Annotated in this window: 47 protein-coding genes and 1 riboswitch (2 of these 48 only partly in view); of the genes, 19 read left to right on the top strand and 28 right to left on the bottom strand. The window is 56.7% G+C overall.

The annotated features are described in order from the left end of the window. Together BN4575_RS03965 and BN4575_RS03960 are read right to left on the bottom strand one after the other, a co-directional pair. On the bottom strand, positions 1-69 hold the 5' portion of the coding sequence (locus BN4575_RS03965; protein ID WP_068977288.1) for a TetR/AcrR family transcriptional regulator. Its footprint begins 546 nt before the window's first position; 69 of the gene's 615 nt are visible here — the first part of the coding sequence; the start codon lies at positions 67-69; its stop codon lies beyond the left edge, outside the window. Between the two features lie 41 nt (positions 70-110). Next, the gene (locus tag BN4575_RS03960) at positions 111-1556 is read right to left on the bottom strand and encodes a coniferyl aldehyde dehydrogenase (protein WP_068977231.1); all 1446 of its coding nucleotides are present in this window, start codon (positions 1554-1556) and stop codon (positions 111-113) included. A 212-nt stretch (positions 1557-1768) separates the two neighbouring features. On the opposite strand from BN4575_RS03960, the gene BN4575_RS03955 reads away from it, so the two are divergent. From BN4575_RS03955 to BN4575_RS03945, 3 genes are all read left to right on the top strand, one after another. Then, positions 1769-2062 carry a hypothetical protein gene (locus BN4575_RS03955; protein WP_068977287.1) on the top strand — a complete coding sequence of 98 codons (294 nt, stop codon included), beginning with the start codon at positions 1769-1771 and terminating at the stop codon, positions 2060-2062. A gap of 219 nt (positions 2063-2281) precedes the next feature. Next, on the top strand, positions 2282-3250 hold the full coding sequence (locus BN4575_RS03950; RefSeq protein ID WP_068977230.1) for a nucleoside hydrolase: 969 nt from the start codon (positions 2282-2284) through the stop codon (positions 3248-3250). A 105-nt stretch (positions 3251-3355) separates the two neighbouring features. Next, entirely contained in the window at positions 3356-3691 is a 336-nt protein-coding gene (locus BN4575_RS03945) for a DUF3634 family protein (protein WP_068977229.1), read from the top strand. A gap of 88 nt (positions 3692-3779) precedes the next feature. Here the strand turns inward: BN4575_RS03945 and BN4575_RS03940 are convergent, their stop codons facing one another. Beyond that, complete coding sequence (locus tag BN4575_RS03940; RefSeq protein ID WP_068977228.1) at positions 3780-4985, bottom strand: cytochrome c; 1206 nt, start codon at positions 4983-4985, stop codon at positions 3780-3782. After that, on the bottom strand, positions 4982-6907 hold the full coding sequence (locus BN4575_RS03935) for an NAD(P)-binding protein (protein WP_068977227.1): 1926 nt from the start codon (positions 6905-6907) through the stop codon (positions 4982-4984). The genes BN4575_RS03940 and BN4575_RS03935 overlap by 4 nt, the downstream gene beginning before the upstream one ends. A 367-nt stretch (positions 6908-7274) precedes the next feature. Between BN4575_RS03935 and BN4575_RS03930 the strand changes: the two genes are divergently transcribed. After that, positions 7275-7649, top strand: coding sequence for a DUF805 domain-containing protein (locus tag BN4575_RS03930; RefSeq protein ID WP_068977226.1), 375 nt, complete (start codon positions 7275-7277; stop codon positions 7647-7649). Between the two features lie 71 nt (positions 7650-7720). Here BN4575_RS03930 and BN4575_RS03925 read toward each other — a convergent pair whose 3' ends face one another. The 8 genes from BN4575_RS03925 to manA form a co-directional block, all read right to left on the bottom strand. Further along, positions 7721-8824 (bottom strand): YdcF family protein, encoded by a 1104-nt coding sequence (locus BN4575_RS03925; protein WP_068977225.1) that lies wholly within the window; start codon positions 8822-8824, stop codon positions 7721-7723. Positions 8825-9140: 316 nt separating this feature from the next. Then, a complete protein-coding gene (locus BN4575_RS03920) occupies positions 9141-9893 on the bottom strand; it encodes a DNA/RNA non-specific endonuclease (protein ID WP_068977224.1) in 753 nt (250 codons plus the stop codon). 235 nt (positions 9894-10128) lie between these two features. After that, positions 10129-12021: a PTS fructose transporter subunit EIIC gene (locus BN4575_RS03915; RefSeq protein WP_068977223.1), complete on the bottom strand. Its 1893-nt coding sequence runs from the start codon at positions 12019-12021 to the stop codon at positions 10129-10131. A 423-nt stretch (positions 12022-12444) separates the two neighbouring features. Then, complete coding sequence (locus BN4575_RS03910) at positions 12445-14883, bottom strand: GH92 family glycosyl hydrolase (protein WP_068977222.1); 2439 nt, start codon at positions 14881-14883, stop codon at positions 12445-12447. 306 nt (positions 14884-15189) lie between these two features. Beyond that, complete coding sequence (locus BN4575_RS03905) at positions 15190-17715, bottom strand: GH92 family glycosyl hydrolase (RefSeq protein WP_068977221.1); 2526 nt, start codon at positions 17713-17715, stop codon at positions 15190-15192. A 62-nt stretch (positions 17716-17777) separates the two neighbouring features. Continuing rightward, entirely contained in the window at positions 17778-20180 is a 2403-nt protein-coding gene (locus tag BN4575_RS03900; protein WP_068977220.1) for a GH92 family glycosyl hydrolase, read from the bottom strand. A 56-nt stretch (positions 20181-20236) separates the two neighbouring features. Further along, on the bottom strand, positions 20237-22933 hold the full coding sequence (locus tag BN4575_RS03895; protein ID WP_068977219.1) for a GH92 family glycosyl hydrolase: 2697 nt from the start codon (positions 22931-22933) through the stop codon (positions 20237-20239). A gap of 639 nt (positions 22934-23572) precedes the next feature. Beyond that, positions 23573-24763 (bottom strand): mannose-6-phosphate isomerase, class I, encoded by a 1191-nt coding sequence (manA, locus tag BN4575_RS03890; protein WP_068977218.1) that lies wholly within the window; start codon positions 24761-24763, stop codon positions 23573-23575. Between the two features lie 116 nt (positions 24764-24879). Here manA and BN4575_RS03885 point away from each other — a divergent pair, with 116 nt between their 5' ends. Beyond that, positions 24880-25755, top strand: a complete 876-nt coding sequence (locus BN4575_RS03885; protein ID WP_068977217.1) for an AraC family transcriptional regulator — start codon at positions 24880-24882, stop codon at positions 25753-25755. Positions 25756-25911: 156 nt separating this feature from the next. Continuing rightward, positions 25912-27165, top strand: a complete 1254-nt coding sequence (icd, locus tag BN4575_RS03880) for an NADP-dependent isocitrate dehydrogenase (protein WP_068977216.1) — start codon at positions 25912-25914, stop codon at positions 27163-27165. A gap of 225 nt (positions 27166-27390) precedes the next feature. Here icd and mgtE read toward each other — a convergent pair whose 3' ends face one another. From mgtE to BN4575_RS03835, 9 genes are all read right to left on the bottom strand, one after another. Beyond that, positions 27391-28734 (bottom strand): magnesium transporter, encoded by a 1344-nt coding sequence (gene mgtE / locus BN4575_RS03875; protein ID WP_068977215.1) that lies wholly within the window; start codon positions 28732-28734, stop codon positions 27391-27393. Between the two features lie 122 nt (positions 28735-28856). Then, a riboswitch (M-box (ykoK) riboswitch) is annotated at positions 28857-29026 on the bottom strand. A gap of 179 nt (positions 29027-29205) precedes the next feature. Continuing rightward, positions 29206-30414, bottom strand: a complete 1209-nt coding sequence (gene flgL, locus BN4575_RS03870) for a flagellar hook-associated protein FlgL (protein ID WP_068977214.1) — start codon at positions 30412-30414, stop codon at positions 29206-29208. Positions 30415-30418: 4 nt separating this feature from the next. Continuing rightward, on the bottom strand, positions 30419-32416 hold the full coding sequence (locus BN4575_RS03865) for a FlgK family flagellar hook-associated protein (protein WP_068977213.1): 1998 nt from the start codon (positions 32414-32416) through the stop codon (positions 30419-30421). A 3-nt stretch (positions 32417-32419) separates the two neighbouring features. Continuing rightward, a complete protein-coding gene (flgJ, locus tag BN4575_RS03860; RefSeq protein ID WP_068977286.1) occupies positions 32420-33481 on the bottom strand; it encodes a flagellar assembly peptidoglycan hydrolase FlgJ in 1062 nt (353 codons plus the stop codon). Between the two features lie 43 nt (positions 33482-33524). Then, positions 33525-34622 carry a flagellar basal body P-ring protein FlgI gene (locus tag BN4575_RS03855; RefSeq protein ID WP_042022020.1) on the bottom strand — a complete coding sequence of 366 codons (1098 nt, stop codon included), beginning with the start codon at positions 34620-34622 and terminating at the stop codon, positions 33525-33527. Positions 34623-34630: 8 nt separating this feature from the next. Continuing rightward, positions 34631-35302, bottom strand: a complete 672-nt coding sequence (gene flgH / locus BN4575_RS03850) for a flagellar basal body L-ring protein FlgH (protein WP_068977212.1) — start codon at positions 35300-35302, stop codon at positions 34631-34633. 14 nt (positions 35303-35316) lie between these two features. Beyond that, a complete protein-coding gene (flgG, locus tag BN4575_RS03845) occupies positions 35317-36105 on the bottom strand; it encodes a flagellar basal-body rod protein FlgG (RefSeq protein WP_068977211.1) in 789 nt (262 codons plus the stop codon). Positions 36106-36120: 15 nt separating this feature from the next. Further along, positions 36121-36867, bottom strand: a complete 747-nt coding sequence (gene flgF, locus BN4575_RS03840) for a flagellar basal-body rod protein FlgF (RefSeq protein ID WP_042022025.1) — start codon at positions 36865-36867, stop codon at positions 36121-36123. Positions 36868-37303: 436 nt separating this feature from the next. Beyond that, positions 37304-38503 carry an HD-GYP domain-containing protein gene (locus tag BN4575_RS03835; protein ID WP_068977210.1) on the bottom strand — a complete coding sequence of 400 codons (1200 nt, stop codon included), beginning with the start codon at positions 38501-38503 and terminating at the stop codon, positions 37304-37306. Between the two features lie 167 nt (positions 38504-38670). On the opposite strand from BN4575_RS03835, the gene rsuA reads away from it, so the two are divergent. Next, positions 38671-39363: a 16S rRNA pseudouridine(516) synthase RsuA gene (gene rsuA, locus BN4575_RS03830; protein ID WP_068977209.1), complete on the top strand. Its 693-nt coding sequence runs from the start codon at positions 38671-38673 to the stop codon at positions 39361-39363. Positions 39364-39384: 21 nt separating this feature from the next. Here the strand turns inward: rsuA and BN4575_RS03825 are convergent, their stop codons facing one another. Next, complete coding sequence (locus BN4575_RS03825; RefSeq protein WP_068977208.1) at positions 39385-40284, bottom strand: DMT family transporter; 900 nt, start codon at positions 40282-40284, stop codon at positions 39385-39387. A gap of 156 nt (positions 40285-40440) precedes the next feature. On the opposite strand from BN4575_RS03825, the gene BN4575_RS03820 reads away from it, so the two are divergent. Further along, positions 40441-42078: a peptide ABC transporter substrate-binding protein gene (locus BN4575_RS03820; protein WP_068977207.1), complete on the top strand. Its 1638-nt coding sequence runs from the start codon at positions 40441-40443 to the stop codon at positions 42076-42078. Positions 42079-42088: 10 nt separating this feature from the next. Beyond that, positions 42089-42631 (top strand): phosphodiesterase, encoded by a 543-nt coding sequence (gene yfcE, locus BN4575_RS03815; RefSeq protein ID WP_068977206.1) that lies wholly within the window; start codon positions 42089-42091, stop codon positions 42629-42631. A 37-nt stretch (positions 42632-42668) separates the two neighbouring features. Here yfcE and BN4575_RS03810 read toward each other — a convergent pair whose 3' ends face one another. From BN4575_RS03810 to flgA, 3 genes are all read right to left on the bottom strand, one after another. Further along, complete coding sequence (locus BN4575_RS03810; RefSeq protein WP_068977205.1) at positions 42669-43085, bottom strand: flagella synthesis protein FlgN; 417 nt, start codon at positions 43083-43085, stop codon at positions 42669-42671. Next, positions 43082-43402, bottom strand: coding sequence for a flagellar biosynthesis anti-sigma factor FlgM (flgM, locus tag BN4575_RS03805; protein ID WP_068977204.1), 321 nt, complete (start codon positions 43400-43402; stop codon positions 43082-43084). The genes BN4575_RS03810 and flgM overlap by 4 nt, the downstream gene beginning before the upstream one ends. An 89-nt stretch (positions 43403-43491) precedes the next feature. After that, positions 43492-44175, bottom strand: coding sequence for a flagellar basal body P-ring formation chaperone FlgA (gene flgA / locus BN4575_RS03800; protein ID WP_082186813.1), 684 nt, complete (start codon positions 44173-44175; stop codon positions 43492-43494). 145 nt (positions 44176-44320) lie between these two features. Between flgA and BN4575_RS03795 the strand changes: the two genes are divergently transcribed. The 7 genes from BN4575_RS03795 to BN4575_RS21625 all read left to right on the top strand — a co-directional run bounded on the left by BN4575_RS03795 (position 44321) and on the right by BN4575_RS21625 (position 49979). After that, complete coding sequence (locus tag BN4575_RS03795) at positions 44321-45232, top strand: chemotaxis protein CheV (RefSeq protein ID WP_042022043.1); 912 nt, start codon at positions 44321-44323, stop codon at positions 45230-45232. Between the two features lie 17 nt (positions 45233-45249). Next, positions 45250-46074 (top strand): CheR family methyltransferase, encoded by an 825-nt coding sequence (locus BN4575_RS03790; RefSeq protein WP_042022045.1) that lies wholly within the window; start codon positions 45250-45252, stop codon positions 46072-46074. 257 nt (positions 46075-46331) lie between these two features. Beyond that, positions 46332-46730, top strand: coding sequence for a flagellar basal body rod protein FlgB (gene flgB, locus BN4575_RS03785; RefSeq protein ID WP_068977203.1), 399 nt, complete (start codon positions 46332-46334; stop codon positions 46728-46730). Further along, positions 46730-47149, top strand: a complete 420-nt coding sequence (gene flgC / locus BN4575_RS03780; RefSeq protein ID WP_068977202.1) for a flagellar basal body rod protein FlgC — start codon at positions 46730-46732, stop codon at positions 47147-47149. The genes flgB and flgC overlap by 1 nt, the downstream gene beginning before the upstream one ends. A 16-nt stretch (positions 47150-47165) precedes the next feature. After that, complete coding sequence (locus BN4575_RS03775; protein WP_083220986.1) at positions 47166-47945, top strand: flagellar hook assembly protein FlgD; 780 nt, start codon at positions 47166-47168, stop codon at positions 47943-47945. 10 nt (positions 47946-47955) lie between these two features. Further along, on the top strand, positions 47956-49323 hold the full coding sequence (gene flgE, locus BN4575_RS03770) for a flagellar hook protein FlgE (RefSeq protein ID WP_068977201.1): 1368 nt from the start codon (positions 47956-47958) through the stop codon (positions 49321-49323). 479 nt (positions 49324-49802) lie between these two features. Beyond that, entirely contained in the window at positions 49803-49979 is a 177-nt protein-coding gene (locus BN4575_RS21625) for a hypothetical protein (RefSeq protein WP_098969069.1), read from the top strand. A 261-nt stretch (positions 49980-50240) separates the two neighbouring features. On the opposite strand, the gene ppx is transcribed toward BN4575_RS21625, so the two are convergent. From ppx to BN4575_RS03755, 3 genes are all read right to left on the bottom strand, one after another. Continuing rightward, positions 50241-51731: an exopolyphosphatase gene (gene ppx / locus BN4575_RS03765; protein ID WP_068977200.1), complete on the bottom strand. Its 1491-nt coding sequence runs from the start codon at positions 51729-51731 to the stop codon at positions 50241-50243. Then, on the bottom strand, positions 51721-53790 hold the full coding sequence (gene ppk1 / locus BN4575_RS03760) for a polyphosphate kinase 1 (RefSeq protein WP_068977199.1): 2070 nt from the start codon (positions 53788-53790) through the stop codon (positions 51721-51723). The genes ppx and ppk1 overlap by 11 nt, the downstream gene beginning before the upstream one ends. A gap of 74 nt (positions 53791-53864) precedes the next feature. Next, positions 53865-54377, bottom strand: a complete 513-nt coding sequence (locus BN4575_RS03755; protein ID WP_042022066.1) for a glycine cleavage system protein R — start codon at positions 54375-54377, stop codon at positions 53865-53867. Between the two features lie 196 nt (positions 54378-54573). Here BN4575_RS03755 and BN4575_RS03750 point away from each other — a divergent pair, with 196 nt between their 5' ends. The 3 genes from BN4575_RS03750 to BN4575_RS03740 all read left to right on the top strand — a co-directional run. Next, positions 54574-55458, top strand: a complete 885-nt coding sequence (locus BN4575_RS03750; RefSeq protein WP_068977198.1) for a DUF2726 domain-containing protein — start codon at positions 54574-54576, stop codon at positions 55456-55458. A 250-nt stretch (positions 55459-55708) separates the two neighbouring features. Next, a complete protein-coding gene (locus tag BN4575_RS03745; RefSeq protein WP_068977197.1) occupies positions 55709-57130 on the top strand; it encodes a sigma-54 dependent transcriptional regulator in 1422 nt (473 codons plus the stop codon). Positions 57131-57236: 106 nt separating this feature from the next. After that, positions 57237-57671 carry the 5' portion of a sensor histidine kinase gene (locus BN4575_RS03740; RefSeq protein WP_068977196.1) on the top strand. 600 nt of this gene lie beyond the right edge of the window, so only the first 435 of its 1035 coding nucleotides appear in the window; it begins with the start codon at positions 57237-57239; the stop codon falls past the right edge of the window.

Here is a 57671-nt window from a genome sequence, read left to right as displayed (position 1 = left end):
ATCTTCGGCACACAAGGCGAGGGCGGCATCCAGGATCTGGCGACGCTTGTCGGTCATCGGCGGTGACAGCGGTTTTTGCTGCGCGGACTGACTCATGGCGTGGTTCTCCATCAGCGCAGGAAAAAGGCCATCATCAGCTTCTGGATCCAGCCTTTGTAGGGCGGATGGATCAGCGAGCCGGTGGTGAACTTACCGCGGGTCAGCACGGTTTTCGCCTTGGAGAAGGTGAGAAACCCCTCGTGGCCGTGGTAGTGGCCCATGCCGGAGGCGCCGATGCCGCCAAACGGCACATCATCGGCAGCCACCTGAAACAGACTCTCGTTGATCGCCATGCCGCCAGAGTGGGTCTCCCGGGTCACCCGTGCCTGCAGCTCGGAGTCGAAGCTCATCAGATAGAGCGCCAGCGGGCGGGGCCGCTCGGCCACATAAGCGAGCGCCTCCTCCAGGGTGTCGTAGGGAATAAGCGGCAACAGCGGGCCGAAGATCTCCTGCTGCATCACCTGGCAGCGGTCGGGTACTCCAGTGAGCAGGTGCGGGATCAGCAGGCGGCGCTGATCGTCACGGGCCGGGCTCGCACAGGGGTGGATCTGGGCCCCGGCCTGCTCGGCCTCCTCCAGCCAGCTGACGAGGCGCTGATACTGACGGTCGTTGATGATGGCGCCGTAGTCGGCACTATTGAGCCCTTGCGGGTAGAGCTTGCTGAAGTGGCTGCGATAGGCGGCGATAAAGTTATCCACCTCGCTGCGGGGCAGCAGTACATAGTCGGGGGCGACGCAGATCTGCCCGGCGTTGAGGCTCTTGCCGAAGATCATCCGCTCGACCGCGGTGGCGACCGGCATGTCGGGGGCGATGAGACAGGGGCTCTTGCCACCCAGCTCAAGGGTGAGGGGGGTGAGCTGGGGCGCGGCGGCGGCCATCACCAGCTTGCCCACCATGGTGGAGCCGGTAAAGAGCAGGTGATCAAACGGCAGCGAGCTGAACGCTGCCGCCATCTGGGCATCCCCCTCGATGATGGCGATCTCGTTTTCGTCAAATACGCTGGTGAGCAGGGTGCGCAGCACGGCATTGGTATGGGGGGTGAACTCGGAGAGTTTCAGCATCGCCCGGTTGCCCGCCGCAATGGCAGTGATGAGTGGGCCAAGGCTCAGCATCACCGGAAAGTTCCACGGCACGATAATGCCGACCACCCCGAGCGGCTGGAAGTGCACCTCCACTTTGGCGGGGGCCAGCAGCAGGCCGGTGTGGCGGCGGTGTGGCTGCATCCAGCGTTTGAGCCGCTTCTGGGTGTAGTTGATCTGCATGATGCAGGGCAGTACATCGGCGATCAGGCTGTCGTATTCACTGCGCTGGCCATAGTCCTCTGCCAGGGCTTTGCACAGCTGCCCCTTGTTGGCGAGCAGCGCCTGTTTGAGCTTGTTCAGTTGTGCTTTTCGCTCGGCCAGTGTCGGCATGGGGTGGGCCAGACTCGCACGCTTTAGCCGCGCCAGATGGTCTGGTAAGGATAATTTGATGGCGAGGATATCTTCTGGATTGTGTTGACGCTGCGCCGCACCCATGTTGTTCTCCGAATGAAAAGTGACCGACTGATTAGTCGGTCTGAATTTAGCGCTTTGTTGCAAGAATGTAAAGCTGGCAAGCTGTTTCCCGCTCACCGCGAGCTGGACGCAAGAGAGAACTGTGTGCCCCACCACATTTTTGTGGTTTGCTCATTGGTGGCTTATCCAATAAGGGGTAGGTTTTGGTTATTAACCGACAAGGAGAGATCATGATGACCAGGGAACTGAACAGCTTGTTGGCCCGGCTTGACGATGTGGTTGAGCGGATGCCGGATTGCTTCAACACCTATGAGTTTGCCCAGAAGCTGGCACTGCAATATCAGCCGGAGTTTTTTGCTGCCGGCCACTCTCTGTCCGAACACGAGGGCAAGGTGCTGCGGGTGCTGCACCAGAAGATCGCCGAGGCGCTGGCGGGCAGCGAGGTGGTCATTGAAGGGGCGCTGCTGCCCTGCGTTACCCCCTGGGGGGAGAAGGCGACCTCACCGCGCTGGCATCGCAAGCACTGAGGGCGCAGTCAGGCAGAGCAGTGCCAGATAGCAGATAACGAACAATCCTATGGCGCGGCGCTGGCAACAGGGCCGCGCTGTTTTTTGTGCTGATTGTCGCCAGAGCCCCCTCGCCGCCGAGGGCAAAGGCCCGGTCTGTGATCCCATGCCGGGATACGAGGCCGTCAGCCGGGTAGACTCTCCCTTTTATCGCTGGGCTTGTCGCCGTAGGAATTTCTCATGACCCATAAAATTATTCTCGATACCGACCCGGGTATCGACGATGCCATGGCCATCCTGTTTGCCGAGGCCCACCCCGCTATCGAGCTGCTCGCCATCACCACCGTTTTTGGCAACGCCACCATCGACAATGGCACCCATAACGCCCTCTGGCTCAAGCAGAAATATGGCATGAAGGCGGATGTGGCCAAAGGCGCTGCTGCCCCGCTGCTGCGCGAACCGGTCGGCCCCACCACCATAGTCCACGGCCCGAGCGGCTTTGGCGACATAGAGGCGGGGGAGGTGACTATCGCGCCGGATCCCCGTCCCGCCTGGCAATACATGGTCGAGGCTGTGAAAGCCGCGCCGGGAGAGATCACCATAGTCACTATCGGCCCGCTCACCAATCTGGCGCTGGCACTGCAGGAGGCGCCTGAGATCACCACTCTGGTAAAGCAGGTGGTGGTGATGGGGGGCGCCTTTGGCGTCAACGGCCATCGTGGCAACGTGACCCCCTATGCCGAGGCCAATGTTCACGATGATCCCGATGCTGCCGACCGAGTGTTTACCGCCGATTGGCCTGTGGTGATCATCGGGCTGGACGTGACCCAGCAGAGCTTCTTCAGCAGCGCCTATCTGGATGCGCTGCGCGATGACGCGGGCGAGCCGGGTCGTTTCCTGTGGGAGGTGAGCCGTTTCTACCTGCGCTTCTATTCGGAGCGCATCGGCCTGGATGGCTGCCACGTGCACGATCCCTCCGCCATCGCCTACGTGATAGATCCGACCCTCTTTACCCTGCGGGAAGGGCCGGTGCGGGTCATCAACGAGGGGCCCGCCATCGGTCATACCCTGCAAAAATTCGATGGCAGATCCCACCCCCACGACGGCTGGGCCGACTATCGTGCCCAGCAGGTCGGGGTGGCGGTGCGGGATCAGGCGCTGCTGGCGCTCTATCGCGAGACGCTGGTGGCCTGGGGCAAGGATTGCTGAGGGTGACCTTGTATCGCGCTGACGCGGGGGCTGTGATCGGCGCCAAACAATCGGGGCGCACCGCCGCTTATACTGCTTGATATCAAGACCTTGGGAGGGATGGAGATGGCCTGGATTTCCTTGATAGTGGCGATAGCCCTGATCTGGTGGTTGATGAAGCTGGGGCGTGGCGCCCTGTTCGAGATCCGCCTTGCTCCCGGCAAGGTGGTGGTCAAGCGGGGCAAAGTATCCCCTGCCTTTATTGAGCACGCCAAGCAGATCCTGCGCCACGACATGGTGCGTGGTCGCATTGTGGGGCAGCGCGATGGCGATGGCGTGAAGCTGATCTTTTCCCGCTCCATCCCCGAGCCGGTGGCTCAGCGTTTTCGCAATATCTTCCCCTATAGCGATTACCGCCAGCCGGCGGCGCCGCTGCCGGGTCCCAAATCCCGCAAGGGATAAGCACCAGAGCAAGGTTCATCAATAGCAAACGGGCCTCCAGTGGAGGCCCGTTTTTTATGGCACTTGGCCAAGAGAGAGCTGACAGCCCTTACTCCTTGCCGTGCAGCTCGCGCTGGGCCTTGACCGCCGCCGCCTTGACGGCGGTGCCTTCATTGCCCCAGGAGGCGCGCAGGGTGTTGACCAGTTCGGCGATCCGCTCGTCATCCATGGTCCAGCCATAGCCCGGCATGTGGTAACCCAGATGGCCGTGGGTGACCGGGGTCTCGGCACCGTGCAGCAGCACGTTGATCAGGCTCGACGGATCGCTCGCCAGCACGGTGCGGTTGTTGACCAGCGAGGGGATGACGTGGTCATTGCCCTGGCCGTTGACCCCGTGACAGGTGGAGCAGTACATGGCGTAGTCCGCCTTGCCGCTGGCACTGGCGTAGGCGCGGGCCCCTTTCTCCGCCACCGGTTCATCTTTCAGATCGGTCAGATAGGTGGCGATGCTGGCCAGATCGGCGTTGCTGAAATACTGGCTGCTGTGAGTGATCACTTCCCCCATGGGGCCCGCGACCGCTTCATGCTGACTGCGGCCGGTTTTCAGCAGGTCGATCAGCGCCTGCTTGCTGTAACGGCTGCCGCGAATGTCGGGGGCATACCAGCCATCCAGCGCCGCCCCGCTCAGGTAGACGGGATCCGCCTCGGTCAGCGCTTTCTCCTGCATCCCCAATCCGCGAGGGGTGTGGCAGCTGCCGCAGTGACCGGCACCCTGCACCAGATAGGCGCCGCGGTTCCACTCTTCGCTCTTGCCAGCCACCGGGGTGAAGCGGCTGTCATCGTGATAGAGCCAGTTCCAGCCCATCAGCGGCCAGCGCATGTTGAGGGGCCAGGGGATGTCGCTCTCCCTGTTGGCGATGGCCAGCGGCTGCACCTCCTTCATCAGATAGTGATAGAGATCTTCGAGATCCTTATCGCTCATCTTGGCATAGGCGGTGTAGGGCATGGCCGGATAGAGGCGATGGCCATCGCGGGCCACCCCTTCGCGCATCACCTTGATGAACTCCGGCAGGCTGTAGTTGCCGATACCGTGGGTCTTGTCCGGGGTGATGTTGGTGGCAAATACGGTGCCGATGGGGGTCGGGAACCCTTTGCCGCCCGCCAGCGGCTTGCTGGTCTCGCTGGTGTGACAGGCAGCGCAATCGCCGAGCTTGGCCACGTATTCCCCCGCCGACATGGCGGGGGCTGCGTTGGCGCCCAGAGCGGGCAGGGCCAGCAGCAGGGCGCTGGCCGTCAGTGACAGGGTGCGGCTCATTGGACACCTCCCTTGCTCATGGCCACCAGCTCATTGACGGCGCGCCACGCTTCGTCAATGGCGGCGTGGGCGTAGGGGCTCCAGCCTGCATCCGAGTTGGCGATGGTGATGTTGCCGATCGGCTGGCGACCCAGCTCAATCCATTTTTCGCACTGTGCTTCGTCATCAAACAGGGTGTTGGTGACATAGGAGTAGCCGTGAGACCAGCGGTTGACCGTGATGGCGAGGATATCCTGCTCATGGTTGAAACCGGCGCTGCCGAGCATCCCCTGCAACTGCTCGCGGATCATCTGCTCATGCTGTTCGAACGGCATGCCGAGGATCATGGCGCGCCCCTTGCGGGACTGTTCGCGGGCCGAGAGGCCGCTGCCCGGCAGGGTCGGCACATAGACCATGTGCAGGCACATCGGCTGATCCGGGCTCTTGGGATGCTCGTAGCCACCCATGCTGACCGGATAGTCGAGCTTGACCCGGCTGTAGGGTGCGGCGGGGGAGTAGACCTCGTGTACCCCCAGCTTGACGAAGGCTTGCCAGTTCTTGATCACCACCTTGGTGTAGACCAGCGGCGCTTTGGCATTCTGGCGCAGCGCCTCCTTCTGGGGCTCCGGCATCTCGGGCACCATGTAGGGGATCATCATGTTGTAGCCAGCCATGATCGACTGCTTGGCCCGCACCCGGTGCAGTTTCCCCTCCTTGATGTAGGTGACATCCACCGCCAGCTTGCCGTCGGCGAGGCGCACGTTTTTGGCCTGCAACGCCGTGCTGCCAAGGCGCAGTTGCACCTTGTGCTCAGGCAGGTCGAGTTTGCTGTAGTCAAACTTGGCCAGCACCACATCCTGCATGGTGTGGCCCGGCGCCACCTGCGGAATGAGCTTGCGCACCATCAGGCGGGTGAGACCGGCGTTGCCATCGGGGAAGTGGAAGATATACGGGTCGTCCAGCTCTGCCTGCTCCTCGGCATCCAGCGGCGTCAGATTGAGGCCGTCGAACCCCGGCAAGGCGCAGAGGCGCGCATCGGCACAGGCGGTGGCGTCGATGCCGACCGCTTGAAAGTCGTTGGTGCGCTGCTGGAAGTAAGTGATCGCCCGCTCGCTGAGGCCCACCTTATCACGCAGGAAGCTGGTGTAGCTGTTGCGGGTCACCCACTGGTCCTGCTGCTCGCGGGTCATGCCGCTCAGGTAGTCGATCTTCGATTCGTGCAGGGCCAGCAGGGCAGCCTTGTCGGCATCATCGAGGGGGAAGTCACCGATAAACTCCGCCAGCGGACGGCCGTTCAGCCGATCGCGGGGGATGTCGTCCGCCACGTTGTGACCCGGGTCCCCGCTCACTATCTTGTTGACGCCAAAGTGCTTCTCGTCGAAATAGACGCCGCGACTGAGCCCCAGAGCCGGATAGAAGGTCTGCTGGAACCCTTTGGCCAGCTCGTCGATGTTGACCTCCAGCGCCTTGAGCAGCCCCAGCGCCACCGGGCTGTAGACCGAACGCGGTGATTGCAGGGACTCACTGCCGCCGTAAGCCAGCCGCAGGCCATCGGGGGTGGTGAACTCGTTGCGCTTGGCGTGGCCGCCAAAGTCATCGTGGTTGTCGAGCAGCAGGATCTTCTTATCCGCGCCGAGCAGTTGCTGATAGAAGCAGGCGGCGGCCAGACCGCTGATCCCGGCGCCAACGATCACCAGATCGACCTCCCCCTCTAGGGGAATATTGGCGAAGTCATACTGCTTGCCGTCACGGGCGATGCTGTGGGCCGGTTCGAAAGAGCCCGGGTGGTTGCCGCGCAGACCGGTGAGGGCGGGCGGGTAGGCCAGGGTTTTATCCGCCAGCGCGCTGCCGCCTTCGGCAGCCTTGAGCAGATTGATGGGGGCGATGCCTGCCGCAATGGTGATGGCAACGCCATTGAGAAAATCTCTGCGTGTAATACTCATGGCAATCCCTGTGTTAGGAGAAGTAATGAATAAGTGGATTCATTATGGGAGGGAGACACAGATCCTGTTCAGGATTGGGCGCAGAATCTACCGTTATCCTCACGCTGAGTCCATACGATTGCTAATGGATTATTAAGCACCATTTTCCTGCTTGTGACGAGAGTGATGCGCTGATGGGGATGATTTGCCCTGTCGCAGGGGCGCAGATCTCCCGGCTTGGGCCGGTCAATGATTGCCGCAGTTGATTAGTTTTGGAGGCGTTCGGGCATCTTTGTCGACTCGGGGGAGTGATCGCGTTAAGCTTTTAACTACTTGTTTTATCGACTCTCTTTTTACTCACTGGCGTGATAGCCACTCTGGAGGCGCAATGAACTGGTATATCTCGGTCCTCAAGCAATATGCGGTATTCAACGGGCGGGCTCGCCGCACCGAATACTGGATGTTCGTGCTGTGCAACGTCATCGTCATGCTGTTGCTCAGCATGGTGGACAAGCTGATTGGCGGCGACAAGGAGCTGATCAGTTCCATCTATTCGCTGGCGGTGCTGCTGCCGTCATTGGCGGTGGCGGCCCGTCGCTTGCACGACACCGACCGTAGCGGCTGGTGGCTGCTGCTCGGGCTCATCCCCATCATCGGCACCCTGGTGCTCATCTACTTTATGGTTTGCAACGGCCAGCAGGGACCGAACCGCTTCGGTGACGATCCCAAAGCGGCCCCCTCGCAGGGCTTTATGGTCAGTTAAGGAAAGCTGCTGGGCCAATAAAAAGAGAGGGAGGCATGACGCCTCCCTCTCTTTTTTGTTTTGATGGCCGATCAACGCTCCAGCAGGGGGGCGGAGCGGTAGCTCCACATGCCGTAGGTGCGCAGGGCGTCGCGGTAGATGCCGAGCAGCTCGCTCTCACTCGGGGTGGCCAGATCCTCGAGTGGCTTGTCGGGGTAGCTGACGCTCGCTACCTTGATGTTGGCCGGGCCAATCTGGTCGCAGGCGATTTCCAGCACCGTCTGGCCGCGGCGCACATGGCTGGCGGAGCTCACCAGCACCGCATAGTCAATCTGGTGGCGGGCGAGGGCATAGGCGCTGTAGAGGGCGTTGTCCACCGTGCTGGTGGCGTAGTTCTCTTCAATCAGGCGGCTGCGGTCGATGCCGTGGTTGGCCAGCCAGTCCGCCATCAGTTTGCCCTCGGTCTGACGGTTCTGCGGCACGCCACCGGTCAGGATGAGCAGCGCCTCCGGGTCGGCCTTGGCCAGCTCCAGCGTGGTTTGCAGGCGGCCCAGCAGGATCTTGTCCATGCTGCCGTCGGGATTGAGGGCGTAGCCCAGGGTGACGATGGCGCGTTTGCCCTCCTTGGTGGCCTTGAGCTGATCCCCGGTCAGTTCGGTTTGCAGCGGGGCGGCGGTGATCCGCTGCACCCGGGCGATGATCTCCTCCAGATCGGCGGCGCGGCCGCTGTTGCGATCCGCCACTTTCGCCAGATAGCTGCGGGAGGCCTCCTTGTTGCCTTTCACCAGCTGCCAGATGGCGATATAGCTGTTGATGTCGAGATCATCGGGGGCGACGGCCTGTGCCTGCTCCAGCAAGGTGATGGCGCGGCTCAGGTTGCCGTTGTAGATCTGGGCGTTGGCCGCTGAGATCAGCAGGTCGGTGCGGTAGGGTTCCAGCTGGTAGGCGGCCAACAGCCGCTCGGTCACCAGCTCCATATTGCTCGGCATCTTGGCGGTAAAACCGGCGTGGGAGATCTTGGCTGGCGACTTGTAGATCTGCAGCGCCTCACCGAGCAGCATGTCCACCGTCTGGCGTTTGCTGACCAGGGTATTAAGGTCGCGCTCCATCTGCATCGAACTTTCTGCCGCCTGCAGGGCGAGGGGCGAGAGCGCCAGCAGGCCGCCGAGGGTCAGGGCAAGAAGGGTCTGTTTCATCAAAAGGTCCTCTGTCGGGCTGAATCGCGCCGTGGTGCGTCGGCTTGTGGGCCGATGGGATAAGGCAAAAGTGCGTCAATTCAGTCTGTTAGTGCCAAAGAGGGGGCAATATACCAGCTAACGGCGCGGCAAACTGTGAGTCGGGGCGGGTTGCCGGGTTGCCACTGTCAGGGATGTATTCCTGTGGCAACAAAGGGCCAGCAGGGATCTAAAAGGGGCAGGGGGAAGCTGCTTCCCCCTGCTGTGAGGGGCGAAGGCCTCTCTCTCGATTCAAGATAGATGGGGTGTCAATCCATCTGTTGGCGAGTGTTCGCAGTCAGTTCCACATCGGGGAGATGCGGGCTTCCAGCGTCTCTTGCTGCTCTTCGGGCATATCGCTGAAGAAGTTGAGCTGGGTCTGCTCTTCCACCTCGCGTACCGAGACCCGGTAGTCGGCGATCTGGCTGATGGGCACCTCTTCCTGCGGCATGATAAAGGCGATGGCCTGCAGTCTGGCCGGGTCCATCACGATCTTGTAGTAGGCGCTCGGGATCGCCACCCCCTGACCGATGGACTCTTCAGAGCCGGTAAAGATGGGGCCGGTGATCACCTGCACCTCCTTGCGGGTGACCGCCCACTTGTTCACCTTGTCCTCCAGCACGCGCCACGCCTTCTGGTTGAGCACCCCGATCTGCGGCGTCATATTGCTCAGCAGGAAGCTCTCTTTCATGGTGTTCTTGTTCGATTTCATGTCCCCCGCCGGGGCCTGATGGCCACGGTCATAGCCCGAACCCTTGTAGTCGGCGAGGGTGGCGCGGTAGGCAACCGGGATCTCCCTGTCCTCGGCGAAGGCATCCTTGCGCGGCACTGTGCCCTGTGCGCTCTGGGCAGTCATCCGGTAGGAGACCCAGTTCGCCACCTTGTAGTCGTAGTTGTAGCCGACGGCATACCCTTCACGGCAGAGCTTCTGATCCGATTCGGAGGGGAGGCCGAAGCGCACGTGCTCGCCGCACGCCCAGTGGGCAGCCAGCAAGGGGGTAGCAGTGAGGGTGAGGGTAACAGCCAGAACCAATTTATTGATTTTTATCATTTTTGTGATGCTCCAGTTTAGTAGGCGGAGCCATTTGACATGAGATCTGACCAGCGCTTCAATGGCTGTTTTTTTAGCGGTCACCGTTCTGTGACGGCTCGCCAATATCCGTGATGTGACTGGTTAATATGTTTTAAATCAGTGGCTTGGTCGGTGGGATGATGTGCTGTTGCTCGGCAGGCAATGAAAAGGGGCCCGTGATGGGCCCCTTGTGATGAGTCGGGTCTGGCGGTTATCAGGCGGCGTTCGCCTTGTTGCCCAGGGTGCGGGCCAGCAGACCTTCCGGATTGTGAATCGCCTCTTTGGTCTTCACATCGATGACTTCGATATCGGTGAAGCGTTCGCGGTATTTGATCGCCACATCGTGAGCGAAGATAACGTAGCGAGCGTTGGCGACATCCTTGGCGGTGATGCGGTTGATGATGCCGTTGGCGCCCTGGGTCTCGACCTTGATCTTGATCCCCTGCTTGGCAGCCGCCTTCTGCAGGCTCTTGGCGGCCAGGAAGGTGTGGGCAACACCGGACGGGCAGGCTGTGATGGCCAGCACGTCAGCTTCACCTTCGGCTTCAATGATCTCGAAACTGGTTTGGGTAGTGGTCACGTCATCTTCTTCGCTCACCGGCTTCTTCAGCAGGTTGACGATGATGGCAGTGGTCAGGGCACCGAGGATGGTACCCAGGATGTAACCCATCTTGCCTTCAACAACCGGCAGGACAATCCAGCCACCCCAGGGGGCGTGGTTGATACTGTGCATCATGAAGCCGGTGATGTTGCCGACGATACCGCCTGCGACGATGGCCGGGATAACACGCACGGGGTCAGCAGCGGCGAACGGGATGGCACCTTCACTGATACCGATCATGCCCATGATGGCGGCGGCTTTGCCAGATTCACGCTCTTCTTTCTTGTAACGCTTCGGAGACATGAAGGTGGCCAGTGCCATACCCAGTGGCGGCACACAGATGGCGATACCGACACCACCCATCAGCCAGGGCTGGGTGTTGACCTGAGTCTGGGCAAACAGGGTAGCAACCTTGTTGACCGGGCCGCCCATATCGAAGGCAGTCATACCACCCAGAATGGCACCCAACATCACTTTACCGGAGCCCGCCATGCTGGAGAGCCAGTGGTTCATCCCTTCCATCATGGCGGCGATCGGGGCACCGATCCCCCACATCACGATGCCACACACCAGGAAGGTACCGATCAGCGGATAGATGAAGATGGAGCCGAGGGAGGTCATGGAGTCAGGCAGCTTGATCCGCTTGAGCTGATTGACCACGAAACCGGCGATAAAGCCCACCAGAATGGCGCCGAGGAAACCGGTTTGATAGTGCTGAACGGCAATCCAGGAGCCGATCATGCCCGGGGCCAGGCCCGGTTTGTCAGCCAGTGAGTAGGCGATGTAGCCACCCAGCACAGCGGTAAACAGGGTCAGACCGGCGATACCCATGGTAGCCATGTCTTTGAGGAAGCCCGCTTCCGGCACGGCGCCCTTGCCGCTCAGCATCACCGACAGGGACAGCAGGACACCGCCCGCCACGATGAAGGGGATCATGTGGGAGGTACCAAACAGCAGATGCTGCTTCATGGTATTGAGGCGATCCTTGAAGGTGCGCTCTTCGGGGGCTGCCGGGGCAGTGGCTGCCGGTTTGGCGGCAGGGGCGGGTTTTTCCATTTTCGGGCCTTGTTTGAGCAGGGTCAGCGCTTGCTCAACGGTAGTGGCGGCCTTCATCTGCTCGATAAAACCGGGTTCCAGCAGACGGGTAGAGAGCTCGGCCAGTACTTCGATGTGGTGGTTGGCGCCGCCATCCGGGGAGGCGATCATGAAGATCAGCTGGGTCGGCTTGCCATCTTCGGCGCCGTACTCGATACCTTGGCGGCTGACACCGATGGCAATGGCAGGGCGGCTGACGGCCTTGCTCTTGGCATGGGGCAGGGCGACACCTTGCTCGAAGCCGGTGCAGTCCAGCTGCTCGCGGGCCCAGACATCTTTGACGAACTGCTGTTGATCAGACACAGCGCCATCGCGCGCCAGCATCTGTGCCATCTCGTCGAACAGGGCCTCCTTGCTGGTGGCCTTCAACTCAAGGCAGATGAGTCTGCCGTTGGTCATGGTGGGTAACATCTCACTCTCCTTTCCCGTCAGGGCTAAGTCATGCGTTGTGAATTGGTGTCATTATTGCCCTCTCGGGTGGGGTTGGACAGGCGATGAATGTAGCAATAACTGGATTTTTGTTGCATGGTTCTGCCGGTGTGATCCAGCTCTCAAAGTGTTGATTGGCGACTCAATAGCTGGTTGTGTTTAATTCACGGCGAGATGTGATGGTCATCAAAAGATGGCGAAAAAGAGGTTGTGTGCAGCGTTAATGCCCTTTTTATCAGCTGTTTTGTGCCATTTGGCGCAAAAAGTGCGATGGATGCCACATCCTTGAAAATGAGACGGCTCACCCCTGATTAGCAAATTGCTATTCATCCGGGGTGAGCCGTGCAGTATCACAAAGTGACATTTGTCCTATCGGGGATGGATGTCACCTTTATGCTATCGGGATCACTTCTGTGGCGGGGTATCGCTCATCACAAAGTGGAGGTTGCCCCCCGGCACAAACTCCTTGTGCTCGAAGAAGAGACCATCCTTGAGCGGTTTGCCATTGATGGTGACCGACTGGACATAGCGGTTCTTCTCACTGTTGTTATCGGCGATGATGGTGAAGGTTCCCCCCTTGACCGGGATGGTCGCTTTGGCAAACAGCGGACGGCCGATGGTGTAGACGGCATCTGCCGCATTCACCTGATAGAAGCCGAGTGATGACATCACATACCAGGCAGACATGGCGCCCACATCCTCGTTACCTATGATGCCTGCCGGGGTGTTGGTGTACATGGTGTGGAGGATGTAATCGACCTTCTCCTGGGTTTTCCACGGCTCCGCGGTCCAGTTGTAGAGGTAGGGGATATGGTGAGACGGTTCGTTGCCAAAGGCTACCTGCCCCAGCATCCCGGTCATGTCAGCGGTCTCCGATCCCTGACTCTCGGCGGCGAAGGTCGCATCCAGATTCTGCTTGAAGGCCGCTTCCCCGCCCATCGCGGTTTTCAGCCCCTTAATGTCATGGGGGACAAACCAGGTCCACTGCCAGGCGTTGCCCTCGGTATAGTTGCCGGTCTCATGTTCGGTGCCATAGGGATCAAACGGCGTCATGAAGGTGCCATCGTTCATCACCGGACGCATGAACCCGGTCACCCCGTACTGGGTATATTCGGCCGTATTGTGATCGAAGTAGCGCTGGTAGCCGTTCGAACGAGCCAGATAGCGCGCCTCTGCCGCCGGGTTGCCGGCCGCCTTGGCGATCCGGGAGATGGCCCAGTCGTAGAAGGCGTTTTCCAGACCGTAGGAGACTGACTCGAGGGTGTAGTCAGGGACGACAGGCTGACCGTTGATCCGCTGCACCGCCGGGGCAAAGCCATTCTTCTCGATGTAGTCGATGTGGTTGGTCAGGATCTTGTCCAGCACCGCCTTGTCCCACTCGGCGGCCAGCGCCGGGTAGTTGTCATAGGTGGAGGAGTCGATGGCGGCCTTGAGCGCCAGATTTTTCTCCTGCGCGGTGAAGGCATCGGGGTATTTGGTGATGGCGTCGGCAATCACCACCACCGCCGGATAGCCCACCATGGTGCCGGTCTCATCCCCCAGATGCTCCCACTTGGGCAGCAGGCCGCTCTCCTGATACTTCTGGATCAGGTTCTTGGCATATTGCACAGCGCGGGTGGGTTCGGTGATGGTCTTGAGCGGGTGCAGCGCCCGCTGGGTGTCCCACAGTGAGTAGACCGAGAAGTTGGGCTGATCTTCGCTCGCCTGACCGTAATAGATGGAGTAGCTGCCTTCCCCCTTGGCCTGCGCCCCTTTGCCCATGCCGCGGAAGCTGCCATCCACATCCTGATGGACGATGGGGGCGATCTTGGTGTGATAGAGGGCTGTGTAGAAGATCTCGTTTTGCTCCTTGCTGCCCCCCTCGATGGTGAAATTGAGGGCATTGGCCCACTTCTCGCGGGCGTTGGTGCGGGCTTCGTCAAACGACACATTACCTTCAGCCTGGTAGTTGTTCCGCGCGCCGCTGGCATCAACTGCCGAGAGGGCGACTTTGGCGTTCAGCTGGGCAGAATCCCCCTCTTCAAACTCGACGTAGGCGGTGACATCGGCTTTGGATTTGGCCTTGTGCTCGGCGCTCAACCCCTCTACCGGTACACCTCCGGCGAGGATGTAGACCCCTTTGATCTTCTTGTCGAAGGTCGCATAGAAGAAGATCTTCTGGTTTTTCGCCCAGCCGGAAAAGTGGGCGGCATCCCGTTCGCCGGTGATGGTGTAGCCATCTTCACTGACGGTGAGTTTGTTGCGAAGCGAACTCGAGCCCCAGTCGCTGTTGAGGATCGAGTTCAAGTCGATCTTCAGCCGTTGTGGTTGGCCCTGCGGATAGGTGTAGCGGTGAAAGCCCACCCGCTCGGAGGCGGTCAACTCTGCCTTGATGCCATTTTCGGCGATGCGGACCGCATAATAACCAGGCTCGGCTTGCTCGGACTTTTTGTCCATTTTGACCGAGATGGCTTTGCGGTAATCATCGTTCTGCTCGATGTATTTGGATTTATCTTCGGTAAAGGGCAGGAACAGAATATCCCCCAGCCCCCCCATGCCGGTGCCGGAGAGATGGGTGTGGGAAAAACCGAACAGGGTATCTTTGTCGAAGTGATAGCCGGAGGAGGAGTGCCACCCTATCAGTTCGGTATCCGGCGACAGTTGCACCATTCCTTCCGGTACTACAGGGCCGGGAAAGGTGTGCCCATTAAAACCAGTGCCAACGAATGGATTCACGTATTGCAACACATTGGTTGGCGTTGGCTTTTGATCGTCATTATTGGTGGTGCTGTCATCAGCATCACAGCCAGATAACATGGTGAGCGTGGTGGTCAGGGTAATGGCCAGAATACTTTTCTTGAACATATGGAACGGCTCCATCGGGTAGGGGGTGAGCAGTCATGATCTATTTTTCTGATGCCGGAGCGGTACCTGCGCAATATTAAGGCTCGGCGCGGTTAATCCCGGCGACTTCTATTATTCCCATGCCACCGGTTTCATCGACAGAGTAAAAAAGTGTCATTCACTAGACTTTTGTGACAAGGCTGTCTGTTTGTGATCCGCGTATCATGTGATACAGAACGTTATATTTTTGAGTGTTTTTGTGAGCCCAGCAAAAAAGAGGCCCAAAGGAAGCTTTGAGCCTGAACATATATTGGTAATAAATGATGGTTATTTATTATCTGAGCGGGTTGGTTTTTGCGCCGTCATGATAAATTTCAACTCACCGCCTGCCCGAATATCGCTGTGGTTGAACGTCAGGTTTTCCCCCAACGGTTTGCCATTGATGGTGACCGATTCCACATAGATATTTTTGGGGCCATTGTTTTCGGCGCTCACGGTGAATTTCCCACCATCGATATCCATCGTCACCTTGTCAAACAGCGGCCGACCTATGGTGTAGACCGGGAGCCCCGGCGTGACCTGATAGATGCCAAGCGCACTCATGATGTACCAGGCCGACATTTGCCCCACGTCCTCATTGCCAATCAGGCCGGTGGTGGTCGGGTGGAAGAAGCTGCGCACTGCCTGATCCACATACTCCTGGGTTTTCCACGGCTCCTTGGTCCAGTTATAGAGGTAGGGGACATGGTGATCCGGCTCGTTACCCATTACGAACTGCCCGATATAGCCGGTCATGTCCCCTTGCGAGGTATCGGCGTTGGAGTTGGCGGTAAAGAGGGCATCCAGATTTTTCCGGAAGCCCTCCTCGCCCCCCATCGCCTCTTTGAGCCCCTCGATATCGTGGGGAACAAACCAGCTCCACTGCCAGGTGTTGCCTTCGGTAAAGTCCTGCCCCCGGTGCTCGGCACGATAGGGCCAGAAGGTGTCATAACGGCTGCTGTCGGTGATGTCACAGTTTTGTGGTGGCGTAACCGGGTTGCCATTTTTGTCGATGGCGCAGGAGGGGTAGTTGTTGACCCAGCTGCCATCGTAATTTTTGGGGCGCATAAAGCCGGTCGCGCCATATTTGCCATATTCAGCCGGGTTGTAGTCAAAATAGGCGCGCCAGGTGGTGGCCCGGGCCAGATAGCGGTTCTCGGCGGATTTGTCGCCCGCCAGTCGGGCCAGCTGGGCGATGCACCAGTCGTAGTAGGCATTCTCGACGCCGTAGGAGACGGACTCGTTGACCAGCTCATCGTACTTGTCCTGCGCCATGCCCCCCTCTTCCGGCTTGAGTTTGACGTTGGCGGGGACATAGCCGTGCTGCTCGGCATACTGGCCGTGACGGGTCATCACGGTGAAGCGCTTGTCGCCGTTCCAGGGATCCTGATAGGGCACCCAGGATTTGGTCAATTCGAGGTCAAAGTTGGCGGAGACGTTGGCCGCCTGCAGCGCCAGCTTTATCTCTGCTGGTGAAAACTCACCCGGGTATTTGACGATGACGTCGGCGATGATGGAGACCGCCGGGTAGCCGACCATCTCGCCGGTATAGTCGGAGTGCAGCTCCCATTTGGGCATGATGCCGCCGGTTTTATATTTGTTGAGCAGGTCGTGCACATAGTCGATGGCGCGATCTTTTTCGATGATGGTCTTCAGCGGGTGGGCGGCGCGGAAGGTGTCCCACATGGAGTAGACCGAGTAGTTGGTAAAGCCCGGTTTGGCCTGATGCACCTTGCCATCCATCCCGCGATAGTGGCCATCCACATCCTGATAGACGAAGGGGGCTATGTAGGTGCGATAGAGGGAGGTGTAAAAGAGCGTCTTGTCGGCATCGCTGCCACCCTCCAGGGTGAACTTATTGAGCACTTTTGCCCATGCCTGCTTGCTCTCCTGCACCACCTGATCGAAGCGGTAGCCATGTTCATCGGCGCGCAGGTTGGCCATGGCCCCCTCAATGCCGGTGCCCGAGATGGCCATCTTCATGGTGATGGGCTGCTCCCCTTTGGCAAAGTTGAGCTGGGTCACCACATCCCGCACCCGGGGTCTGGTTTCGCCATACCCGATGTAATCGGCCAGCCCCACCTCGGTGTCGCTGCTCAGTTTGCCATCGACATAGAGGGTCTGCTCCACGAAGTTTTCGGAAAATTCGGCGTAGAAAAAGACCGTTTGCCACTGCCCCCACTCGTTGCTGGTTCTGGCCCCGGCAATGGCGTTATCGCTGACCCGCTTGAAGTAAATGTTGCGGGAGTGGTTGCCGTACTGCTCCAGCAGCTCGTGCTGCAGATCGAGCTGGACTTTGCGATCTTCACCTGCCGGATAGCGGTAACGGTGGAAGGCAACTCGCTGGGTGGCGGTGAGCTCGGCCTTGATACCGGTCTCTACCAGATCGGCTTTGTAATAGCCCACCTCCGACAGCTCGCTCGGCTTGTGGATGGTGACCGGATCGGTATTGCTGCCGGTGTATGGCAAGAAGGCAAAGTCATTGAGATCCCCCTTGCCGGCCCCCGAGATATGGGTGCTGCTAAAGCCGGAAAGTTTCGCCAGATGGTGGTGATAGTCGGAAGGGGAGCCCTTGCCATTCCAGTTGGCCGGGTTCCAGTTATCCGGGCCTGGCTGGATCATCCCTTCCGGCATGACGGGGGCGGGATTGACATTGCCCAGCCCATCGGTGCCGATCAGGGGATCAACATATTGCAGCACCTGCAGGGGATTGTCGGGGCGGTCATTGTCAGTGGTGGTCTCATCGTTTGCGTTGCAGCCATAAAGACCAAGCAAGGCGGCCACCACGATGGCCAGCTTATGGGGTTTGAACATCTGTTGCTCCTGAATGCCGGATATGAAACAGCGGTAAGCCGGGCGGCTTGTCGTTGCTGGAGTTACGGGGTCGGTTTCTGGTTGGTCATCACAAAGCGCAGCTCACCACCGGGATGGATCTCGCTGTGGGCAAAGGTGTTGTACTGGTTGAGCGGCTTGCCATTGATGGTGACCTCTTTGACATAGAGGTTGTCCGGGCCATTGTTCTGCGCCACCACCTTGAACTGGCCGTTGGGCAGGTTGATGGTGATCTTGTCAAAAATGGGTCGGCCTATGGTGTAGGTCGGGTTGCCCGGGGAGATTTGATAAAAGCCCATGGCACTCATGATGTACCAGGCGGACATCTGGCCGACGTCTTCATTGCCGATCAGACCATCCGGGGTGTTTTTATAAAACGCCTTGTAGACCCGATCGAGGTACTCCTGCGCTTTCCAGGGCTGGGCGGTGCGGTTGTAGAGATAGATGACGTGGTGGGAGGGCTCGTTGCCGTGGATGTACTGCCCGATATAGCCGGTCATGTCCTGATGTGCATCGCCACCATTCGGGTTGGCGTTGAACAGGTTGTCGAGCTTGTCGTTGAGCCCCTGCTGACCCCCCATGATTTCGGTCAGCTTGTCGAGATCCTGCATGAAGGACCACTGCCACTGCCAGGCGTTACCCTCGGTGTAGTAGAAGGCATCCGACTTGTAGGGATCAAAATCGGCCGCCGCGTATTTCAGGGCGCACGGGTCGCCGTTTTTCAGCTCGGTCGGCACGAAGAAGCCCTTGCCATCGGCATTGCCTGCCTGGGGATCCCAATGCTTGAGCGAGTTGTAGGAGCGCGCCTTGAACTCTTGATAGGTGGTCATGTCGCCCGCGGCTTTCGCCATCTCGGCGATGGTCCAGTCGTAGAAGGAGAACTCCAGCGAGTAGGAGACCGAGTTCCAGTTGGGATAACGGACGCACTGCTCTTTCTCGTGATAGCTCAGTTGCCCCGCCATCAGTGCGCTCAGAATGTCATCGTTGATCTGCGGGTAATCTGCCGGTCGGTAGTGGGCCGATTTGACCGAGGCTTGCAGCGCCTCGTCTGCATCGATCAATCCTTTGGTGACCGCGTCGCCGAGAATCGCGGCCGAAGGGTAGCCGATCATGGTGCCGGTTTCCGAGCCGTGGCCTTCCCACTTGGGTAGCAGGCCGAACTCCACGTTGGATTTGCGGATCAGATCCTTGGCATACAGGGTCGCCTGCGGCGGATCCATGATGGTCCACATGGGGTGCACGGCGCGGAAGGTATCCCAGGTGGAGTAGATGGAGTAGTTTGGCGTGTCACCCGGCTTGAGGGTGCGCACAGTACCGAGCATATCAACGTATCGGCCATCCACATCGTAGAACTCGATGGGGGCAATCATCATGTGATAGAGGGCGGTGTAGAAGTTGGTTTTTTCCGTCGAGCTTCCCCCTTCAGCCCGGATCTTGGTCAGCTTTTCGGCCCAGGCGTATTCGGCTTGTGATTTCGCCTTGGCAAAATCAAAGGTGGGGGCTTCAGCCTCCAGGTTCTGCTGTGCCCCTTGCCAGTTTACCGGGGAGATGCCGACCCGGATCTCGATGGCTTGATCGCCCTGACCAAAATCGAGGTAGGCGGTGACATCATCGCCCTGATAAACGCTGTTGTAGCGCATCTCCCGGATCGGCATCTTGTCTTGTTCCCCCAGCATGGCTCTGGCCACTGGCTGGTTGAACTTGGCGTAGAAAAAAATATCCTGACCCAGGTGATTTTGCCCCTGAAACCAACCGGTTGATGTTCTGCGGCCACGAAGGGTGTATTCATCAAGCACTTCGATCTTGTTGTTCAGTGATTGACCGTTGTTGTTCAGCAAGGTGTGGCCCAGATCGAACTTCACGCTGCGTTCGGCCCCTTTGGCAAAGGTGTATTTGTGCAGCCCCACCCGCTTGGTGGCAGTCAGTTCCACCTCAATACCGCCCTTATTCAGCCTGGTTTTGTAAAAACCGGCGCTGGCTTTTTCATTGGCTTTGTCAAAGCTGTTGAGCTGGGTGTCTGCCATGTCCGAGTAAGGCAGCACCAGAATATCCCCGAGGTCCGTGGCCCCGGTACCGGAGAGGTGGGTGTGGGAAAAACCGTAGAGCGGGACATCGTTCGCGACTATGTCGCCGGTCAGGTAATTGGATGAATCCCAGTAACCCGAGGCGGAGTGCCAGGGGTTTTGCCCTGACTCATGACCGCTGTTGGAGCCAATAAAGGTATCTGGCGAGAGCTGCACCATCCCTGCCGGGTGGGTGGCGCCGGGAAAGGTATGGCCGGAGGCCGCTGTGCCGATCATGGGATTGACGTAGTTGAGTACGGAAAGGTCGACAATCGGGGTAACGGGGATCTCGACGGCGGTTGACTGCTCTTCGTCAGTACAGCCAGCAATACCGCCCGTCAGGCCAGCAATAACGGCAAGGGCGATGAAATTACGTTTGAACATGGGCATTCCAATATTGATTGATGATGGGGGAGGGAACCCTCCCCCCGAACAGATCGTTAACGTGAGCCAGCAGGCATATCACTTTCGTGCAGGAAGGTGCCGATACCTTGCGCGGGCGGCAAATCTTCCGGCTGGCTAGCCCAGTTCTGGTTGGGGCTATCGCCCATGACGAATTCAAGCTTGCCACCACTCAGAATTTCCTCGTGGGTGAGGTAGCTGCGATTGAACTCGCTGCCATTGAGTCGAGCGGACTGGATGTAGATGTTGTCGCGGCTGACGTTTTGGGCCGTGACGGTGAACTGCTTGCCAGACCCCACATCGAGCGAGGCGGTTTCGAACATGGGGGTGCCAATCTCGTAGATGCCGGAGGAGGCATTGACCGGGAAGAAGCCCAACGCCCGGAACACGAACCAGGCAGAAAGGGTGCCAAAGTCATCGTTGCCACAGATACCGTCAGGGGTGTTTTTGTAGCAGACGTTGGTGGCTGCCGCGATGGCCGCCTGTCCCTTCCAGGGTTGCCCTACGTAGTTGTAGAGGTAGGGAACATGGATATCCGGCTCGTTGCCCTGCACATGCTGACCCACGTTACCGGTGTTGAACACCGGGAACTGGTTGTCGCCAGCGTTGCGATCCGGGTAGGTGGTCCAATATTCGTCCAGCCGCTTGGCAAACAGTTCGCCCCGTTTGGCCTGAGGATTCTGGGTCTGATCGAAACGTGTCATCAGGTCGACCAGACCGTGGATGTCATGCTGCACGCTAAAGGCGTATTGCCAGCCGTTGGACTCGGCGAATGACCAGTTAAACATGTCCGGGCGCCAATCCTTGCCCACTGCCCGCCCAGTTTTCGGGTCGACCCAACCGGCGTCAATGAACTTGCCATCGTAGTCGCGGGCCTTGAACCACCCCTTGTAGAGCTTGCCGCCAAAGTCAAACTGCGCCTGCCAGTTCTTGGAGCGATCGGCAAACTCTTGATAGCGGGGGTCACTTTCGCCAAACACCGCTTTGATCGATTGGGCGATCGCCCAGTCATCCATGGAGTACTCCAGCGAGTAGGAGGAGGTCCAGGCATCCTTGAACGGGGAGTGTGATTCCCAGTCATTGGTCGGCGGTGTGTCGTGCAACTGGGCGGGCACATAACCCTGCTGCTCGTACTCCTTGATCCAGGCGACCCCCTGGCTGGTGGATGCGCGGGCATCGGTGATCATGGCGGTCACCAGTCGTTCCTTGATCTCCTGACGTTCTGCATCGCCAAAGCCCAGTGCGATCATCCGTCTGTCCAGCGAGCCTTTGGAGAGCACATCGTGGATCACGGTGGTGGAGTGCATCCCCATCATCATGCCGGTCTCGTTGCCCTTGAAGGTCCACTCGGGCAATCTGCCCTTGCGCTGGTTGCCCAGATCGTCCATCCACTCCTCTTCAGCGTAAGAGAGCATGGAGAGCACCACATCGGCGAGGCGATCCGGCTCCAGCAGTGACGAGAGGGGTTGTACTGCGCGGTAGGTGTCCCACAGGGAGAAGGTGTCGTAACGGGTAAAGTCCGCTTTGCCATCCCGGTTGGCATCGGCGGTGCGTACCGACTCCTTGAGGGTGTCGATCTGCTCGCCCCACGGCGTGTTGCCATCCGGGTAGGCATTGCGCCCCTGATGCACCTGGCGGTAGCGCCCATCCAGATCGGAGTGAATGGTCTGGCCCAGATAGGTGTGGTAGAGCGCGGTATAGAAGGTCTGTTTGTACTCCTCATCCCCGCTGACCCGGATCTTGCCCAGTTCATCTTCCCATTTTTTAGTGGCGGCCTGACGGACATCGTCAAACGACATGTTGGCCACTTCGGTCATGTTGAGGGAGGCGCCAGCGTTGCCATCCCGGCCGATCTCGACGTTGGAGAGGGCCAGCTTGGCCTCCACGGCCAGACCCTTCTCTGCAGTATCAAACTCCACATAGGCGCGAGCGTACTGATATTTGCCACGGGTCTCGTTGCCGATCTCGGTGGTGCCTTCCGGCAGATCCAGATAGCGGTTTTGGTCTTTGTCGAAGTAGGCGAAGCGGATATTTTTGATGGGCTGGTCGAACTCCATCACGAAGAACTCTTTCTGGCTGGGGGCCCAGCCGTCAGAGAAGCGATGGCCCTCGATCCGGTTGTGGGTTTTGTCCCATTTCAGATAGGAGTCGGAGGTGTAGTCCCAGTTGACCTTGAAGCCGAGGTTGACCACGATTTGTGATTTTTTATCCTGCGGGAAGCTGTAGCGATGAACACCCACCCGATCCGAGGCGGTCAGCTCGGCCTTGATGCCGTAATCCTTCAGGTCGACCTTGTAGTAGCCCGCCGTTGCCTCTTCATCCTTGTGGCTGTAACGGGAGGCCTCCAGATTCAGGGATGCCGACCCCTCGTTCAACATGTAATTGGAACGGGAGTTGATGGGCATCACCAGAATATCGTTGAGATCCCCGGCACCTGCCCCCGAGAGGTGGGTGTGAGCGAAGCCTGCAAGGCGATTGTCGTGGTAGTAATAGCCGGAGATGTATTCCCAGCCATTGGCGCCGTTGTTGGGCGAAAGCTGCACCATGCCGTGCGGGGTGGTGGCGCCGGGATAGGTGTTGCCCAGATTCCCTGTGCCGATAAACGGATTGACGTAACGGGAGACGCTTGCCTCTTTATTGTTATCGCCAGCAGTATCTGAGTCATTTTGACAACCGGATATACCAACCAGGCCAGCCAGTACGGCACAAGCAAGTAGGGAACGTTTCAGTTTCATATTTGTCGCCACAGGTTAATGGAAGTAGGGTATTGAACGTATAAAAACCGATAATGCAGTCGCCGGTTCAGCCAATGAATATCTGCCGGACGAGAGGGCTATCTGCATGTATTGCCCCGACAATCACTGGATATAGATGGTAACAGGGGAAAATATCAGCCAGATAAAATGGATAGTGAAAACCATCTGGCCATACAGGCGGAAAAATAAAAGTGCAGGAAAATAACAGGCACCAATAGCCTGATTTGAAAAGTCGCCTCTTCTACATCTGAAATAAATGGCAACGCTGTGTTAAATCTGAAATATATAAATGGTCTGAAGCGTTTTTCCTGCTGCCTGTAAATTAACGATTTCTATTATTTCCGTGATTAATATCCGGGGACAGAGGAAAAAAATGGCATTAACTGGATTTTTATGACGTGTGCGGAAGGGTGTGAGCTGGCTCGCATAACCGCAGGGTAGCGTGACCTTGGAGGCTAAATGATATTAATCATTATAAGTCAACGTGTTACTCTTTGGCGTTGGGTTAAATGACCGGTTTTGTGAGCGATACCTGCACCCAGGTGGTCAGATGAGCTGGAAAAAAGGGCCCTGAAGGGCCCTTGAAACAGACGGTGGTGAGCCGATGGCTCAGCAGGATCAGCGGTTGCTGGCGCGAGCAAAACGCCCTTCAGCAGTCACTCGATAATCGCCGGTGCTGGCGGGCACAAAAGCAGATTGCCCGATGGTCAGGGTCAGATGCTCATCATGTTGGCCGATCAGGGTGATGGGCCCATCGATGGCGAACAGGATCTCGGCATTGCCGGTGGTCAGGGCATGTTCCCCTGCGTCATACACGCTGAAAGTGAAGTCCGGTACCGGCACGTCGAAGTGCTGTACCGTGCCTTCCATGCGCGGGCTGAGCAGGATCTGGTCATCCGGTTTGGCGACGCAGCGGGTGCAGGCCAGTAGCTCCGGCACATCCATGTATTTGGGGGTCAGACCGGCACGCAGCACGTTGTCGGAGTTGGCCATGATCTCGAGGCCAGTGCCGTGAATGTAGGCGTGGGGGGTTTGGGCATCGAGGAACATTGCCTGACCCGGCTCAAGGGTCACCACGTTGAGCAGCAGTGGCGAGAAGAGCCCCACATCCCCCGGATACTGGTTGGCTAGCTTGCTGATGGTGGCGAAGGTCTCTTCATCCTGATGGGCGGCGGCATAGGCCAGCAGGCCAGCCAGCGCCTCATCCTTGCGCTCACCGCTCAGGATCAGCAACTGGTGGAAGAAGTGCTGCAAGCCAGCTTCATTCTGTGACTGGCGCAGTGCCGCGGTCAGGTCGGCCAGCGCTGGCAGCGCCATCCGATCGAACAGGGCCAGGATGGTCGGGATGGCGCGAAAGCCGTTCATCGCCTGATAGCGGGTGAGGGCAAAGACCAGCTCCGGCTTGTGGTTCGGATCCTTGTAGTTGCGGTTGCTCGCCTTGATATCGATGCCTGCTGCCTCTTCTTTGGCAAAACCGGCCTCTGCCTGTGCCTTGCTCGGGTGCACCTGAATGGAGAGGGCTTGCTCGGCGCAGAGCACCTTGAACAGGAAGGGGAGTGAGCCGAAGCGAGCCTGGGTGGCTGCGCCCAACATGGCAACGGGGTTGGCTTCAATCAGGCTGGATAGCTTCAGTTTCTCGCCGGTCAGGGTCACTTCGGAGCAGCCATTGGGGTGAGCGCCCATCCACAGTTCAGCTTGTGGTTTGCCCTCGGGATTTTTGATGCCAAACAGCGTGATCAGGGAGTCACGACTGCCCCAGACATAATCCTGGATCGGGTTGCACATTAGAAAAAACGGTGGGTAGCTCATGGATGGCTCCTTGTATCAGAACGATTTTTTGGGAATTTCAGTCTGGCGCGGACTATAGCATGGCAGGGGCAGCGCACCGCAATCGGTTGCTCTCTGCATCTTGATCAGGATCATTCATGAGTATCATCTTTACCCAACTGTTGGACGGTTTCCTAAGTGAAGGGGAGGGCTTTGAGAAGGTCTTGTTTGCCTCTGACAAAGGGGTGCCTCCCTGCTTCAGTTATCAGGTCAACTTCCCGCGTCTCGAGCTGGTATTCAGTGGCCACTATCTCAACCAGATCTGGTCCCCGGAGGGGGATGTGCAGTCGGTACAGATGGGTCAGCGCGAGGCGATGTACATCCCTCCCAACGGCTGGAACAAGCCGGACTGGGACAACGACTGTTCCGTGCTCAGCCTGTTGTTTGGCAAGCGCCAGATAGGGTTCAGTCTGGTGAGCAAGCACAAGGGGGACACCGGCTTCTTCGATGTGCAAAAACACAGTATTCAGGCCGGTGCCGGACGAGCACTCGATCATATCCTGCTCTCCCTTAATACTCTGGCGCAGGAGCAGGTGAGGGCGCCGATGGATAATTACCTGCTGCAGGCGCTGCTGAGCTATTCACGGCAACTGCTGGTGGAGTCGGAGAGCGGTCGTCCGCGCGGCTCCGATCTCTTCCACGGCATCTGCATCTACATTCAGGAAAATTTCCACCGCCCCATCAGCCGCGAATGCATCGCCGCCCGCTTCAATCTCTCCCCCAGCCACCTTTCCCGCTTGTTCCGCCAGCAGGGGCATATGCGGCTGGCGGACTACATCAGTTGGGTACGGCTGGAGCGGGCCAAGTTCATGCTCAAAAAGTATCGCTTTCGTCTGGAAGAGGTGGCCAATCGCTGCGGTTTTACCGATGTGAACTATTTCTGTCGGGTGTTCAAGCTGAAGACCGGGCTGACCCCTTCCCAGTATCGATCGTTAAGTCAGCCCCAGGCCGTAACCAGCGAGCAAGAGGGATAAATGGCCGGGGTCGGGAAGGGGGGGTGACGGCGCACTGGCGGGTGGCTACCTCTTTGGTCTGACATGCTTGCTCGCCATTTTATTATGAAAATGAATGGGCTAAGATGGCCGCGCGCAACAAACAAGTTGATAACAAACGGAAGTTAGGAGATGCCGATGGAAAGCAAAGTAGTAATCCCGACCCAGGGTCAGAAAATCACAGTCGATGCCAACGGCAAGCTGCAGGTTCCCAACCATCCGATCATTCCGTTTATCGAAGGGGATGGCATCGGTGTTGACGTAACCCCGGCCATGTTGAATGTGGTGAATGCTGCGGTCGAGAAAGCCTACAAGGGCGAGCGCAAGATCGCCTGGATGGAGATCTACACCGGCGAGAAGTCGACTCATGTCTATGGCGAAGGTGCCTGGCTGCCGGCCGAAACCCTGGATTTCATTCGTGAATATTGCGTGGCCATCAAGGGCCCGCTGACCACGCCGGTCGGTGGCGGTATTCGCTCCCTCAACGTGGCCCTGCGTCAGGAGCTGGATCTCTACATCTGCCTGCGCCCGGTCCGTTACTACGAAGGGACCCCGAGCCCGGTCAAGCGTCCGGATCTGACTGACATGGTGATCTTCCGCGAAAACGCCGAAGACATCTACGCCGGTATCGAGTGGAAGGCGGATAGCGAAGAGGCCAAGAAAGTGATCGCCTTCCTGCAAAACGAGATGGGCGTGAAGAAAATTCGCTTCCCCGAGTCCTGCGGTATCGGCATCAAGCCGATGTCCAGGGCCGGTACCGAGCGTCTGGTGCGTGCCGCCATCGAGTATGCCATCGACAACGATCGCGACTCCGTGACCCTGGTACACAAGGGCAACATCATGAAGTTCACCGAAGGTGCCTTCAAGGATTGGGGTTATGCCCTGGCCCAAAGCGAGTACGGTGCCCAGCTGATCGACGGCGGCCCCTGGTGCTCCTTCAAGAACCCGAAAACCGGCAAGACCATCGTGGTCAAGGATGTCATCGCTGACGCCTTCCTGCAGCAGATCCTGCTGCGTCCGGCCGAGTATGACGTCATCGCCTGTATGAACCTCAACGGCGACTACATCTCCGATGCGCTGGCCGCTCAGGTTGGTGGTATCGGTATCGCGCCGGGCGCCAATATCGGTGACGGCGTGGCCCTGTTCGAAGCGACCCACGGTACTGCACCGAAATATGCCGGTCAGGACAAGGTCAACCCTGGCTCCCTGATCCTCTCTGCCGAGATGATGCTGCGCCACATGGGCTGGGTCGAAGCGGCCGATCTCATCATCAAGGGGATGGAAGCGGCTATCGCCAACAAGACAGTCACCTATGACTTCGAGCGTCTGATGGAAGGGGCCACTCTGCGTTCCTGCTCCCAGTTCGCCCAGGACATGATCGACCAGATGTAATGATGGGTTGATGGTCTGAAACGAAGACCTGTGTCATGAGAAAAATGCCAGTCAGTTAAGCCTGACTGGCATTTTTTATTGGCTTTTTTCACTCTGTTCTTCTGTGGCCTTGGCTTCACGCTGCGGGGATAACTTAGCTCCCTTCTTTTCGGCAATACAAGGTTCCGGCAATACAAACTGCCCCGCTTGTTTATCCAGGCCTCATCAACAGGGTTTAATCTCTCGTTACTGCAACTCAGGCAATAACCATTTGGCCATCTCGAAGTAGATGATAAGACCGGTACCATCCACCAGGGTCGCAATAAACGGCGCAGAGACCACCGCTGGGTCAATGCGGAAACGACGCAGTACCATGGGGATGATAGAGGCGACCGTGGCACTCCACAGCACGATGGCGATGATGGTAAAGGTCACCACCATACCTATTTCGGGGCCAACCCCCAGGCTCCAGGCGCGCACCCAGGCGGCCATGGCAATGGCCCCCGAGATCAAGAGGCCGGTGGAGAGCTCCTTTTTCAGCACTGTGCCGAGATTGCGCAGGCTAACCTCTCCGACCGCCATGGCGCGGACTATGGTGGTGGTGATCTGGGTACCACTGTTACCACCGGTGCCGATCAACAGGGGGATAAAGAAGGCCAGCGCGATGGCGGCCTCCAGCTGCTCCTCAAATGCCCGCAGCACAGTGCCGGTGTAGGCTTCCGCCACAAACAGGATAAGCAGCCAGCCCACCCGCTTGCGCCACAGCTGCCACGGTGTCGCTTGCAGGTAGGGGGTATCGAGCGGCGATGAGCCCCCCTGCATCTCGGCATCCTCGGTGGATTCGAGCTCCAGAATATCCGCCGCGTCATCGACGTGGAAAATACCGACCAGGCGCCCCTGATCCTCGACCGGCAGGACCGAGAGGTCGCGGTCGATCAGCAGGCGCGCGGCCAATTCCTGATCCGCCCGGGCGTTGATCCGTACCGTCTCCCGATCCATCAGATTGGCCACATTAGCCAGCGGATCGGCGATCAGCAGCGTCTTGAGAGAGATACTCCCCTGCAGACGACCATCCCCATTGATCACATAGATGTGGCGAAACAGCTGTGCATTGTCCCAGGCATCGTGGATCAGCTGTTTAGCATGACCGATGGAGTCCTCTTCCCGTACTGCCAGATACTCGTGGCGCATGTTGGCCCCTACCGATTCGGTGGGCCAATCCAGCAGGGAGTAGTACATGGCCTGCGCTTGGGTCGGGAATCGAGCCAGCAAGATAGTGCGATCCTGACGGCCCAGTTTGCGCAGGATGGCCACCATCTCGCGACGGGGAATGGCCTCCTGCAACACGCTGACAATGCTGCCATGCAGTCGCTGTAGCAAGCGGGCCGCACTCTCGGCCGAGAGCGAGCCAAGTAGTTCGGCCCCTTGCGAAACGGGCAGGGTATCAAAGATGCAGTTGAGCTCTTCCGGACGCAGGGTCAGCAGTTGATCGGCGCGCTGAACCGGATCCAGATTATGTTCCAGCCAACCCTGCAGGGCAGCGAGATCGAGTAGTTGATGACGGTTAAGAATGGTATGTGTTTTCTTCATCACAAATGACCTTATGTGATTTCAGGCTGAGCCTGAACGCGATCGAATATCCGATCGCAGTCTGAAAGAAAACAGCAATTTGATTGACGAGTAATAGGCAGGAAATGACGCCGTTCGGCGTGTCATCATCCCCACGTACCAGCTTTAGCACTGTATAACGTATCCGGCATGCCGGAAGCCACTTGGGTTTACACCTTAATCCGATGAAAACTGTCCTGATCTTGGGCGTCTCTGGACGTCGTGAGATCAGTGGCCTGTGTTTATACAGGAGCCTCGCCTAACGAGATGCTGCAAATAATCTGCACAACCCTCGGTTGTGCCGGCGGCATGATTATCCAATCCCGTGGGGAGGTCAACCCCGCAGTAACCATTAAATGGGAAACGGCAACAGCTTGTTACAATTGGCTGGTGATGGTACAGAACCTGTTTGCAGATCGAAGCTAAAATAAAAGGCCCCAAGCGGGCCTTTTATTAGCGGATATAGTCAAATAGCGTCAAGCGACTTATTTTGCTGAAAGAGAGTTGCGAAGCACTCAGTGCCGCATCCTCTTTTGACAGTGTCGAAATAACCTCATAGAGATCCGCTTCCGACACCTTGGCTCTCGCCTCGGCGTTGAGGGTACTCAATCCTTCATTGGAGTTGATGACCGCCTCGAGACTGTTCATCCGGCCACCCAGCTCACCCAACCCATGATCGATATTCAGGCGAGCATTTTTCATATGGACGGTGGCATCGGCTACTTCCAGCGCAAAGTTATCAGCGGTAATACTGGGGTTACGTAAAGCGGTAATAAAATCTGACATCCCGTTGAGAATGTTATCATTTTCTGGTTTTTTTAGCTCAAATTGCTGTGGAGTGCCTCCGACAGGTGCATTAAGAGTTAACTCCAGCCCATTAAACGAAATACTATTCCCTGAAATATAGTTACCATTTGCGACAGAATTACCAGCAGCATCCTTAATCTCATAGGTGTCGGGTGCTCCAGCAGTTGTCGATACTGTATATGAATTACTTGCCAAGGCTGAATTGTAATTGGATTTATAAAAGTTATCAAAATTCCCCTGATCAGACACTTCCACCTTGATGCCAGTAGTCAGCGCACCAGCAGTTCTTCTAGTTGCCACGATTTCAAACAGATCCTGTCCGGAATCATTGGCAGCAATTTGTACTGTGGGTGACACCTGAATATTTCGCTGGCCAGGGTCTCCCTGATAAATATATCTTCCGCTGGGGTCTTTTATATAAGGCTGTGTCTTGCTCTGATTGCCGCCAAAGATAAACTCACCAGACGAGTTTTTGCTATTCATCAGGTCAAACATCTGCTGCTGCAACCCTTCCAGCTCGCTGGCTATGGCCTTGCGATCATCCATGCTGATAGAGCCATTATTTGACTTCTGGATCAGGGTCTGGGCACTAAGCATCGCATTATTAATCGACGTTAATACCGTCTCCTCATGCCCTAGGCTGTTTTCCAGCAAACTGCCATTGACACTGTACTGCTTGAACAGGTCAATCTCCTTGGTCAGTGCCATCTTCTGGCTCATCCCTGCGGGATCTTCTCCGGCAGTCTGAAATTTATTGCCGGTTTGCAGCTGTTGATAGGCAGTATTCAACCGCTCGTTGGCACTGTTGAGGGAATAGATATTCCGGTCGTAGATCATGTTGGTGGTGATGCGCATGACGTTACCTCACGGACGAGAGCAGTGTATCGAAAATGGTTTTGGCCGTGCTGACGATTTGCGCCGAAGCCGCATAGGATTGCTGGAAGCGGATCAGATTAGCCGCCTCCTCCTCCAGATTGACCCCTGACACGCTTTCAAAGATGCCGGTGCTCTGGATAAGCTTGGATTCATTGGCCTTGAGCAGAGTTTTTGCCTGACTGGTATTGTTACCCACTTCCATCACCAATCCGGAATAGGCCTGATTAAAGGTCATCTTGTCGTTGGTAGTCCCACCATTGGTGCTCTTGCGCACCAAATCCTTGTTTTGCAGCTCGGCCAGTGCCAGACCATTGCTGTTATCGGCAAAGCCATTGTTGTTGTAACTGAGTTTGAAACTATCGCCAGCATTCACCGTTCCGGTGATACTGAACTCGTAGCCGGGAGCCTGTTTCGGGTTTGAATAGACAGGCCCACCAGTGGGTGGTGGCAGTTGCAAGGCGGCCATCAAATTCTGTCCCTTGCTGGCCGCAGGCGCCACTCCGATCAGCGTACCTACTTTGTCATAGACCTCGTAGTCACCGTTGTTATTGATTTTGACAACTTGGGGAGCCGTTGGGCTCAGGCTATTGGTGCCAAAACCTGACCCCGCACTGGTATTGAATACGCCACCCAGTTTGATATCAGCCCCGCCGCCATTATTGGTGGTCTTTTCCGCTTTAAGCGGAGAGGCCAAGGCCAAATCTTCCGGTCGTGTGATCAGCTGACCAAGGCCCGCCGCTGCACTCTTGGTCGGTTGCAGCAACAATTTGTCACCGGCAGCAGGAGTACCAGTCAAGTCGATTTTTATGCCATGATCCTCAATAGAAATGGAAGAGGCAGGTAAAGGACCGGTCGTTAAAGAAGTGCCATTTCCATCTTTGTCCAAGGAAAACACTTCATATCCTGTCGCACTAAATCTAACTTCATAGTCAAACGGCGTAACATTAGTACCCTTGCCAGGTAAAAAACTTACCGAAGCTGCAGCGGTACCCGTATTGCCACCGTAAGGTAATCCCTTGCTGGTTGGCAGGGTGAAGATATCACCGCCAATTTCATTATCCAGATCCATCCCGAGGCGATTTTGCTGGTTCAGCGCATCGGCCATTGCGATCGCCAGTTGCCCCAGTTCACGCTTGGTCGGCTCCAGATCGGTACGGGCCTTAAACAATCCGCCCACGGCTCCGCCGAAGGTATCATGGTCAATCAATGCCTTGTTGTCCCCCAAGGTCAGCTGCAGCTCCTGATCACGGGAGTCCGGATCCCCGGCTACCACCTTGAACTGTGCCACGCCGCCATCGAGGATCAGTGAGTGGCCAGTGGTCATATTGACCAGCATGCTGCCATTGGGCTGGGCAACAGTGCGAATATCCATCTTCTCCGACAACAGGCGGATCGCCTCATCCCGCTGATCGAACAGCATCAGGTTCTCTTCGGGTGAACCCTGGGTGCGGAGGATAGCCTGGTTGAGGTCATTGATGCTGGTGAGCAGGCTGTTGACCTGCTTGGTTTCATCTTCGATGCGGGTGTTGAGGGTATCGCTCTGCTTGTCTAGCTGCGCCGAAAGAGTATGAAAGCGGTTGACCATACCGCTCAACTCCGTCATCGCCACCTTGCGGCCACCGATCTCGGCGGGTGATTCATTGGCCGAGTGAAATGACTTGAAATAGGAGGTGATGGCCGCCCCCACGCTGTTGCTGGTATCCCCCAGCAAGCTGTCAACGCTAGCCAGCTGTTCGTAATGAGTCAGGGAGGCATGATAGGCGGAGGTATCACGGCGCACCTCCCCCTGCATATAGTCGTTGATCACCCGCTGGGTCTTGATGTCACCGGTCCCCAGACCGATGGTGTTGGTATACACCAGCGTACGTTCACGCACATAGCCCTGGCTATTGACGTTCACTATGTTGTTACTGGTGGTCTGCAGCAGGCGTTGCTGCGCAAGCACGCCCGATGAACCAATCCCAAGCAGGTCGCTTGCCATACCTTACAGCTCCATCTCGTTGTATTGGGCAATGGCATCACTGCGCAATACCTGTTTCAGTTTACTGGCGTACTGCGGATCAGTGGCATAACCCGCCTGTTGCAACGCCTCGAAGTAGCGATCCGGGCTATCTACCTTCGTCAGGGCTCCCTTGTAACGAGAACCGGAGGTGAGAAAGTCCACATAGTCGTTGAAGCTCTCTTCAAATGACTCATAGGAGCGAAATGCCGCTTTTTGGCGGGAGGCGACGCCCTCTTCATACTCCAGGGTGCTGACCACTGCTTTGGGCCCTTCCCAGCGAGGATCTGCCTTGATGCCAAAGAGGTTATGGGTCATCTGGCCGTCACCATCCTTGATCACTCGTTTGCCCCAGCCACTTTCTAATGCCGCTTGGGCTACCAGTACCGCCGGGCTCAATCCCAACTTGTCGGCCGCTTTCTTGGCCAGCGGCATCAGGCGATTGACGAACTCTTCCGGGGTATCAAACTCTTTGCTACCACTGCCAGGGGCCGTGCCCGCTTCGCTGGTGGGGTGTCCCATTGGCGGTACGCTGCGATGTGGCCGACTGGGCATGGCGAGCCCATGGGGCACAGCCATCTCTTTCTCAGCAAAATCTTTGCCAACTTTTGACGCAGTGATCAATTCATCTGCGGCGGCCTTGGGTGGTTCGTAGGGTTTATAGACCCGCTCGGTGCGCTGCGGCATCTTGAGCACCCGACCATCCTGGTGAGTAAACGCCTCCGGGGAGAATTGCTTGACGACCATCTGGGCCAACCCCAATCCGCCCTTGCTGGACAGGTCGGCTACCCGTTGCTCATCCAGCATCCCTTCATAAAACTGGGTATAACTGCTGTTCATCGGGTTGTCCTGGGTCAGTACCGCATTGGCCTGACGCATGCCCTGAAACAGCATCTGGGTAAAGATTGACTCGAACTGACGTGACGCACTCTGGAGTGCTTCGGCCTGTCCCTCTTTGCTTTGGCTCATCTGGCGCAGACGATCCAGGTTCTTGATGTCCTGCACCATCCCGAGATTCATGCCGCTGTTGGTGTCAAACTCCGCCATTTTGCTTACCTCATTGCCACCCATGGCAATCACTTGCCGCTTGTTACAATATGACCAGTTGTCCTTCGATGGCGCCGGCCTGCTGCAACGCCTCAAGGATCGCCATCAAATCACCGGGGGCCACCCCGACCTGATTCACCGCCCGCACCAGATCATCCAGGGTCGCACCGGTATCAAACTTGAACATCCGCCCCGGCTCCTGTTGCACATTGATAGTCGAGTTGTTGGTGACGGTCGTCTCTCCTCCCGCCAATGGGTTGGGCTGGGAGACCTGCTGGTTTTCGGCGATGGTCACCGTTAGCCCACCATGGCTGATGGCCGCGGGTTTGAGCTTGACCTGACTACCGATCACTATGGTACCGGTACGGGAGTTGACGATGATCTTGGCTGCTTCATTGGCCGGATCGACTTCCAGATTCTCGATAGTGGCCAGATACGCCACCCGCTGACTTGGATCGCGCGGTGCGTAAACCTTGATCGAGGTGGCGTCCAGTGCCTGCGCCATGTTGGGGCCGATCAGGTCATTGACCACATCAGCCAGGCGACGGGCAGTGGTAAAATCGGGACGATTGAGGTTGAAGGTAATGGTGTCGCCCTGACTGAAGGAGTTGGGCACCTCCCGCTCCACAGTCGCGCCATTGGCGATACGTCCAACTGTCGGCGTATTGACGACCACCTTGGAACCATCAGCCCCCTCGGCGCCCAAACCACCGACCACCAGACTGCCTTGTGCCACGGCATATACCCGCCCATCAAGCCCCTTCAAAAAGCTTTGCAGCAAGGTTCCGCCGCGCAGGCTCTTGGCTTCCCCGATGGCCGAAACCGTCACATCGATGGTCTGGCCCGGCTTGGAGAAGGGGGGCAAGTCAGCGTGGATCGCCACCGGTGCCACATCCTTGATCTTGGGTTTGATGTTGTCCGGTACCTTGATGCCAAAGTTATTGAGCATGGTGCGGAACGTTTGTTCGGTAAAGGCGTTGTTCTTCTCGCCAGTACCGGGCAGACCGACCACCAGACCATAGCCAATCAACTGGTTGTTGCGCACCCCATCAACCGAACTGATGTCCTTGATCCGGGCCGCGTTTGCCGCCCCCAAGGGCAGCAGACAGCAGAGCAGGGTAACGAGACGGAGTGACTTCATAACATCTCCTAGAGCGGCCACCAGGGGCCATTGAAAAAGCTGGTAAGCCACCCTTGCTCCTGGCTATTGGCCAGATCGCCGGTACCACCATAGTAAATTCGGGCATTGGCCACCTTCTGTGACGAGACACTGTTATCCGAGGTCACATCGCCAGGACGGATGAGGCCGGTAATGCGGATGTACTCATTACCATTGTTGAGCATGATCCACTTCTCGCCGCGTACTACCAGATTGCCGTTGGGCAGCACCTTGGCCACGCTGACCGAAATATTACCCTGCAGGCTGTTGCTCTGATCCGCCTTGGCTTGGCCCTTGAACGCACTGTTTTGACCAATAGAGGCAGAGAGATCGTAGGGGCTGGCGGTTACTGGCACGCCGCCCAGCTTGACTGGATCCAGATTGAACTTGTTGTCCTTGCCACTCTGGGTATTGGCTTTTTTGGAAGCGGAGGTCGATTCCGACAGTTCAATGGTGATGATGTCGCCTACCTTGTGCGCCTTGATATCCGAATAGATGCCATTGACCTGATCCGGCTGAAAAATGGCCCCTGTCGGTCGCACCGAGACAGGATCCGACTCCCCGTAGACGGGGGAGAATTCGGGATCATCCGGCCTGGGCGTATTGGGGGTACTGCTACACCCTCCCAGCACCAGCAATCCCAGCATCCATACGGCTTTCATCATGCACCTCCTAATTAGGTACGCTGGATCAGGAAGGACATCATGCCATCCACTGCCGAGAGAACCTTGGAGTTCATCTCGTACACCCGCTGGGCCTGGATCAGGTTCACCAGCTCTTCGGTCACGTTGACGTTGGAGGTCTCCAGCATCCCCTGCTTGATCACCCCCAGACCATCCGCCCCGGCAACCCCCTGAATCGCGGCGCCACTGGATTGGGTCTCGACAAACATGTTTTCCCCCATCGGCTGCAAGCCGCTGGCGTTGACAAAGTCGGAGATATTGACCTGCCCCACCACCTGTGAGGCACCGTCTCCTTTGAGCTGCACCGAGACCTGACCATCATTACCTACGGTGACACTCTGGGCGTTTTCCGGGATCTGGATTTCCGGCTGCAGAGGGTAACCATTACCAGGGGTGACAATGGTGCCTTCATCATTGAGGGTAAACTGGCCGTTACGGGTATAAGCAGCGCTACCATCGGGCAGCTGAATTTCAAAGTAGCCGCGGCCACTGATCATCAGATCCAGTGAGTTGTCGGTGGTTTGCACGTTGCCCTGACTGTGGTTTTTCTGGGTCGCTACCACCTTGGCTCCCGCACCGAGCATCAAGCCGGAGGGGAGTTCGGTATCGGCAGAGGAGCGGCCACCGGGCTGATTGATGTTCTGATAGAGCAGATCTTCGAAGATGGCCCGCGACTTTTTGAAGCCCACGGTGCTGGCGTTCGCCAGGTTGTTGGAGGTGACCGAAATATTGGTCTGCTGTGCATCCAACCCGGTCTTGCTGATCCAGAGTGCAGGATTCATGGTGTAACTCCTTGATTAGCTGATACGCAGCAGCTGGGTTTGGGCTTCATCATTCTCTTCGGCCGTCTTCATTATTTTGACCTGGGTTTCGAACTGGCGTTGCAACCGGATCAGGTTGGTCATCTCGTCCACCACATTGACGTTGCTCCCTTCAAGAGAGCCGGCAATCAAGCCAACATTGGCTGAGGCGGCCTCATTTTGACCATCCTTGCGGCGAAACAGACCATCCTGTCCCTTCTCCACGGCATCAGCAGCCGGATTGACCAGTTTGATCCGCTGAAAATCTTCCGGCAAGTTGGCGGCGGCCCCTTCTGGGCGGCCACTGATGGTGCCGTCACGATTGATCTCGAGTTTTTCCATCGGCATCGGCAGCACGATAGGCTGGCCACCGTCATCCACCAGGTTCAACCCGGTTGAAGTTTGCAAATTGCCGGTCGCATTGACCTGCAAATTCCCCATGCGGGTATAGGCTTCGCCCCCTTTGGGGTCTTGCACCGCAATCCAACCCGGGCCATCAACTGCCACGTCGAGATCCCGTCCGGTGGTCATCAGCATGCCATGCTGCAGATTTTGACCAGGACGCTCCGCCATGGCGAACACACGAGTCGGCAAGCCCTCGCCAAACGCCTGCATGCTTCTGGCCTGCTCAAAGTCAGACTTGAAACCCGTGGTATTGGCATTGGCGAGGTTGTTACCCCGAACAGCCAGGCTGTTCATGGTCTCTTTGGCCCCGGACATGGCGATATAAAGCAGGTGATCCATGGCATTCTCCGTCAAACAGATGACTCTGACCGGAAGAAAGCAATTAGAATGCCAACAGATGAGTGGATGAGTGTAATTAGTGGGTTCAGGGGGATTTCGGATGTACGCAAGGATAAAAGGGTGGCGTATCCTGCAGATTGATTCCTGTAAGCAGCTCAAGCAACAGAGGTGATACGCCCTGAACCCTTCTACCCTCACGGCCCAGCCACAATCAGACGGCAAGTCTCGCCAGAGAGGCCGCGCCAGAAGAAATCAGTTAATAAACAATGCGTTGCCTATGTCGAAGGCGCCACTCGGCCTTGTTCCCCAATATATGAGGATCGAGTAAGGTCCATACTCGGTCAGAGATATCGTGGCAGTGAGTGCAGGTGTTGTCCTGTAGCTGCACATAGTTACGTTGACGAGGCCGATAGGGTAGTGAAATGGACGACTGCCCCTAGAAGAAGTTGGCGAGGCTGATGCCAAATTCTTTGGGGTCGACGGTGTTTTCGATGCTCTCTTGCACACCTGATTTGGCCAAGTCCAGCCACTGCACATCGAGGTAGTGGCGCTGGGTAGCGTGATAGATCACCTTGACCATAGGTTTGAGCGGCTGCTGCTCGTTGCGCTGCATTACGATGGCCAACCGCTGGTTGGAAAGTTGCACCAACGTTCCTACCGGATAGACCCCCATGCACTTGATGAATTTGGTCACCAGCTCGGCATCAAAATGCTGGTTTGCCCCTTTGAGCAAGATGCGAAACGCCTGGGTTGGCTGCATGCCAGCCTTGTAGACCCGATCCGCGGTGATGGCATCATAGACATCGACGATGCCGCTCATGCGGGTATAAAGAGAGAGTTGATCGCCTTTGAGCCGCTGCGGGTAACCGGTGCCATCGAGCCGCTCGTGATGGTTGGCTGCCACCTCCAGCATGGTGGGGGTGATGCCCGGGGTATTGCTTAGGATCTCGTAACTGTGCACCACATGCTGGCGCATGATGGCGAACTCCTCGTCGGTCAGTTTTCCCGGTTTGTTGAGTACCTCGTCCGGGGTCATGATCTTGCCCACGTCGTGCAGCAGGCCTCCCAGGGTCAACTCTTTGAGCACACTGCGCTCCAGCCCCAGATAGCGGCCGAAGTTGGCGAGCAGAATAGCCACGTTCATGGAGTGCTCCATCAGGTAGGCATCCTTGGCGCGAATGCGGGCCAGACAGAGCATGGCATCGCCATGGGTGAACATGGTGTCGACCATCTCCTCGGCCACTGCGGCCAGCGGGGTGATGTCGATGGGTTCACCTGCCTTGAGGTGGCTAATGAATTTGCTCTGTAGCTCGCGTGCCTCCTGATAAAGACGGCGGATCTTCAGCTCTCGCCCTTCGCTGTTGGCACTGGCCCTGCGTCCCACTTGAGCGCTATTGGCATTGAGGTCGGGGGAGGTAATGGCTTCGCTCTCGGCACTGCCCAGTTTGCTGCGGGCCAGATCGATGCGCACCGTCAGCACCCCCTGTCGCACCAGATTGGCAATTTGCGCCACATTCGTCACCATTCCCATCTGGGCGATCTCCATCCCACCGGTCTGGCTGGCGATAGCAATGACATACATGCCGGGTTTCAGCTGGTTGACGGGGAGTACGGGATAGGATGCTTGGGACTTCATGGATTCTTCCTGGCGTTTATTATTATGAGCATCGTTCAGATGAGGTATTAGTGATAAGTGTAACATTGGAAGCCCAGATCGTCATGATGGGTAACCCCTTAACAGTGGCGTTGTGGCCCCCGCCCGATATAATGACGCCCCTTTACTTGTTGGACCTGAGGTTGTGAATGCGGCTTGATAAATTTCTTTGCGATTGTTCTGATTTGACCCGCTCGCTGGCCGGCAAACTGATCCGTCAGGGTGAGGTCATGGTGGATGGCATTGTGGTCAAGCAACCCGCTTTTCATATCAATGAGCAGAGCCAGATCGAATTTGACGGTGTCACCTTGAGGCTAGAGCAGTGCAACCGCTATTTCATGCTGCACAAACCGGTCGGTTACGTCTGCTCAAATGAAGACCCTGATCACCCGACAGTGTTTTTCCTGATGGATGAGCCTGCGATGGGCAAACTGCATGTGGTTGGGCGACTCGATCTTGACACCACAGGTCTGGTACTGGTGACCGATGATGGTAAATGGTCTCACCGCATCACATCGCCGCGCCACGAGTGTGCCAAGACTTATCACGTCTGGCTGGCCGACCCGGTGAGCCCGGATGCCATCGAGCTGTTTGCCGAAGGTGTATTCCTGCGTAATGAGGATGACAAAACTCGTCCTGCCCAGCTTGAAATCCTCAATGAGTGCGAGGCCAGACTGACCATCCACGAAGGCAAGTACCATCAGGTCAAGCGAATGTTTGCCTCGATCGGCAACAAGGTGGTGGGTCTGCATCGTGAGCAAATTGGTAGCCTGGTGCTCGATGATGCGCTGGCGCCGGGTGACTATCGCGAACTCACAGCTGAGGAGATCGCGCTGTTCTGATTGCGCGTGCCTTATCGGGTTTCAGTGACCGCTGAAACCCAGTACCAGCGCGGTGCCGAGTGTGGCAATCAGGGCGCCAACCCAAGCGGCAACGGATGGCCGCTCCCCCGAGTGCCACCACAACAGCGGCAGCAGTAGCACGGGAGTGGAGGAGGAGAGAATGGCCACCATGCCGACCTCGCCCTTACGCAAGGCCATCAGGATCAGGGTCATGCCCAGCCCCATCGCCAGAAAACCGTTGGTGGCAATCATGGCAAGGATCTGGCGATTGACCGGTTTGAGCGGCATGGCCAGCGGCAAGCGTCCCAGCCGCAGGACGCAGTGGGCCAGCAGGGCACTGCCCATCCGGATACCCGATGCACTCACCGCATCCACCTCGCCACTCATCATCACCGGCTTGGCGATAATGGCCCCCAGACTCTGACAAAGCGCCGCCGTCAGGCCAAGACCAATCCCCAACGCCAGATTGCCCCGGATCTGCTCCCACTCGTTGCTGCTACTGCGTCTGCCAAACAGGATCGCCAGCATTACGCCGGCAAACACCAGCATGGCCCCCAGCAGTCGCCAATCAGTGAGTGTTTCGTTAAACAGCCAGAGCCCGAGCAGGGCAGAAAACAGCGCATGACAGGAGAAGAGCAGTGCACTGCGTCTTGGCCCCAGCCGGTTCATGCAGGCAAACAGCGCCGTATCGCCAACAAAAATGCCGATCAGCCCCGAGATGGCAAGCAAGGGCAGTGCACTGGCAGTGAGTGTTTGCCAGCCACCAGTGAGCAGACTCACGCTGCCGAGCATTAGGCTGACCAAAAACATACGCCAGCGGCTGTAGGCAAATGCTCCCAGATGACGGGCCGGTTTGACCGAAATTAGCGCAGCAACTGCCCATAAACTGGCCGAACCCAGTGCCAGCCACTCATACCCCATAAAAACTCCTGAAAAAAATAGCCCGAAAGACTCCATCTCTCGGGCAAGCCCGATACAATACGGGGCGTTTTCGGGGATAACAAGAGCGGCATCAGGCATTCATCAGGCGCGCCCTCGGCCTTCCCCTCCTGCAGTGGTTTTATTCGAGGTTTTATCATGAGGTATGGTTTCTTTCCCAAGCTGGCGCAACGCTGGCTCTCCCCGCTATTGCTTGCCGTGCTGGCAGGGCCCTTGGCCCATGCCACTACAGTCGAGCAGCAGCCTCTGCTTGCCGATCGGCAAACCCTGGTCAAGGGTAATGGCGGTGAGCCGGAGTCGCTGGATCCTGCGCTGGTGCGATCCGGTTTCCCGGGGGAGGCGGTACTGGTCGATCTGTTTGAAGGGCTGGTCAGCGACGATGGGCAAGGGCATATCGTTCCGGCGCAGGCGCAGCGCTGGGAGGTGAGTGAGGATGGACTGGAGTGGCGATTCTTCCTGCGTCCCCAGCTGAAGTGGTCCAATGGCGACCCCTTGGTTGCCGCTGATTTTGTCTATGCCTGGCGCCGTCTGCTCGAACCGGCAATGGGTTCCCCTTCCGCTGAGCTGTTGCTGGCGACTGGCATCAACAACGGCCAATCCATTTATGCGGGGGCACTGGAACTCGACAACCTGGGCATTGAAGCGCAAAGCGATCAGATCCTGAAAATCACCCTGGAACGACCCTCCCCCTATTTCCTGCAGCTTATCAGCCAGCGCCCCTTCGTGCCGGTTAGCCAGAAGGCGATAGCCAAGTTTGGCAAGCAGTGGACGGCGCCAGGCAAACTGGTGAGCAATGGTGCTTACCGGTTAGTACAATGGATACCTCATGAGCGGCTTGAAGCTGAGCGTAATATCCAATACTGGGACGATCTCCATACCCGGATTGCCCGGGTCACCTATCTGCCAATCGCCTCGCAGCATGCGGAACGGCTGCGCTATGAGGCCGGAGAAATCCAGCTGACCAACAAGGTATCGCTCGGCTATTACCAGAAGATGAAGCGCGAATCCCCGGAGCGGCTTTGGGGTTTGCCGCTGTTTGGTACCTATCTCTACGCCTTCAATCTTAAGCGCCCCGAACTGCAGGATGTGCGGGTGCGTCAGGCGCTCTCCATGGCGATTGATCGGCAGCTGCTCATTGGATCGGTGAGCGGGCAGGATGAGCTGGCGGCATGGTCGCTGTTGCCGGAGATGCCGGGTTATCCGCGGGTGGTCTTGCCCGTGGCCCTGGAGGATATGCCGACCCGGCAGGCCAAAGCGGCGGCACTACTGTCAGCGGCCGGGTATAACAGTGCGAATCCGCTAAAACTGAGCATTACCTACAATACCGCGGAGACCCACAAGAAGATGGCGCAGGCTATCGCGGCCATGTGGCAGAAGCTGGGGGTGCAGGTCACCCTCAACCATCTGGAGTGGGGGGGTTATCAGATGGCCAAGGATAGTGGTGACTTCCAGGTAGCCAGAAGCTTCCTGTTTGGCGATTACGTGGAGCCGTCAGCCATGCTGGGGAGTTTCCGTTGCCAGGATCTGCGCAACGAGAGTGGCTATTGCAATGCCGATTTTGATCTGTTGCTGGAGCAGGCTGCCAACACGTTGGACAGCGCGAGCCGAGTCGAACTCTATCGACATGCCGAGCAGTTGCTGCTTGAGGAGGCGCCGATCCTTCCCGTGTATCATTACAATCAGATGAGGCTGGTCGATCCCACACTGCGTGGGCTGCCTAGCGAGAGTTTGAGAGGGACGATTGCCACCAAGGATCTCTATTTCAGCCAGCAGTGAGGAGCATTTCATGAAACTTGCCATTATTTCCGACATCCACGGCAGCATCATTGCGCTGGAGCGGGTACTGACCCTGCTTGAGCCATGGCAGCCCGATCACTACCTGCTGCTCGGTGATCTGCTCAATCATGGGCCGCGTAACCCTCTGCCTGAAGGGTATAACCCGCCAGCCGTGGCCGATCGGCTCAATGAGTTGGCCTCGCAGATCATCGCCGTGCGTGGCAACTGTGATTCTGAAGTGGATCAGATGTTATTGCGTTTCCCCATCACCGCCCCCTACAACCAGCTGCTGGTCGATGAACGGCGCTGGTTTGTCAGCCACGGCCATCTCTATCATCCTGACGAGGTACAACTGCCGCCGGGTAGTCTGTTCCTGAGCGGCCATACCCATGTACCGGTATTGGAATGGCAGGGTGAGCGAGTATTGATTAATCCGGGTTCAATCTGTTTTCCGCGCGGCGAATTGCCTGCCAGTTACGGTAGCTATGAGGCCGGGGTGCTTCGAGTGAATGCGTGTGAGGATGGACGAGAGTTGCTGCGATTGGCGCTATAAAAAACGGACAGAAAAATGCAAGGCCTGATAAGAGATGTCAGGCCTTGATACCGTAGGAGCGGGTGCCAGAGCGAGTGTTGCCTTTGGCGTCATAGGTCAGGCTGTTGCGATCGCGCAGCTGACTCAGAAAGGTTGCCAGACGACGGTTGGAGACGATGCTCAATTCAAGCAGCCGACCGTTGATATCATTTTGTGCTTGGCATGCATCCAGTTTTTCACGCAGCTGCACCATCTCATCGGGATAGGCTGCCAGCTGTAGTGCCAGTTCCGGCATCTCTGCCAGCGTCTTGTCCAGGGCTTCTATCGCAGCAAGCAACTGCTGTTTGCGCTCGGTCAGTGCAGGCAGGGCCAGTGCCTGATGCTGCTCGAGCAAGCGGAACTCCTCTTCCAGAATACCTTGCATCTGGGTGAGGTAATCATCTTGGGTGTGCAGTAACGAAGGTAAGTCCATCATCTAAGAACTTTGTCCAGATTAGCTTCGAAACTGAACATCTTCTTGGCTACTGCATCGCTATTGACCTGATATTCGCCACTCGCGACGGCTTTTTTCAGTTGTTCGACCTTGCTTTCATTACCGGTAGACGCGGTATTGAGGGTCTGTTGCATCTTTTGCAATTGTTGCGCCTCACTGGTCAAGGAGACTGAGTCCAGCTTGACAGTAGCCGCTTTGTTTTCGGGCGATGAGGTGACTGACTTGCTGCCTGTCCCCTGGCTGTTACCGGTATTTTGCAACCGATTGTTCGCCAAGTTGTTGATATTGTTGATGGCCATTTTAGTTACCTTCGTCTGCTTTAAGGTTTGCTTACCTGTTTATCGGTGCAGCAGGTCAGAACTTTAGAAAAATTATCGAACATCTGGTATTAGAAAGTGATCGATACAGCACCAACACCACTTACTTTACCCTCAACGGTTTTGCCGGATCGAATATTGACGAGTTTGATGATCTCTCCGAAGCTGCCATCTTGCAAGGCTCGGGCCATGGTTTTGATCTGGAAGTTGTTGTTTTCTGCTGTCAGGGTGACCTGATCCCCTTTGCATACCACACACACCTGGCTCAAACGGATGGGCTGCCCCGGTTTGATTTCACGTTTGCTACGTACCCCTATGAGTGGGGTGGGGTCGGTCAGATAGTCGCCACGGATCAGGGTTTGATCCTGATAGGCAAGTATAAGTTGCGGCTCGGTCAGCAGATCCCCTTTGGCAATAGGGTTGGCGACGGTGACATAGGGTTTTTGAATGCTAACCCGTACAGGCAAATAGACATCCCAAGGTTTGTCTTCTTCACACTTAAGGTAAACAGTTGTATTTCGACGAATTTCCATTTTAGCGGGTAAGCTGATGGTTAATCGGTCTTCGCAGCGGGTCAGTGGGAGCCGTTCATCCAGCGTTGCCGAGGTGACATCAGCCCTGGCATCCAAGGGCACTTCTAGCTGGCCATAAACGAACTCTTGCGCTTTTTCTTGCAGATAGGTGGTGACGTCCGAGGCATAGCTGGAAGAGATGCTACCTAAAAAGAGGCTGATGAGTAAAAGACGGTTAATCATTTTCGCTCGTTGGTCGATAAGTTGTTCACGCATATCACCATATTTAACTATGATTGCTTCAGAATCTGTTTGTGGTCACATCGATAGTCTGATGCAATCCATTACGCATGCATGATTAATGCCAAGCGTCTTTTAGGGAGTGTTTATGGCCAGTATCCTGGACTCGGTCAACCAACGTACCCAGCTAGTGGGGCAAAACCGGCTGGAGTTATTGTTATTTCGTCTCAATGGACGTCAAAGATTTGGCATTAACGTATTTAAAGTACGTGAGGTGTTGCAATGTCCGCATTTGACTGTGATGCCCAAGTTGAACTCCTGCATTCGCGGGGTTGCCCATATTCGTGGCCAGACTATTTCTGTCATCGACCTCAGCATGGCGGTGGGTAAGCGCCCGATTGAAGATTTGAGCAAGTGCTTCATCATTATCTCCGAGTACAACCGATCTGTTCAGGGTTTTCTGGTGCACTCGGTCGAGCGCATCATCAATATGAATTGGGAATCCATCTTGCCGCCTCCTAAAGGGGCTGGCCGTATCAACTACATGACCGCAGTCACGGAGGTCGATGGTGAGCTGGTAGAGATCCTGGATGTTGAGCGGATCCTCAACGAAATTTCTCCGGTATCTACTGAAGTAAGCCAAGAGTTGGTGGAAGCCAGTTCCGATCATCCAACTTTGGGGCGCCCTGTGCTGGTTGCAGATGACTCGTCTGTCGCACGTAAACAGGTGCAACGTGCACTTGCAGCGATTGGGGTTGAGTGTGTGCTGGCAAAAGATGGTCGGGAAGCGTTAAACATGCTGCTGGAAATGGCCAAGAATGGCCCTATCAAGGATCAGATTGCGCTGGTGATTTCAGATATCGAAATGCCGGAAATGGATGGCTATACCTTTACTGCCGAGATCCGGAATAATCCAAATCTCAAGGATTTGCATGTTATTCTGCATACATCCCTCAGTGGGGTATTTAACCAGGCAATGGTGCAGAAAGTCGGTGCGAACAACTTCATCGCCAAGTTTCAACCGGATGAGTTGGCCAAAGCCGTACAAAACGCACTCTAATAAAGAAGAATCGCTGCATGAAGACACTTTCGGACGACTTATACAAACAGTTCAGCAACTTTCTGGCGGTACAGAGCGGGATCGTGCTGGGTGATAACAAACAGTATCTGGTGAAGAGCCGTCTTTCACCTTTGATGGCGCAGTTTGGCATCGAGAGTTTGTCTGATCTGGTCACTCGTGCAATGAGTGTACGAGAGCGTGACCTGAAAATGGCGGTGGTTGATGCCATGACCACCAACGAGACCCTTTGGTTTCGTGACACCTATCCGTTTCAGTTACTGACCGATAAAATTTTCCCAGAGTTGGGAAAAAGTGGTCGTCCCATCAAGATCTGGTCTGCTGCGTCATCATCCGGGCAGGAGCCCTACTCGATTGCCATGACAGCCATTGAGCAACAGATGAAAAAACCCGGCACCTTGCCTGGTGGCGTGCAGATTGTGGGAACGGATATTTCGACAACTATGTTGAACCAGTGCAAGGAGGGTGTCTATGACAGCCTGGCCTTGGCTCGGGGGTTGTCACCAGAGCGCAAAAAAATGTTTTTTGAGCCCTATGGTGATAGCAAGATGCGCGTAGTTGAGCGAGTCAGAAAATTGACCACTTTCCGGCCAATAAATCTGCTGGAAAGTTACAGCTTGCTCGGAAAATTTGACATTATTTTTTGTCGTAATGTGCTTATCTACTTTGCTCCTGATGTGAAGTCGAAGATCCTCAACCAGTTTGCCAGCAGCCTTAACCCTGGTGGTTATCTGATGCTGGGCGCGTCAGAATCATTGGCCGGCCTGACCGACAGATTCGAGATGATCCGTTGTAATCCAGGGATCGTTTATAAGGTCAAATAGGCTCGGTAACCGCGCAATCTGAGGGTTGTATCGACCCTTACTGTAATACCCGAGGGAAGCATTCTGCTTCCCTCTTTCTTTATGTTTGACTTCAGAATTACGTCGATACAGGTGAAAAATGAGGATCGGCTCTCCCCGTTATGGGCAGGATCCTGCGATCTTTTTGCTATGCCAGGTGCTGCTATTTCGAACCTCGCTGCCGTGAACGCTCTTCTGGCATACCTATTGCAAGACAAATGCCAAGCAGGAGGTGTGCTATGGCTCTTTCATTTGACAAGGTATTTGGTGTGCACCAACACACGATCAGCGTTCGTGCCAAGCGTGCTGAGGTGCTTGCAAGCAATATTGCCAATGCTGATACCCCCGGGTTCAAAGCCAGGGACATCAATTTTGCTCAGGCGCTGCAGGATGCTCAACATCAGCAGGGCTTTGGACTGGCAACGACCAGCGAGAAGCACTTTGCCTTGAATATGGATGCTCCAGGTACTGTGCAATATCGCAATCCGTTACAACCGGACACCGGCGATGGCAATACTGTTGACGTGCAGCAGGAACGTAGTGATTTCCTGCGTAACAGTCTTGAGTATCAAACCTCCCTGGAATTTATGAATGGCAAGATCAGCGGCCTGCTCAAGGCCCTGAAAGGAGAACAGTGATGAGTTTGTTCAAGGTCTTTGACATAGCAGGCTCGGCTATGAGTGCACAGTCGGTGCGGCTCAACACGGTTGCCAGCAATATGGCCAACGCAGACAGTGTCAGCTCCAGTGTGGAAAATACTTACCATGCCCGGCGGCCAATATTTGCCGCTCAGCTTGACCAGGCAATGTCTGATAAACAGGGGGCAGTCGGGGTTGAGGTGAAGGGCATTGTTGAGAGTAAGGCCCCTCTGCTTAAGGAATTTAACCCGAATCACCCGATGGCGGACAAAGATGGCTTCACCTTCAAACCGAACGTCAACATGGTGGAAGAGATGGCTGACATGATCAACGCCTCGCGCAGTTACCAGACCAATGTCCAAGTTGCAGATTCGGCCAAGAAGATGCTGCAGCAGACGCTCCAGCTTGGCAAAGGGTAAATAGAGGGCCTTTATTATGTCTGACATAAATAATCTTTATTGGAATCCCTCTCGTAATGCAGGCGGCTCAACCTCTAGTACCAATAATGCTTCAGCGCCCATCGGGAGTAATTCAAAAGCAACAGCGCCAAAGAAAGAGCTGGATCAGGCTTCATTTATGAAGCTGTTGACCATGCAGTTGTCATATCAGGATCCCTTCAAGCCGGTCGACAATGCCCAGATGCTTTCCCAGATGGCCTCAATGTCTACGTCGGAGGGGATTAATAGCTTGTCGACCCAGATGGGGAACCTCAATACCCTGATGACCTCCAGCCAGGCGCTGCAAGCCTCTGCTTTGGTAGGACAGAATGTGCTGCTACCTAGCAATATCGGTTATCTGGAAAAGGATGGATCCGTCAACGGTGTTGTGGCAGTCGGTGTCGAGAACAAGTACTCGAACGTCAAGATAACAGTGGAAGATGAAAAAGGTCAGGTTATCCAGGAGTTCCCTCTGGAAGGTGATTTGCGGGGCAACGTTGAATTCTCCTGGGATGGGAAAGACAAGTCTGGCAATCCAGCCAAGTCTGGAAAATATGTGATTAAAGCCAACGGCACCATGGATGGAAAGTCTGAGAGCATCTCGGCCCTGACTTATGGCAAGGTCGATAGTGTGGTCCTCGGTAATGGAACTAATCCGACCCAGCTCAACCTGAGAGGTCTTGGCACCACAACGCTTAACAGTATCCTGCAAATTTCAGGGTCTAATCAAAACAAACCAACTACTCAGTCAAAAACCACGTCGACAGCATCGATCTAAGGAGCTGGATATGTCATTTAACAATGCCTTGAGCGGTGTCAACGCGGCACAAAAAGATTTGAACGTTACCGCTAACAACATTGCCAACGTCAACACCATGGGCTTTAAAGAGTCTCGTGCGGAGTTTGCCGATGTTTATGCCAACTCCATCTTTGTCAATGCCAAGACCCAGGTCGGTAATGGTGTGGCGACCGGGGCTGTGGCCCAGCAGTTTCATCAAGGGGCGCTGCAATTTACCAATAACGCACTGGATCTGGCGATCCAGGGCAACGGCTTTTTTGTGACCTCCGACGGTCTGACCAACCTGGATCGTACTTACACCCGTGCCGGGGCCTTCAAGCTCAATGAAAACAGCTATATGGTCAACAATCAGGGCCATTATCTGCAAGGGTATGAAATAAACGCCGATGGTACGCCTAAGGCGGTCAGTATCAATGCGACCAAGCCGATCCAGATCCCTGACCGTGCTGGAGAACCAATTAAGACCTCCAAGATTGACGCCAGTTTCAACTTGCCGTCGACAGCGTCGCCTTTACCTGCCGGTACAGGTGCCGGGGATGCCTCCACATTTAATACAAAAGATTCAAAAACGTACTCCTCTTCTACCTCTGTGGTGATTTATGACTCACTGGGGGAGCCCCACACCATCACGCAATATTTTGTCAAAGAGGCTGATCCGGCAGATCTGACCAAGCCTGCCAATCCGACCGCTTGGCGTATGTATCTTTACCAAGGCGATAAGCCCATTGATATTGTCGGTGGTGTGACGCCAACCATGGCCGCAGGTTTGACCCCGGCACCTTCTGGTGCCCGAATCACCTTCGGGGCAGATGGCAAGATGATTACCCCGACCACACCAGCGACCATCAAGACAGAGCAATTGGGAGCCGCGCCCCCGGCAGGCGCTGGCATTATCACTAACGGTGCAGATCCCACCCAGCAGGTGGATATCAACTTCGGAACAGTGACCCAGTATGCCTCACCGTTTGAAGTCAACAAGTTGACTCAGGATGGTTCCACTGTCGGCCGTTTGACCAAGGTGGAGATCACACCGGATGGCATTGTCTCTGCGACCTACAGTAACGCCACCACCATCAAGGTTGCCATGGTTGCCATGGCCAAGTTTGCTAACTCGCAAGGGCTGACTCAAGTGGGGGATACCTCCTGGCGGCAATCTCTGCTATCTGGCGATGCCTTGCCGGGGACGCCCAACTCAGGGACTTTTGGCACCATCAAGTCATCCTCGCTGGAGCAGTCCAACGTGGATTTGACCTCCGAACTGGTTGACTTGATCACTGCCCAGCGTAACTTCCAGGCCAACTCCCGTTCCCTGGAGGTCAACAGTTCGCTGCAGCAGACCATCTTGCAAATTCGCTAATAGCGCAATTTAGTATCATGAGAGGGGCCGAGGTCCGAATGCCAGTCAGTTAAGCCTGACTGGCATTTTTTATTGGTTTTTTCACACTGTACGGCTGTGGCCTTGGCTTCACGCAGCGGGGAGGGGCCACCGATGGAACGGCCAAGTGCCTGGCCAGCGCTCGGCGCTAGTCAATTTCAGTGCATTTATCAGCAAATAATCCCGCCATCACGGCGGTTTTTCTGTTTTGGGAACAAGGAGATGGGGCTGAACTGCCGCTAGGTGTGGCGACAATCCCCCCAAGTTGGTCAGTTTGTGCTACCATAGCGCTCGTTTTTTGACATCTCACTCCACGTTCGCCGCCAGATTGCCCATCGGGCTGTCTGCACGGGTCGTGACTTTGCACCATCATGCCTGATGATGTCACCTCGGATAGCGAGCTAACAAGATACTGTTAGCAACGACACCATCAAGAGCTCATGAGATAAGGAGATCGGGTAATGAAGCAATATCAAAGCTGGCTGGCTGATTATTTAATGAGTCGCCGTGACGGGGACCACGCCATGGCCTCCGAACTTGCCAACTCCATCTGCGCCTTCTGGAAGGATCAGGGAGATGAAGCTGAAACAAGTAAGTGGCAGCAGCGCTACCAGCAACACATAGAGCAGGCGCAGTAAGGCCCACTAGCTCTTCACTCATAAAAAACCGGCGTACATGGCGTAATGCCGATCAGTTAAGGATCTATTGACCGATCCTTCTGAGGTGTGAAAATCCGAAACCTGTTGATTGGTTTCGGATTTTTTATGCGTATCGAACAGGCTCTCGACTTCCTTCACGCCACGCATGCTACCCAGTTTTAGCCACTATCTGTAGTGGTCAACTAAATCCGACCCCATTCCCTCCGCTGCTTTTGGCCTATTTTTGCGAAAAAACGCGGTTTAGCTCAGCTGAAACAGCAGAGGCCAGCCTTGCTCATTGCAGTAGCGCTGCTCTTTTTCGAGGTTCTGCATCAGCAGGCGATTCTCTTCACTCCAGCTGGCGGGCAGGTTGACCACCAGTTGATCGCCGGCAGCCTGCACGTTCCACTCCGGTAGCAAGTTGTCTTGCCGCTTGTGATGGGCGGCGACCGCGAGGCGCAGAATGCGGATACAGCGCAGCACCGTTTGCAGATCGTGGTTGGGCAGGGCTGGCAGTTCGGAGAGCTTGAGCCCCTTGCGCTGAAAGCGTGCAAGCGCGGCGAGCAACGCCTGATCGTCCTGGTTGAAGCCGGGCAGATCGGTGTGTTGCAGGATATAGGCGGAGTGGCGATGAATGCCGCTGTAGTTGATGGCAAGGCCAATCTCGTGTAACCGCGCCGCCCAGCCGAGGATGGCGCGGTAGGGCTCCATCTCCATCTGCCAGGGCTCTTGCAAGGTATCGAACAGGGTCAACACGCTCTGTTCCACCCGGGCGGCCTGCTTACGGTCCATCCGGTAGTGAGTGCCGAGCGCCTGGGCGGTGCGCTCGCGAATATCGTGGTGCTGCAAGCGCTCCTCGAACTCGTAAAGCAACCCTTCGCGCAGGGCGCCGTCAGAATAGTCGAGTCGCTCAATAGGCAGCGAGGTAAACAGCCCGAGCAGGATAGCCACAGCAGCGGCAAACACCTCTTGTCGTTCTTCGGTGAGCCCCGCCAGCTTGAGGTTATCGACCCGTTTGCGCTCGATCATCACCGCCTTGAGCCGCTCCAGCCCCTCCAGGGTAATGCTACCGTCAGTCAGTCCTTCACCCTGCAGCACGTCACGCACCGTACGAATGGAGCCAGAGCTGCCAAGGCAGCTCTGCCAGCCCAGCTTGCGATACTGGTTGATGATGGGAGCGAGCTGGTGCTGCGCCTCCAGTACTGCATTGCTGAAGTGCTTGTCGCTCAGCTTGCCGCTGGCAAAAAAGCTCTGGGTGAAGCTGACGCAACCCATCTTGCGGCTGGTGAGAGCCTTGTGGTCAAACCCCTCGCCGATGATGAGCTCGGTGCTGCCACCACCGATATCCACCACCAGCACCTGACCTTCAATATGCTGGGTATGGGCGACCCCCTGATAGATGAGGCGCGCCTCCTCCTGACCGCTGATTATTTCGATGGGGTGGTTGAGCACCTTGGCTGCCTCGCTTACGAATTCGCGGGCGTTGCTGGCGCGGCGCAGGGTATAGGTACCGGCAATGCGGATCTGATCCGGCTTGATATTGGTGAGGCGCTCGGCAAACAGCGACAGGCAGGCGAGGCCACGGGCCATCGCCTCCGGGCTCATCCGCTTCTGCTCATCCATCCCCTCGGCCAGACGCACGCGCTCTTTGATGCGATCGACGATGCGAAAACGCCCTTCGCTCAGGTGAGCGATCACCATGTGAAAACTGTTGGAGCCGAGATCCACGGCGGCATAGAGACTATTGTCCATTGTTTGACTCGATACGTTTGAGATAGTCGTAAATCGCCACCTGAGAGCGGATCTTGCGGCGGTTGCCCCGCTTCACATACTCGTTCTGCTGGTCGGCATCGATCACCCGCGCCTTGCAGGTATCACTCAGTTGTAGCTCGAGAATGTCCATGATGCGCTGCTTGAGGCGCTCATCATAAATGGGGGTGCCCACCTCGATCCGGCCGTCGATATTGCGGCTCATCCAGTCGGCGCTGGAGATATAGAGCTGGGGGTTGCCCTTGTTGTGGAACACCATCACCCGCGGGTGCTCGAGGAAGCGGTCGATGATGCTGATCACCTTGATGTTGTCACTGAGGCCCGGCACGCCCGGGCGCAGGGCGCACATGCCACGGATGATCATCTGGATCGGCACCCCCGCCTGACCGGCGGCATAGAGGCGGTTGATGAGATCCTTGTCCACCAGATTGTTGATCTTGAGGATGATGCCGCTCGGCTGGCCCGCCTTGGCGTTGGAGAGCTCGTTGTCGATGAGACGATAGAGCTGACGGCGGCTGTTGATGGGGGAGACCAGCAGGTGGTTGAACTTGTAACGCTTATAGGGGTACTCGATGTATTCAAATACCCCCTCCACCTCGGCGGTGATATCAGGGTGGCGGGTCAGCAGCGAAAAGTCGGTGTAGATCTTGGCGGTCTTCTCGTTGAAGTTGCCGGTGCCGATATGGGCGTAGCGCACCGCCTCGCCATGTTCGTGGCGGGTGATGAGACAGAGCTTGGAGTGGATTTTGAGGCTCGGCACCCCGAACACCACCTTGACCCCGGCATCGGTGAGGATGTTGGCCCAGTCGATGTTGGCCGCTTCGTCGAAACGGGCGCGCAACTCGACCACCACGGTCACCTTCTTGCCGTTGTTGGCGGCATCGATGAGGGAGTGGATGATCCGTGACTTCTTGGCCACCCGGTAGATATTGATGCGAATGGCACTCACCGCCGGATCGAACGCCGCCTGACGTACCAACTCGGTGAAGTGGTGGAACTTGTGGTACGGGTAGTAGAGCAGAATATCCTGCTTGGTAATCGCATCGAAGGCGTTGACGAAGCCGTCAAAATCGCGGCAATCGAGGGCCGGTAGCTTGGGGTTTTCCAGATAATCCCGGCCCACATTGGGGAAGCCGATGAAATCCTTGAAGTTGTGGTAGCGCCCGCCCGGCATGATGGCGTCGTAGGAGCTGATCTGCAGCTTGAGTTTTAAGAAGCTGATCATGGCGGCGGGCATCTCCCGCTCGTAGACGAAGCGCACCGGCATGGCGGTAAGGCGCTGCTTCAAGCCATCACTCATTTTGTCGACCAGGCTCAAGTCCAGCTGGTCGGAGAGATCATATTCGGCATCCCGGGTCAGCTTCACCGCATAGGCGGCAATCTCGTCGTAGTCGAAGAAGCCCTTGAAGATCTCGTCGAGACAGAAGCGGATGACGTTATCCAGAATGATGATCTGTTTCTTGCGGCGGGTCCCTTCCGGCGGCAACTGGAAGAAGCGGGGCAGGTCGTCGGTCGGCACTTCCACCAGTGCGTACTGGATCACCTGGCCATCTTTTTTCATTTCGACGGCCAGATAAGTGTGTTCGTCCTTGAGAAACTTGACCGGATTGACCTCCTTGTTGAGCAGGATCGGGATGATGTGGCGCAGCACCTTCTCCCGGAAAAAGACCCGCAGCCACTGCTGGATCGATTCGGAGATCTGGCTCTCATTGACCAGAAAAATGTTGTGACGGGCCAGCGCGATCAACAGCTCCTTGTAGGTGTTGTCGAACGCTTCGCCAAGGGCCATTACCTTCTGCTGGATGGCGCGCAGCAGCACCTTGGCATCGTCCCCGCCACCGTGAACTTCACTGATGAGGATGCGGCGCTTGACGTCAGAGACCCGCACCTTGAAAAACTCATCCTGGTTGGAGGAGAAGATCCCCAAAAAACGGACCCGCTCGATGAGGGGTACTGTTTTGTCCATTGCCTCTTGCAACACCCGTTCATTGAATGAGAGCCAGCTCAGCTCTTTCTCTTCATACTGCTTGTCGGTGCTCATGTTATGCCTCTGTATCAGGTCGCGTCTGCGCGGCAGTTATGGCGTGAGAATATGTCAGATTGATGACAAGCGAGTTACTCGTGCAACGCCTCATCGATATCAACCACCAGATCGTCGGAGAGGGACTCCAGCGCGGTGATCAGGGTCTCCATCGCCAGTCCGTCAGGCAGGGCAACCAGCGCATGGGCATAGAAGAGCGGGGCGCCGGAGTGGGGGGCCGGTTCGCAGCCAGTGGTCAGGTCGGCCACATTGATCTCGAGCTGGCGCAGGATACTGGCCACTTCGTGGACGATACCGGGGCGATCGTTGCCGGTCACCGTCATCATCACCTGATGAGCCGGTTCTGCGGTGGGCGTCCCTTCGGCAAAGCTGATGGTGAGACCGGGTAGTAGGGCCAGCGCTTCGCACAGGCTGCGATAGTGATCATCGGGGACAGAGACATGGAGGATACCGGCAAATTGGCCCGCCAGCTCGCTCATGGCACTGCCCAGCCAGTTGCCCTGTTCACGGCTGATAACGGCAGCCAGACTTTCGACGATACCGGGTTTGTCTGCACCGATCACGGTGACCACCAATTGCTTTTGCATCCTGCTCTCCTTGATATGGGATGTTATGCCTGTTGCCATTGTGCCTGCAGTGGCTGGTCATATGAAGCCCCGCAGACTGACCATTAGATAAAAATCCGGTGCTTTGACATTTTCCAGGTGCTTGACTGCTGCCTTGCCCTGTTGCGGCTGTGGTAAAGTGGTGCCCCTTTCGTGTTGTGAACTGGAACGTGCTCTGATGAATACCTTTGTCGTATCGGGATTGCTGTTGTTTGCACTGCTGGTGATGGCGATTTTCTGGCTGCGATTCCGGCCGAAAAAACGTCTTCCCTACGATCTTCGGGAGACCTTGCTCAGCCCTGAAGAGCACGCTTTCCTCAGAGTGCTAGAAATGGCGGTGGGCGACAAGGTTCGGATATTTGCCAAGGTGCAGGTAGCGGAAGTGCTGACGCCCGAGGCTGGGCTTGGCAAAAGTAAATGGCAACAACACCTCGGCAAGATCAGCGGCAAGCATTTCGACTATTTGCTGTGTCATCCCGCCGACCTCTCTTTTATTTGTGCCATCGAGCTCGGAGACAGCACCCACCGTCATCAGAAACGCAAGGTTCGCGACTCGGTTCTGCAAACAGCCTGCGATAGCGCGGGTCTGCCCCTGCTGCAGATCGCAGAAAGTGGCCACGGTCTTGAGCAAAAACTGCGTGAGCTGATTTTGCCGTTACTGATCAAACGTAGCGAGCCTGTGGTGGATGCGCCGATACCGGGGCAGCGCCGCGAGCCAACCTTCAATCCCCTGTTGCTGGATGGGGTCGATGTTGGCACTGGCAGCCATGGTCGTGCAGCGCCAGAATCGATCGCCACTGCTGGCGCTCAATTACCAGCGGGGTCATCCCGGCACAGTAAGTGGACGGCTGAATTACCTGCGATGGAGGGGGATCTGGCAGAGGGCTTATTCATCGATACGGAGGATGATGAAGAGCAAGAGGTTCACCACTGCCCCCGTTGTGATGCCCCCCTGCTGGAGCGGGAAGCAAAGAAAGGGCCACATGCAGGTCAGCTGTTTTTGGCGTGTAGCCGCTTTCCCGATTGTCGCTATGCGGCGCCCCACCACCGTCACCCTCACTGAGTTTGTCTCACTGTGCTGTATGCTGCTCTCTGACGAGGGCAGTTTGCTTTCTGCCTCTGGCTGCCTTGGTTGCAGAAGAATTGTCGACAAATTCAACTAGTCTGCCGTTTCTGTCGATACACTTAGCCTAACGCGACAGTTTTTGACAATGCGTCGGAATTTTGGCACTTTGTGCACCAGCAACAAAACAGTCAAAACTGTTTGATGAGAAAAAACAATAAATTAGTTCAGGCTATCGCGAGGGATGGATATGGTGGAGATGGGCGTGTTGATTGTTGATGCCGATGGGCAACGACGTCAGCAATTGGGAACTGTGCTCTCGTTTATGGGGATCCCGTGGCAGGAGGTGGCCGAAGGCGATCTGGATGTGGCCATCGAATCCTCAGGTCCGCTGCAAGGGGTGCTGGTGGGCGATCTGGCGGGTCGGGAGTTGCCGGATCTGCTGACAGCCTTCCCGCGAACCCCCTTCCTCTCGCTGGTCGCGGCGGAGCTGCCCAACAACAATTTCATCGGGGTAGCGCTCTCTCCTTTTACCTATGAGTCTCTCACCCGCCATCTGCATTTTTGCCAGGCTTTTGTCTCCTTACATCCTCGCCAGCAGACCCATGACAAGGGGCAGGCTCTGCTTCGTTTGCTGGTGGGCAAAGGGAAGGGGATCCAGGAGGTGCGCCGCCTCATCAGTCAGGTGGCCGAGACTGATGCCAACGTGCTGATCCTGGGCGAATCCGGCACCGGCAAAGAGGTGGTGGCCCGTGCCATTCATGAACTCTCTCCCCGCAGTGCCGGTCCTTTCGTGCCCATCAACTGCGGTGCCATCCCCGCCGAGCTACTTGAGAGCGAGCTGTTTGGTCATGAGAAGGGATCATTTACCGGTGCTGTGGCAGCCCGTCGTGGCCGCTTCGAGTTAGCCCAGGGGGGCACTCTATTCCTCGACGAAATAGGCGACATGCCGATGCCGATGCAGGTCAAGTTACTGCGGGTGCTGCAGGAGCGGTTGTTCGATCGGGTGGGGGGCAGCAAGCCCATTCAGGCCGATGTGCGGATCATTGCGGCGACCCACCGGGATCTGGAGGCGATGATCCGCACCCAGGGATTTCGTGAAGATCTCTACTATCGCCTCAATGTATTTCCTATTGAGACGCCGCCACTGCGGGATCGCATCAACGATATTCCGCTGTTGCTGCAAGAGCTGCTCAACCGCCATGCCGAGCAGCATCACGGTTTTATCCGGCTGACCCAGCGGGCGATGGAGTCGCTGATGCAGTACCCCTGGCCCGGCAACGTGCGCGAGCTCTCCAACCTGCTGGAGCGGCTGTTGATCCTCTACCCGCACCAGATTGTCGATGTGGCAGACTTGCCGAGCCGTTATCGGCTGCTGCCTTGCGAGCCACGGGATGAGCGATTGACCGAGATGGATGAACGGGATGCGCTGGCGGCAGTATTCCAGCAGCCGATCGAACTGGATCACGCACTGGCCTCGCCCCGCACCATGCAGTTGCCGGAGGAGGGGGTCAACCTCAAAGAGATGCTGGCCGACCTCGAAGTGGAGCTGATCCGTCAGGCGCTGGAGTCGCAGGACGGGGTGGTGGCCCGCGCGGCTGACCTGCTTGGCATGCGCCGTACCACCCTGGTGGAGAAGATGAAAAAATACGGCATGAGCAAAGACGCATAAGGGTCAAAGCCTTGACGCTAGCGCGCAATCCTTTGTTTTAACTAATATATTTTAGTGGCATGGAAATTGAATAACCTGACCCAATAGCCAGTTTGAGGTCAGCTTTATGACAATCCAGCAGCAGGACATGCCACTCCAGTCCCACGAAGTGAGCCAGCTCTATGCCATCTTCAAGGCGCTCCCCACCGGGGTGTTACTGCTTGATGGGGCAGGGGTGGTCACTCGCGCGAATCCGGCGGCCATCTCCCTGCTGGGGGAGCCGCTGGAAGGGGAGCTCTGGCGCCACATCATTGCCCGCTGCTTTGAGCCGCGTGAAGATGATGGCCACGAGATCTCCCTGCGCGACGGGCGCCGGGTACAACTCTCGACCCAGCCGCTGCCGGATCAGCCCGGCCAGCTGGTGTTTATCAACGACCTGACCGAAACCCGCAAACTGCAAGACCGCATCAACCATATGAAGCGGCTGTCGGCGCTGGGCAATATGGCGGCTTCGCTCGCCCACCAGATCCGCACCCCGCTCTCTGCCGCCATGCTCTATGCC

It is taken from the genome of Aeromonas sp. EERV15 (genome assembly GCF_900079845.1).
Lineage (GTDB): Bacteria > Pseudomonadota > Gammaproteobacteria > Enterobacterales > Aeromonadaceae > Aeromonas > Aeromonas sobria.
This window is presented reverse-complemented; position numbering and strand designations above follow the sequence as displayed.

Excerpts from the sequence above, each read along its gene's own strand:
- BN4575_RS03960 (WP_068977231.1), bottom strand. The coding sequence starts at position 1,556 with ATGGGTGCGGCGCAGCGTCAACACAATCCAGAAGATATCCTCGCCATC.
- BN4575_RS03745 (WP_068977197.1), top strand. The coding sequence starts at position 55,709 with ATGGTGGAGATGGGCGTGTTGATTGTTGATGCCGATGGGCAACGACGT.
- flgC (WP_068977202.1), top strand. The coding sequence starts at position 46,730 with ATGAGTTTGTTCAAGGTCTTTGACATAGCAGGCTCGGCTATGAGTGCA.
- flgG (WP_068977211.1), bottom strand. The coding sequence starts at position 36,105 with ATGAATCCTGCACTCTGGATCAGCAAGACCGGGTTGGATGCACAGCAG.
- BN4575_RS03825 (WP_068977208.1), bottom strand. The coding sequence starts at position 40,284 with ATGGGGTATGAGTGGCTGGCACTGGGTTCGGCCAGTTTATGGGCAGTT.
- flgE (WP_068977201.1), top strand. The coding sequence starts at position 47,956 with ATGTCATTTAACAATGCCTTGAGCGGTGTCAACGCGGCACAAAAAGAT.
- ppx (WP_068977200.1), bottom strand. The coding sequence starts at position 51,731 with ATGGACAATAGTCTCTATGCCGCCGTGGATCTCGGCTCCAACAGTTTT.
- BN4575_RS03935 (WP_068977227.1), bottom strand. The coding sequence starts at position 6,907 with ATGAGTATTACACGCAGAGATTTTCTCAATGGCGTTGCCATCACCATT.
- BN4575_RS03835 (WP_068977210.1), bottom strand. The coding sequence starts at position 38,503 with ATGAAGTCCCAAGCATCCTATCCCGTACTCCCCGTCAACCAGCTGAAA.
- BN4575_RS03810 (WP_068977205.1), bottom strand. The coding sequence starts at position 43,085 with ATGATGGACTTACCTTCGTTACTGCACACCCAAGATGATTACCTCACC.
- BN4575_RS03905 (WP_068977221.1), bottom strand. The coding sequence starts at position 17,715 with ATGTTCAAACCCCATAAGCTGGCCATCGTGGTGGCCGCCTTGCTTGGT.
- flgB (WP_068977203.1), top strand. The coding sequence starts at position 46,332 with ATGGCTCTTTCATTTGACAAGGTATTTGGTGTGCACCAACACACGATC.
- BN4575_RS03940 (WP_068977228.1), bottom strand. The coding sequence starts at position 4,985 with ATGAGCCGCACCCTGTCACTGACGGCCAGCGCCCTGCTGCTGGCCCTG.
- mgtE (WP_068977215.1), bottom strand. The coding sequence starts at position 28,734 with ATGAAGAAAACACATACCATTCTTAACCGTCATCAACTACTCGATCTC.
- BN4575_RS03945 (WP_068977229.1), top strand. The coding sequence starts at position 3,356 with ATGGCCTGGATTTCCTTGATAGTGGCGATAGCCCTGATCTGGTGGTTG.
- rsuA (WP_068977209.1), top strand. The coding sequence starts at position 38,671 with ATGCGGCTTGATAAATTTCTTTGCGATTGTTCTGATTTGACCCGCTCG.
- BN4575_RS03920 (WP_068977224.1), bottom strand. The coding sequence starts at position 9,893 with ATGATAAAAATCAATAAATTGGTTCTGGCTGTTACCCTCACCCTCACT.
- BN4575_RS03930 (WP_068977226.1), top strand. The coding sequence starts at position 7,275 with ATGAACTGGTATATCTCGGTCCTCAAGCAATATGCGGTATTCAACGGG.
- flgJ (WP_068977286.1), bottom strand. The coding sequence starts at position 33,481 with ATGGCGGAGTTTGACACCAACAGCGGCATGAATCTCGGGATGGTGCAG.
- BN4575_RS03955 (WP_068977287.1), top strand. The coding sequence starts at position 1,769 with ATGACCAGGGAACTGAACAGCTTGTTGGCCCGGCTTGACGATGTGGTT.
- BN4575_RS21625 (WP_098969069.1), top strand. The coding sequence starts at position 49,803 with ATGAAGCAATATCAAAGCTGGCTGGCTGATTATTTAATGAGTCGCCGT.
- BN4575_RS03795 (WP_042022043.1), top strand. The coding sequence starts at position 44,321 with ATGGCCAGTATCCTGGACTCGGTCAACCAACGTACCCAGCTAGTGGGG.
- BN4575_RS03925 (WP_068977225.1), bottom strand. The coding sequence starts at position 8,824 with ATGAAACAGACCCTTCTTGCCCTGACCCTCGGCGGCCTGCTGGCGCTC.
- flgM (WP_068977204.1), bottom strand. The coding sequence starts at position 43,402 with ATGGCCATCAACAATATCAACAACTTGGCGAACAATCGGTTGCAAAAT.
- BN4575_RS03900 (WP_068977220.1), bottom strand. The coding sequence starts at position 20,180 with ATGTTCAAACGTAATTTCATCGCCCTTGCCGTTATTGCTGGCCTGACG.
- BN4575_RS03865 (WP_068977213.1), bottom strand. The coding sequence starts at position 32,416 with ATGGCAAGCGACCTGCTTGGGATTGGTTCATCGGGCGTGCTTGCGCAG.
- BN4575_RS03790 (WP_042022045.1), top strand. The coding sequence starts at position 45,250 with ATGAAGACACTTTCGGACGACTTATACAAACAGTTCAGCAACTTTCTG.
- BN4575_RS03950 (WP_068977230.1), top strand. The coding sequence starts at position 2,282 with ATGACCCATAAAATTATTCTCGATACCGACCCGGGTATCGACGATGCC.
- BN4575_RS03755 (WP_042022066.1), bottom strand. The coding sequence starts at position 54,377 with ATGCAAAAGCAATTGGTGGTCACCGTGATCGGTGCAGACAAACCCGGT.
- BN4575_RS03895 (WP_068977219.1), bottom strand. The coding sequence starts at position 22,933 with ATGAAACTGAAACGTTCCCTACTTGCTTGTGCCGTACTGGCTGGCCTG.
- flgF (WP_042022025.1), bottom strand. The coding sequence starts at position 36,867 with ATGGATCACCTGCTTTATATCGCCATGTCCGGGGCCAAAGAGACCATG.
- ppk1 (WP_068977199.1), bottom strand. The coding sequence starts at position 53,790 with ATGAGCACCGACAAGCAGTATGAAGAGAAAGAGCTGAGCTGGCTCTCA.
- yfcE (WP_068977206.1), top strand. The coding sequence starts at position 42,089 with ATGAAACTTGCCATTATTTCCGACATCCACGGCAGCATCATTGCGCTG.
- BN4575_RS03775 (WP_083220986.1), top strand. The coding sequence starts at position 47,166 with ATGTCTGACATAAATAATCTTTATTGGAATCCCTCTCGTAATGCAGGC.
- BN4575_RS03750 (WP_068977198.1), top strand. The coding sequence starts at position 54,574 with ATGAATACCTTTGTCGTATCGGGATTGCTGTTGTTTGCACTGCTGGTG.
- flgL (WP_068977214.1), bottom strand. The coding sequence starts at position 30,414 with ATGCGCATCACCACCAACATGATCTACGACCGGAATATCTATTCCCTC.
- icd (WP_068977216.1), top strand. The coding sequence starts at position 25,912 with ATGGAAAGCAAAGTAGTAATCCCGACCCAGGGTCAGAAAATCACAGTC.
- BN4575_RS03885 (WP_068977217.1), top strand. The coding sequence starts at position 24,880 with ATGAGTATCATCTTTACCCAACTGTTGGACGGTTTCCTAAGTGAAGGG.
- BN4575_RS03820 (WP_068977207.1), top strand. The coding sequence starts at position 40,441 with ATGAGGTATGGTTTCTTTCCCAAGCTGGCGCAACGCTGGCTCTCCCCG.
- manA (WP_068977218.1), bottom strand. The coding sequence starts at position 24,763 with ATGAGCTACCCACCGTTTTTTCTAATGTGCAACCCGATCCAGGATTAT.
- flgA (WP_082186813.1), bottom strand. The coding sequence starts at position 44,175 with ATGATTAACCGTCTTTTACTCATCAGCCTCTTTTTAGGTAGCATCTCT.
- flgH (WP_068977212.1), bottom strand. The coding sequence starts at position 35,302 with ATGAAAGCCGTATGGATGCTGGGATTGCTGGTGCTGGGAGGGTGTAGC.
- BN4575_RS03855 (WP_042022020.1), bottom strand. The coding sequence starts at position 34,622 with ATGAAGTCACTCCGTCTCGTTACCCTGCTCTGCTGTCTGCTGCCCTTG.
- BN4575_RS03915 (WP_068977223.1), bottom strand. The coding sequence starts at position 12,021 with ATGTTACCCACCATGACCAACGGCAGACTCATCTGCCTTGAGTTGAAG.
- BN4575_RS03910 (WP_068977222.1), bottom strand. The coding sequence starts at position 14,883 with ATGTTCAAGAAAAGTATTCTGGCCATTACCCTGACCACCACGCTCACC.